Annotated in this window: 43 protein-coding genes and 1 riboswitch (1 of these 44 running past the window's edge); of the genes, 10 read left to right on the forward strand and 33 right to left on the reverse strand. The window is 48.1% G+C overall.

Annotated elements, in window-relative coordinates; genetic code table 11:
• Positions 1 to 618: 618 nt before the first annotated feature.
• From PAHA3_RS26525 to PAHA3_RS26555, 7 genes are all read right to left on the reverse strand, one after another.
• Entirely contained in the window at positions 619 to 1,164 is a 546-nt protein-coding gene (locus tag PAHA3_RS26525) for a GNAT family N-acetyltransferase (protein ID WP_062837675.1), read from the reverse strand.
• Positions 1,165 to 1,218: 54 nt separating this feature from the next.
• On the reverse strand, positions 1,219 to 2,829 hold the full coding sequence (locus tag PAHA3_RS26530; protein WP_082763021.1) for a response regulator: 1,611 nt from the start codon (positions 2,827 to 2,829) through the stop codon (positions 1,219 to 1,221).
• Positions 2,826 to 4,676 carry a cache domain-containing sensor histidine kinase gene (locus PAHA3_RS26535; protein WP_062837677.1) on the reverse strand — a complete coding sequence of 617 codons (1,851 nt, stop codon included), beginning with the start codon at positions 4,674 to 4,676 and terminating at the stop codon, positions 2,826 to 2,828. Before PAHA3_RS26535 ends, PAHA3_RS26530 begins: the two co-directional genes overlap by 4 nt.
• 28 nt (positions 4,677 to 4,704) lie before the next feature.
• Complete coding sequence (locus PAHA3_RS26540) at positions 4,705 to 5,553, reverse strand: carbohydrate ABC transporter permease (RefSeq protein ID WP_062837678.1); 849 nt, start codon at positions 5,551 to 5,553, stop codon at positions 4,705 to 4,707.
• Entirely contained in the window at positions 5,550 to 6,500 is a 951-nt protein-coding gene (locus PAHA3_RS26545) for a carbohydrate ABC transporter permease (RefSeq protein WP_082763022.1), read from the reverse strand. Before PAHA3_RS26545 ends, PAHA3_RS26540 begins: the two co-directional genes overlap by 4 nt.
• A 48-nt stretch (positions 6,501 to 6,548) precedes the next feature.
• Positions 6,549 to 7,889: an ABC transporter substrate-binding protein gene (locus tag PAHA3_RS26550; RefSeq protein ID WP_062837679.1), complete on the reverse strand. Its 1,341-nt coding sequence runs from the start codon at positions 7,887 to 7,889 to the stop codon at positions 6,549 to 6,551.
• Positions 7,890 to 8,130: 241 nt separating this feature from the next.
• Positions 8,131 to 10,377: a glycoside hydrolase family 88/105 protein gene (locus PAHA3_RS26555; RefSeq protein WP_062837680.1), complete on the reverse strand. Its 2,247-nt coding sequence runs from the start codon at positions 10,375 to 10,377 to the stop codon at positions 8,131 to 8,133.
• 562 nt (positions 10,378 to 10,939) lie between these two features.
• Here PAHA3_RS26555 and PAHA3_RS26560 point away from each other — a divergent pair.
• Positions 10,940 to 11,767, forward strand: a complete 828-nt coding sequence (locus PAHA3_RS26560) for a methyl-accepting chemotaxis protein (protein ID WP_062837681.1) — start codon at positions 10,940 to 10,942, stop codon at positions 11,765 to 11,767.
• Between the two features lie 161 nt (positions 11,768 to 11,928).
• On the opposite strand, the gene PAHA3_RS26565 is transcribed toward PAHA3_RS26560, so the two are convergent.
• Positions 11,929 to 12,747, reverse strand: coding sequence for an endonuclease/exonuclease/phosphatase family protein (locus PAHA3_RS26565; protein ID WP_062837682.1), 819 nt, complete (start codon positions 12,745 to 12,747; stop codon positions 11,929 to 11,931).
• Positions 12,748 to 13,029: 282 nt separating this feature from the next.
• Here PAHA3_RS26565 and PAHA3_RS26570 point away from each other — a divergent pair, with 282 nt between their 5' ends.
• Both PAHA3_RS26570 and PAHA3_RS26575 read left to right on the forward strand, forming a co-directional pair.
• A complete protein-coding gene (locus tag PAHA3_RS26570) occupies positions 13,030 to 14,805 on the forward strand; it encodes an SWIM zinc finger family protein (RefSeq protein ID WP_062837683.1) in 1,776 nt (591 codons plus the stop codon).
• 5 nt (positions 14,806 to 14,810) lie between these two features.
• Positions 14,811 to 17,831: a DEAD/DEAH box helicase gene (locus PAHA3_RS26575; protein ID WP_153028321.1), complete on the forward strand. Its 3,021-nt coding sequence runs from the start codon at positions 14,811 to 14,813 to the stop codon at positions 17,829 to 17,831.
• A 136-nt stretch (positions 17,832 to 17,967) separates the two neighbouring features.
• On the opposite strand, the gene PAHA3_RS26580 is transcribed toward PAHA3_RS26575, so the two are convergent.
• Positions 17,968 to 18,492 (reverse strand): hypothetical protein, encoded by a 525-nt coding sequence (locus PAHA3_RS26580; protein ID WP_235599574.1) that lies wholly within the window; start codon positions 18,490 to 18,492, stop codon positions 17,968 to 17,970.
• Positions 18,493 to 18,813: 321 nt separating this feature from the next.
• On the opposite strand from PAHA3_RS26580, the gene PAHA3_RS26585 reads away from it, so the two are divergent.
• Positions 18,814 to 19,497, forward strand: coding sequence for a type 1 glutamine amidotransferase domain-containing protein (locus tag PAHA3_RS26585; RefSeq protein ID WP_062837686.1), 684 nt, complete (start codon positions 18,814 to 18,816; stop codon positions 19,495 to 19,497).
• A 100-nt stretch (positions 19,498 to 19,597) separates the two neighbouring features.
• On the opposite strand, the gene PAHA3_RS26590 is transcribed toward PAHA3_RS26585, so the two are convergent.
• The 4 genes from PAHA3_RS26590 to PAHA3_RS26605 form a co-directional block, all read right to left on the reverse strand.
• On the reverse strand, positions 19,598 to 20,557 hold the full coding sequence (locus PAHA3_RS26590) for a 2-keto-3-deoxygluconate permease (RefSeq protein ID WP_062837687.1): 960 nt from the start codon (positions 20,555 to 20,557) through the stop codon (positions 19,598 to 19,600).
• Between the two features lie 6 nt (positions 20,558 to 20,563).
• Positions 20,564 to 22,021, reverse strand: a complete 1,458-nt coding sequence (locus tag PAHA3_RS26595; protein ID WP_062837688.1) for a glycoside hydrolase family 1 protein — start codon at positions 22,019 to 22,021, stop codon at positions 20,564 to 20,566.
• A gap of 84 nt (positions 22,022 to 22,105) precedes the next feature.
• On the reverse strand, positions 22,106 to 24,034 hold the full coding sequence (locus PAHA3_RS26600; protein WP_062837689.1) for a beta-glucoside-specific PTS transporter subunit IIABC: 1,929 nt from the start codon (positions 24,032 to 24,034) through the stop codon (positions 22,106 to 22,108).
• Positions 24,035 to 24,156: 122 nt separating this feature from the next.
• Positions 24,157 to 24,990, reverse strand: coding sequence for a PRD domain-containing protein (locus tag PAHA3_RS26605; protein WP_235599575.1), 834 nt, complete (start codon positions 24,988 to 24,990; stop codon positions 24,157 to 24,159).
• A gap of 314 nt (positions 24,991 to 25,304) precedes the next feature.
• Here PAHA3_RS26605 and udk point away from each other — a divergent pair, with 314 nt between their 5' ends.
• The 4 genes from udk to PAHA3_RS26625 all read left to right on the forward strand — a co-directional run bounded on the left by udk (position 25,305) and on the right by PAHA3_RS26625 (position 31,382).
• On the forward strand, positions 25,305 to 25,937 hold the full coding sequence (gene udk / locus PAHA3_RS26610) for a uridine kinase (protein WP_017691162.1): 633 nt from the start codon (positions 25,305 to 25,307) through the stop codon (positions 25,935 to 25,937).
• A gap of 112 nt (positions 25,938 to 26,049) precedes the next feature.
• Positions 26,050 to 26,379, forward strand: coding sequence for a chaperone CsaA (gene csaA, locus PAHA3_RS26615; RefSeq protein ID WP_062837691.1), 330 nt, complete (start codon positions 26,050 to 26,052; stop codon positions 26,377 to 26,379).
• A 345-nt stretch (positions 26,380 to 26,724) separates the two neighbouring features.
• A complete protein-coding gene (locus tag PAHA3_RS26620) occupies positions 26,725 to 27,996 on the forward strand; it encodes an S-layer homology domain-containing protein (protein WP_062837692.1) in 1,272 nt (423 codons plus the stop codon).
• A gap of 443 nt (positions 27,997 to 28,439) precedes the next feature.
• Positions 28,440 to 31,382: a DUF5704 domain-containing protein gene (locus PAHA3_RS26625; protein ID WP_235599576.1), complete on the forward strand. Its 2,943-nt coding sequence runs from the start codon at positions 28,440 to 28,442 to the stop codon at positions 31,380 to 31,382.
• A 415-nt stretch (positions 31,383 to 31,797) separates the two neighbouring features.
• Here PAHA3_RS26625 and PAHA3_RS26630 read toward each other — a convergent pair whose 3' ends face one another.
• From PAHA3_RS26630 to PAHA3_RS26655, 6 genes are all read right to left on the reverse strand, one after another.
• Positions 31,798 to 32,673, reverse strand: a complete 876-nt coding sequence (locus tag PAHA3_RS26630; protein ID WP_062837693.1) for an ABC transporter ATP-binding protein — start codon at positions 32,671 to 32,673, stop codon at positions 31,798 to 31,800.
• On the reverse strand, positions 32,663 to 33,460 hold the full coding sequence (locus PAHA3_RS26635; protein WP_153028318.1) for an ABC transporter ATP-binding protein: 798 nt from the start codon (positions 33,458 to 33,460) through the stop codon (positions 32,663 to 32,665). The genes PAHA3_RS26630 and PAHA3_RS26635 overlap by 11 nt, the downstream gene beginning before the upstream one ends.
• A complete protein-coding gene (locus PAHA3_RS26640; protein WP_062837694.1) occupies positions 33,460 to 35,052 on the reverse strand; it encodes an ABC transporter substrate-binding protein in 1,593 nt (530 codons plus the stop codon). Before PAHA3_RS26640 ends, PAHA3_RS26635 begins: the two co-directional genes overlap by 1 nt.
• Before the next feature lie 14 nt (positions 35,053 to 35,066).
• Entirely contained in the window at positions 35,067 to 35,900 is an 834-nt protein-coding gene (gene nikC, locus PAHA3_RS26645; RefSeq protein WP_062837695.1) for a nickel transporter permease, read from the reverse strand.
• The gene (gene nikB, locus PAHA3_RS26650; RefSeq protein WP_062837696.1) at positions 35,901 to 36,839 is read right to left on the reverse strand and encodes a nickel ABC transporter permease; all 939 of its coding nucleotides are present in this window, start codon (positions 36,837 to 36,839) and stop codon (positions 35,901 to 35,903) included.
• A gap of 166 nt (positions 36,840 to 37,005) precedes the next feature.
• Positions 37,006 to 37,199, reverse strand: a riboswitch (cobalamin riboswitch).
• Positions 37,200 to 37,276: 77 nt separating this feature from the next.
• Complete coding sequence (locus PAHA3_RS26655) at positions 37,277 to 38,104, reverse strand: AraC family transcriptional regulator (RefSeq protein ID WP_082763024.1); 828 nt, start codon at positions 38,102 to 38,104, stop codon at positions 37,277 to 37,279.
• A gap of 204 nt (positions 38,105 to 38,308) precedes the next feature.
• Between PAHA3_RS26655 and PAHA3_RS26660 the strand changes: the two genes are divergently transcribed.
• Positions 38,309 to 39,610 (forward strand): alpha-glucosidase/alpha-galactosidase, encoded by a 1,302-nt coding sequence (locus tag PAHA3_RS26660; protein WP_062837697.1) that lies wholly within the window; start codon positions 38,309 to 38,311, stop codon positions 39,608 to 39,610.
• 119 nt (positions 39,611 to 39,729) lie between these two features.
• On the opposite strand, the gene PAHA3_RS26665 is transcribed toward PAHA3_RS26660, so the two are convergent.
• The 8 genes from PAHA3_RS26665 to ytxJ all read right to left on the reverse strand — a co-directional run bounded on the left by PAHA3_RS26665 (position 39,730) and on the right by ytxJ (position 49,930).
• On the reverse strand, positions 39,730 to 40,431 hold the full coding sequence (locus tag PAHA3_RS26665; protein WP_062837698.1) for a response regulator: 702 nt from the start codon (positions 40,429 to 40,431) through the stop codon (positions 39,730 to 39,732).
• Position 40,432: 1 nt separating this feature from the next.
• The gene (locus PAHA3_RS26670; protein WP_235599577.1) at positions 40,433 to 42,037 is read right to left on the reverse strand and encodes an ATP-binding protein; all 1,605 of its coding nucleotides are present in this window, start codon (positions 42,035 to 42,037) and stop codon (positions 40,433 to 40,435) included.
• Complete coding sequence (locus PAHA3_RS26675) at positions 42,038 to 44,377, reverse strand: histidine kinase (protein ID WP_062837699.1); 2,340 nt, start codon at positions 44,375 to 44,377, stop codon at positions 42,038 to 42,040.
• An 85-nt stretch (positions 44,378 to 44,462) separates the two neighbouring features.
• On the reverse strand, positions 44,463 to 45,023 hold the full coding sequence (gene kdpC, locus PAHA3_RS26680; RefSeq protein WP_062837700.1) for a potassium-transporting ATPase subunit KdpC: 561 nt from the start codon (positions 45,021 to 45,023) through the stop codon (positions 44,463 to 44,465).
• A 60-nt stretch (positions 45,024 to 45,083) separates the two neighbouring features.
• Positions 45,084 to 47,084: a potassium-transporting ATPase subunit KdpB gene (gene kdpB, locus PAHA3_RS26685; RefSeq protein ID WP_062837782.1), complete on the reverse strand. Its 2,001-nt coding sequence runs from the start codon at positions 47,082 to 47,084 to the stop codon at positions 45,084 to 45,086.
• A 208-nt stretch (positions 47,085 to 47,292) separates the two neighbouring features.
• Positions 47,293 to 48,972, reverse strand: coding sequence for a potassium-transporting ATPase subunit KdpA (kdpA, locus tag PAHA3_RS26690; protein ID WP_062837701.1), 1,680 nt, complete (start codon positions 48,970 to 48,972; stop codon positions 47,293 to 47,295).
• Positions 48,973 to 49,030: 58 nt separating this feature from the next.
• Positions 49,031 to 49,144, reverse strand: coding sequence for a potassium-transporting ATPase subunit F (locus tag PAHA3_RS30060; protein WP_082763026.1), 114 nt, complete (start codon positions 49,142 to 49,144; stop codon positions 49,031 to 49,033).
• A gap of 246 nt (positions 49,145 to 49,390) precedes the next feature.
• Entirely contained in the window at positions 49,391 to 49,930 is a 540-nt protein-coding gene (gene ytxJ / locus PAHA3_RS26695; RefSeq protein ID WP_235599578.1) for a bacillithiol system redox-active protein YtxJ, read from the reverse strand.
• Between the two features lie 223 nt (positions 49,931 to 50,153).
• Between ytxJ and PAHA3_RS26700 the strand changes: the two genes are divergently transcribed.
• Positions 50,154 to 51,011 (forward strand): hypothetical protein, encoded by an 858-nt coding sequence (locus PAHA3_RS26700; RefSeq protein WP_062837784.1) that lies wholly within the window; start codon positions 50,154 to 50,156, stop codon positions 51,009 to 51,011.
• Between the two features lie 119 nt (positions 51,012 to 51,130).
• Here PAHA3_RS26700 and PAHA3_RS26705 read toward each other — a convergent pair whose 3' ends face one another.
• From PAHA3_RS26705 to PAHA3_RS26730, 6 genes are all read right to left on the reverse strand, one after another.
• The gene (locus PAHA3_RS26705; protein WP_062837702.1) at positions 51,131 to 51,559 is read right to left on the reverse strand and encodes a VOC family protein; all 429 of its coding nucleotides are present in this window, start codon (positions 51,557 to 51,559) and stop codon (positions 51,131 to 51,133) included.
• Positions 51,560 to 51,726: 167 nt separating this feature from the next.
• Entirely contained in the window at positions 51,727 to 52,287 is a 561-nt protein-coding gene (locus PAHA3_RS26710; protein ID WP_062837703.1) for a hypothetical protein, read from the reverse strand.
• A 79-nt stretch (positions 52,288 to 52,366) separates the two neighbouring features.
• Positions 52,367 to 52,594, reverse strand: coding sequence for a hypothetical protein (locus tag PAHA3_RS26715; protein ID WP_062837704.1), 228 nt, complete (start codon positions 52,592 to 52,594; stop codon positions 52,367 to 52,369).
• A gap of 187 nt (positions 52,595 to 52,781) precedes the next feature.
• Positions 52,782 to 53,654 (reverse strand): sugar phosphate isomerase/epimerase family protein, encoded by an 873-nt coding sequence (locus PAHA3_RS26720; protein ID WP_062837705.1) that lies wholly within the window; start codon positions 53,652 to 53,654, stop codon positions 52,782 to 52,784.
• A gap of 12 nt (positions 53,655 to 53,666) precedes the next feature.
• On the reverse strand, positions 53,667 to 54,542 hold the full coding sequence (locus PAHA3_RS26725; protein WP_062837706.1) for a sugar phosphate isomerase/epimerase family protein: 876 nt from the start codon (positions 54,540 to 54,542) through the stop codon (positions 53,667 to 53,669).
• Positions 54,543 to 54,559: 17 nt separating this feature from the next.
• A protein-coding gene (locus tag PAHA3_RS26730; RefSeq protein WP_062837707.1) for an alpha-mannosidase crosses the window boundary here: on the reverse strand, positions 54,560 to 57,671 show its 3' portion. The gene runs 20 nt beyond the window's last position; 3,112 of the gene's 3,132 nt are visible here — the last part of the coding sequence; its start codon lies beyond the right edge, outside the window; it ends in the stop codon at positions 54,560 to 54,562.

Consider the following 57,671-nt stretch of genomic DNA (forward strand, 5'->3'; position numbering starts at 1 on the left):
ATTGAAAAGAGCGATAAGCTCATTTTGAATCTGACGAGATTAAAAATCTCATTTGTGCTCCAGCCGATTCAAGCCAAGGCTTGTTTCTAACTTTCGCGTTCATTCTGCAAGCAGAATGTTTACTCACTCGTTGTTCAGTTTTCAAAGATCAAACTTGTTTCGTTACCGAATGTCGTTCTCCTCAGCAACTTTTATATCATAACACTTCCGAACCAACTTTGCAAGCTCTTTTTTTAAGTTTCTTTCGAAGCTTATTTATTTTGCTTGCGGCACTATGTTTTTCGTGTTTTTTTGGCCGGAAATAGAATATACCATATGCACAGCATAATTACTACTTGTAAAATATTCCATCAATGAATTTCTCGTTTACTTGATATAATCTCTTTTCAAACTATTCTTTTCGATGGCAATATCCTCTTACTATACCCTACATACACTCGCCAGTCTATTCTGCCTCTATATAGATTACGAACAGAACCGATCAACATCATTACCTTCTATATAATAAGAAACACAATATCAAATAGAACAATGCTATCTATTATATAGATGTCGAATATAGTAATGAACTCACTCTTCTGTGAGCTTGATAAGTTATGGTCCTCACTTCTTTACTTGTTACGCTTTGAACCTGCCCATCACTATCGTGTCGTAATACTGTCCATCCGCATGTCTACGATCCCTTTTCAAAACGCCTTCAATCCCGAAGCCACTCTTTTGATATAACTTGATTGCCTTTTCGTTTGATGCCAGTACATTCAACATCATCTTCTCTACACCAGTCTGGTCTGCCCATTCCATCGACTGCTCCAACAAGTTCATGCCAATCCCACGTCCCCAGAACTCTCTGGCTACACACACGCCGAACTCAACCTTATGGCAAAAGCGCTTCAACTCTGTACCTTCACATCGGGAGTATCCCACAATCTCGCCCGCTACTACAGCAACGAGGAATAGATTCCGCAACTTCTCGGTGTCCACATGGATGATACGCCTGAAACTGGCTGGGTCGATATACGCCTCGCCCTCATCACGATCCATGTTCTCGGTTTCTCCGTCCAGTTGTACACGAAGTGAAGACAGAGCCTCAGCATCCTTTTCCTCTGCCGATCTAATCGAGTAAGATACTCCTTTAACGTAATATTCCTGTTGTTCGATAATCATAAGAACCATTCCACCTATTCCACTTTAATTAAATATTCCATACTCTCTACCGCTCTACCCCACCTCAGACGGACTCTTGCCCGTAAGCATCTTGAACACCTGGCTGAAATACGTGGCATTACGGAATCCCGTCATCTCACTTACCTCATATACCATGTAATGTCCTGACTGCAACAGTTCCAACGCTCTTTGGATTCGGTACCCGTTCAAATAACTCACGAAATTCTCCCCCGTCACCCTTTTGAACAGTTGACTCAGATACTTCGGATGCACGAATAGCCCCTTGGCAATCGCTTCAAAACTGATCTCTTCGGCGTAATGCAGCTCCACATACTGTTTCACCTGCTCTATCAGTTTATTGCTTTTCTTCTCGCCCATCTCTTTGCGTATCTGTTCCAGCCAGTTGCAGATAATACGATCCATCCAGCTTACCAGATCATGCAAGGCATATTTCGATTGAATTTCACGCAGAAAATCACTCATCGCCAGCGGCGGGGGTAACATAGGGTGAAGTCGGTTCCAGCTATGAATCAACGTGTCAAACAAACTGACAACCACCACCTGTACACCCTGTATTCCAACACAGTTGCCCTCTTTCAGCAAAAGGCGAATATGATGCCATACCTCTTCAGCCAGATCAGGTCTGATATCCGTCCAAGCCTCACTCCATTGACGAAGTAATAATGAATAATCGGTCACACTTGCTTCTGTATTCTCTGACGCTTCATAGTGGTAGATACGACTTCCACCTTGGAACTCTGCTGTCTCCACCGCTTCCCTGCTCTCCAGATAAGAATCTATCACCTCACATGGGTGACTTTTGGATCTTCCTATTCCAGCACTTACTTCGATTTTCAAATAAGTAAAGATCTGATCCATCATCCTTTCCACGAGTGGCAGGATATCCTCCAGCTGATCCTTATCCTCTGTATCTCCTAATAGAAGCAACACAAAGACCTGATCCGAATAATCAACAATCTCTACCAGATCATTCATGCGCGCCGCATGCTCCTTCACCGTCTCTTGGATAATATCAGCCGCCCCATAGCGGAGAAGCTGCCAATCCCGTTCTTTCATCCGTGTCAAAAATACGGGGCGATTCAGCTGCAGACTAATGGCGCGTGCTTGTGAGGACATATGAATGCCTATATAGTCCATGCGTTCTTTAAGGAGCTCCTCCGGCCGATATCGCGTAGTCAGCAGTTCGTGTAGAAATTGTTTGCGCAAATACGGAAGTACCCGTCCGACCTCCTGCTTGTACGTCCGCTCTAGCCGCTCATGCCGCTCTCGCACATCTTGTTCCAGTAACACCTCCCGCAGCACAGACTCAATCTCCTCCACCTCCGCAGGCTTCAGCAAAAAGTGATTCACACCCCAGCGCATGGCTGCTCGGGCGTTCTCGAATTCGTCATATCCACTAAGGATGATGATCGGCAGATGGGGATGATCACGCCGCAACGTCTGGGTAATCTCAAGCCCGGTCATCCCTGGGAGATAAACGTCAGTCATAACAAGATCGGGATGCATGCGGTGAAAAAGATCAAGCGCATCCAGGCCATTCGAAGCAGTGCCTACAATGCTGAGGCCCAGGGAAGGCCAGTCAATATGTTCCGTTAGTGCCTTTACAATATGCGGATCGTCATCTACAAGCATGATGGTCTTCATCCTTTTTCACCGTCCAGCCACAGATTTAATTGCTCATCGGTCTCAATACGAGGGAGTGTAATCGTCACTTCCACGCCACCCGACTCTCCATCCCTCAGTTGAACGCCATATCGCTTCCCGCAATAGAGCTGAATTCGCTGATGAACATTCCGTACACCGATGCCACACGTCGCTTCGAGTTTCCAACCCTCTGGCAAGCCTTGCCCATTATCCGTGATACGAATGACGATATCTGGTTGAGAGCTTTCCGCCTCATGCATATGCACCTGAATTCGAAGTATGCCTTCTTCCGGATGTCCGTGCATAACGGCATTTTCAATAAAGGGCTGTAAGATAATCTTGGGAATATAACAGCCACGAATACGCGGATCGATCTGCTCCAGATATTGAATAGAGAAAGGTAGACGCTCTGACTGAATGCTGACGTAACAACGCGCATGCTCCAACTCATCCCGTACCCGAATAAATAATCTCCCCCCACTCAGTCCGATCCGTAACAGCTTACTGAGCTGTACAATCATACGACTGATATCCTTGGCTTCGTAATCGAGCGCGCGCCAGTGGATCATGTCGAGGGTGTTGTATAGAAAATGGGGTTTGATCTGAGCCTCAAGCAAGCCCGTCTGGGCTTCCCGCTTAGCACGGCTCTCATCCTTCACCTGTTCCATCAGCGTCGTGAGCTGTGAAGCCATGTGATTGAATCCATACGCCAAATGGGCATATTCCTCTGTGAATGACAGTTGTACCCGAGTATCAAAATCCCCTTTCTCCAATTGTCTCATTCGCTTGATCAGTTGGCGTAGCGGACGAATAATCCGCCGCACGAACAGAAATGCGAGTAATGCCGAGCATAACAACCCCAGTACTGCAATGCCAAGAATCTGCCACCCTGCGTGTCTGACCGGGGATAACAGCATATGAACCGGAATAGTCTGCACCAGACGCCACTGAAGCATCGCTGGTCTGGAGTACAGCACAAGCTGAGCGCCACCGGGTTTACCGGAAACCACTTCGAATCCGTCTTCTCCACGCTGGACGTGTTGCTGAATCCATACACTATCTATAATAGAAGAAGAATCTCCATCTCCCCCACTTGTAGCGGGGTCATCAGACCACTTAGGTCCCTCAACGGAATCAGTTTCACCCATTTGCATGACGACATTGCCAGCCGTATCCACCAGCAGCACCTTGCCTTCCAATACCATGGGCATATCCGAAAACCTGCGTACGATGTCTGCGCGGCTCAGCCGAATAAGCACGTAGGCTACCGTCTCACCTCGGCTGTCAAAGATTCGCTGGGCATAACCAATTAGGGATTGACCCGATTCATTCTCGCGTAAAGGTACCCATGCCGCATCTGCCTGCTCCAGTGCATCAAACCAGGAATCGCCGGATATCGTATCTACCGGGAAGATGCGATCAGGCATGGTAACAGCTACACCGTTAAATGCATCCGTGTACAACTCTATAGAAGTAATGCCTTCACTGACGACCAGAGTATGATCCAATATGCGGGATACTTCCCGCCGTTGATGAATCTGCGAAAGTCTTCCGGTCTCCATTGTCTCAAGCAGACTGGACAGCTCCCGATTGCTCGCCAAAGCATAAGCTGTTCCGGTTACCCCTGTGATGAAATCAAATCCCCGGCGTGTGCTCTCGTTCAGAAGAGCCAGGCGTGCTTTGCTAATCTCGGCAAAGGTGACCGCTGAGAAGGACTGATATGCCAGCCAGACGATCACCGAGACGAGCAACAGGTTAAACGCAATAAAGCAAGTCACCATCAATGTGGAGAGCTTGCTTTGTTGCAGCTTTTGATTAATATATGAAGACCATCTTCCTTTCCGCATGCGAAAATCAACTCGTTTCGTCTTGGAATTACCCTTTGAGTCCAGAGGTTGCGATTCCTTCCACGAAGTACTTTTGACACACGATAAATACAATAAAACATGGCACTAGCGACAACACCGACATCGCAAACATCGGACCCCAATCGGATTGAGAGCTGGAATCAAGGAACAGGCGTAGACCTAACGGCACTGTATATTTGCTCACGTCACTCAGGTAGATCAACTGACTGAAGAAGTCGTCCCATGTCCACAAGAACGTAAAGATCATCGTAGTGACTAATGCTGGAAAAGCCAGTGGAATGATGATTTTGGTGTATATTTTCACAGGACCGCATCCATCAATAGTGGCCGCTTCATCCAGTTCTTTGGGCAACCCTCGGAAGAACTGTACCATGAGAAAAATGAAGAATGCGTCAGTAGCCAGCCATTTCGGCACCACCAGCGGCAGATACGTATTCACCCACTCCAAGTGGTTGAAAAGAATATACTGCGGGATCAGCGTCACATGATGTGGCAGCATGATCGTCATGAGCATCAGACCGAAGCAGATGGCTTTGAAACGAAAATTCAGTCGGGCGAAGGCATAAGCCGCCATAGAGCAGGAGATCACATTGCCCAGTACGGCGCCAAGCGACAGGATGACAGAATTGCTAAGGAACCGGGAGAACGGATTACCCTGAATTCCCGACCAACCATTCATATAATTTTGCCAATTCCATTCCTGCGGCCAGAACCAGGTCTCTGTAAAGATCATATGTCCCGGTTTGAACGAGCTGCCGAGCATCCAGAGAATTGGATAGAGCATGACAAAGGCGATGCCTGAGATCAGCACATGTTTGCCGACGACCCATGCTGCGGAGTTCCGTTGTCCAATCATGATTTTCCACCATCCTCATAGTGCACCCACAGCTTGCTGCTGCGGAATACGAGCAATGTAAATACGCCAATCAGGATCACCAGCACCCAGGCCATCGCGGAAGCATAGCCCATCTGAAAGAAGGAGAATCCTTTTTTGTACAGATACAGAGAGTACATTAAGGTTGAGTTCACTGGCCCGCCGCTACCGTTACTGATGACGAAAGCCTGTGTGAATGATTGAAAAGACGTAATCAGTTGCATGACGAGATTAAAGAAGATAACGGGTGACAGAATCGGCAACGTTATATAGAAGAATCTCCGCAGAGGACCTGCACCATCTACCGCTGAGGCTTCATCATACTCGGGTGGAATCTGCTTCAGGCCTGCGAGGAAAATAATCATCGATGATCCAAACTGCCACACGGATAACAGCACGATGGAGTACAGGGCATACTTCGGATTCGCTACCCAATCGGGAGCTTTAATACCTACCATGGCAAGCACACTATTGAGCAGCCCGTCCCCACCCAGCATTTTACGCCACAACATTGCAATCGCCACGCTACCTCCAAGCAATGTCGGGATGTAATACACTGTCCGGTAAATACCGAGCCCTCGAATCCCCTTGTTGAGCAACATCGCTACAAGTAGCGCGAAGATCAGTTTGACCGGTACGGATACAGCGACATATGTGAACGTTACCTGGAGTGATTTGGTGAACAGTTTATCGGATGTAAACATGGTGGTGTAGTTATCCAGACCGACCCAGGAAGGGGCGGCCAGGATACTGTAATCGGTGAACGAGATGTATAACGATACCAACATTGGACCTAAGGTGAGAAATAACAATCCGACAAGCCATGGGGCGAGAAACAAAAGAGCGGCTCCATTATGCGCATATCTCCGTTTGACCCGCCGGGTAGCTACACGCTCGATTCGGGCTTGACTGACCTGAGATGTCGTCATTTTCGCAACCTCCCCGCAGGATTAGAAGTCTGAAATGGTTTCAATGGTTTATTGACTCGATGCAAGCGTAGCCTTGGCTCCTTCAATAAACTGGGCAATGACATCTGGCGTACTGCCTTGACCGAAGGCAATCTGCTCGCTTGCACTCTTAAAACTCGTGTCCACTTCAGCAAATCCTTGCGGGTATGGTGGATCAATCTCACTGGAATGCTTCGATACGGTGTCGATAAATTGGAAAATGGTTTGCTCCGCTTCCGGCAGCGTTGGCTGCATCTGCTCACGAATGCTTGAATTAACTGGCACCCCACGTTCGGAACCAAGAATAGCGGTTGCTTCTGGGTCATTGACCATGAAATCAATGAACATGGCAACTTCCTTCGGATGTTTGGTTTTACCATAACCAGAGAGGAACTGGCCTGGCTTCAGGTATTCGCCAATTTGCTGCTCGTTAACACCATGCGGAAGCACTTGGATGCCAAGCTTATGATCCTGGTTTTTGTTCACCTGCTGGAAAGTCAGCAATTGATTAGACCATGCAAAATCCATGGCAGCTGTACCCAGTGAGATTGGGCGTGTCTCCAGCGCATTCGTTGTGGATGCCGTGATCTCCGCTGTGGTCACTCCACCATTCTCTCGGAGTGCACCCCACATATCGAACCATTGTTGAAGCTCCTCGCTGGTAGCAGTCATCGTGCCTCCGTCGAACAATCCTTTCCCGGATTGCCGGATAAACACCTCGAACATGTTGGTTGTACCGGAAATGTCTGCAGATCCATAGAATCCCTCACCTTTGGCTGCGGCGATCTTCGTCGCAATATCCCCAAAATCCTTCCATGTCCAGCTTTCTTGCGGTTCTTCGATACCTAATTCCTGAAATACGGTGGCATCATAGATGACACCTGGTGCGTTAACTCCGAGGGTAATCGCATATAATTTATCGTCAATCGAACCGGCTGTAATCATACTTTGATCATGATCCTCTGTCCGCAGGTCTTTACTCTCTGCAAACGGGGTCAGGTCAAGCAAGGCACCACGCCGGGCAAAGTCAGTCAGAAAGGCGTAATCCATCTGGATGATATCCGGTGCATTTGAACCAGCTACCTGTGTAGTCAACTTGTCAAAATAACCGTCCCAACCGGAGTATTCAGGCTTAATGGTGATTCCCGGATGTTTCTCTTCAAACAATTGGATGACTTTGGTCGTCAGATCATGTCTAGTCTGTGATCCCCACCAGGTCATGCGTAGTTCAATCTTACCTGAAGAGTCTCCTCCACCTTCACTTGCTTCACCAGAAGAAGCGGGTGTATCGGCGGCCCCTCCAGAACAGGCTGTAGCGAACAATAACAGGGACAGGCAGAACAGGGTTACCCACTTTTTCGTGATCATCATAAATGAATTTCCTCCCCTTCTTGCATTTATGGAATCGCTTACAAAACCTATTGTATCGGTCCATTGCTGCACATGACATAAACAAAAGTAAGCTTTCCTGTCAAAAAAGTAAGGAGTTATCGGAATCAAAAACCACCGGGAATGACATTCCCGGCGGTGATGTTCCCGTATCAGATATGATTACGGGGATAGAAATGTAGTACGTGGAGCAGAAGTTAACCGGTTGGTATGGTTAAGTCTGTTAGGACAGTGAGCCGGCAGGTGATGACACCCTGTGCTCAGCCAGATGTTCCTTCATTTTGGCTACCTCAGTTCCTGCCAGCATCATAATGCCAATTCCATGATTGTCATTGGTGACAGTACGCAAGTCCTGATCGTAATACTCTGCCGTAAACGCATATCTCGATCCGCTACACACGCCATGCACATTCCCTTGACGATCAATCGCTTTGCAGATGAGTCCCTTCCATGCCCGCTGGGCAGCTGTGACGTAAACTTCAGGGTCTTTGAACCAGCCAAAGCGTACACCTCTCGCAAAACCATAGGCAAACATCGCCGTGCAGGAGGCTTCTTCATACGTCTGCGGATCATTCAACACCTGATGCCACAACCCACTTTCCTCTTGAAGTGCCGCGTAACCTTCACACAGCTCGTTGAAGAACTCAATTAAAGCTGGGCGCTCGGGATGCTCTACTGGCAAAGCTTCCAATACTTCTGTCAAAGAAAACAGTGTCCAGCCGTTCCCACGCCCCCATGGAATTTGCGTTGCCTGTCCGTATTTGAAATCATACACATGGGACATGATCTTGAACTCAGGCATAAACAGATACTTCCGATACAGGGAAAATTGTCTGGCGGCTTCATCCAGTGCGGATGAGTTTCCGGTCACCCGGGCATAACGAACGAGAAACGGCGTGCTCATATAGAGGTCATCTGCCCACATGGTATTCTCGGCATACTCCCCTACACATGTGCGATAAAATGCACCATCCTCCTGCCGCTCCAGGCGAGAAAGCATGAAATCCGCAATCCGTTCAGCAATCGGAAGAAACGTCGGTTCATGACATTCTGAATACGCTTCCAGCATGGCTGAACCAAAAGAACCGCAGTTATCCAGCATTTTCAGCATGACCAATTGTTGATTGACTGCCGGGAAACCATACTGCTCCCGATCCCATAGGGAGTAATCATACATCTGGGTACAAGCCTGCACATGTTCAGCCGCATAACGTGTAATGTCTGATCTCTGCAAATAACGTCCTGTCCGTAGCAGACCATATACAGTGACACCCAATGGATAATCCCAGCGACCATAATTGGTCACACTGCCCACGGTCCATTTGTTGCTTAACATGGCATTTTCATAATAAGGTCTGATCCAAGTATCTGGTCGATCTAAGCGCCAATACGTCTGGTCTAGACCCGTTTGGTACACTCGGTCCGTTCGAGTCAGATCCGCCAAGTCCGGTTCAACCTCCGATTCAAAAGGTCCAACATATAACCAAGACTCTCCATTAGCACCGTGCACACGCTGAGGAAGTTCCAGTGAAAGCAGCTTACCCGAAACGGATGCCTTCAAATTAAAATGCCACGGTCCCGCCGCCGTATCAATGCATTCACTTCGGACAAGCAGGTCACTTCGTCCAAAAGTGGCTGGTACATCCACCTCGAACGGACCCGCTTCCTTCACTTGCGCCACAGGTTTTCCGCTAATCCATATACTCAGAGAACCGGAGGATTGACCTGACAATCGCACCGCATTCCCGGTTGAATCGGTATTGTTCAGATGGGTCCAAGCATAAGCATGCTTACCAGAAAGATTTCCGAATATTCGCTCGAAAGCTGGCTTGGTTTTATCTTCATCAGACCAGCCTGTCTCAGGTAGCCAGTTCAAGCTGTAGTCTGATTCTTTTCCAAGCAGGTCTGGTTGCTTACTTGTGGCTGGGTTCGGTTGGGAGAACACCCATCCCGCTTGCCCCTGTCTCTCCTGGAATGGAGCAAATACATTCAAAATACGCACTTTTCCTTCATCTGACCCAAACTGGCAGCCGAAGCCGGCAGGCGTATTTTTCATTTCCAGCCATATGGTGTTCCAGCCGGGCTTGATGTCGATGCTGAGCTTCACCGTTGCATCAGGACTAATCTCATCCATTACCGTAGAGCGGTAGATCAACTGCTCATTGAAATAGAAGCGAACAGGTCCATAACAGCGGATCAGCACATCCAGATTTCGGTCCTCATCCCCCCAGACCAGTGCAGCTGCATAGGACATATGGTCTTTGGGTGTATTAGGAAAGCGTTTACCTAAATTCAGATCATAAAGCCCTTTTTCATTTTGCAAAATACCAGACTTTTGGAATACCCGATATACAAAATCAGCCTGCGCATTGGCCCCGATATACCTCTCGGCCAGCACCTTCAGCACCTGATCCTGATCTTCTCCAAATCGGTAATACATGCTCTGCGGTTCACTGAAATAGGTCGTCATCGACGGCACACATCCTTCTCACGTTGAAATAAAATCTTATATCAATGCATTCATACCATCCACACTGGAGTAAAAAACGGATACATAACACTTAAGTATAGCGCTTAACCCAGGTGAATAATCCCCTTACTGGGAAATAGATATGTCCCTTGGTTATCTTCAGAACAGCCGAATAATAATCCCAGTATAACTGACATGCTCTGTGGTGGCTATAGAATTTTGTTTACGCTTACAAAAAATCAGAAGATTTGGTTTTTCCTTCGCCAATTACACCTTCAATGGGACATTAATTCAAAAAAACGGAAAATGTTACCGATATAGAAACTATATATGTTGAACTAATCATTTGCACAGAAACGTAGAGGACAGAAAAAACTGAAAAAGCGAAGCGTTCGCCTTTATCACCGGATTTTTCCCTTGAGAAAAGGGAATCAAAAAAATCTGGGGATAACAGCGATTGGAAGGTTATTCTGTCATCGGAGTGTACGTGTGAATATATCTTTAGTTCAACTTATATAGATTGAAAAATTCCACTTTTTGTATCGGGAAGGAAAGATGCACATTGAATACTCTTGAATCTCTGGTAAATGCTATGCCTTTTGTTAGCCAAATGTTCCGCGACGACATATCCATATCCATTAATGATCATGAGAAAGTATTGTATTTTTCCGAAGCAAAAAGTCTGGAGATTGGCGTGAAGGTTGGGGATGAGCTGCATGATGATTATAAAAACTTCAAAATGCTCACCAACAAGGATTCCCGTACCGTGGCACGTATGCCTGGTGATCTGCAAGGCAGACCCTTCGACGCCATCCTTATTCCCATTAAGGAAAACGATCAGGTCGTAGGTATATTGGGCGTGAACTACGCACTGGATAGCCATATGACCCTCGAAAATCTGATTCGTGAAAATGAAACAACCATTAATGCTCTGGTTGGTGGCATTCAGCAGATTGCAGCACATTCTGAAGAACTCTCAGCGACCTCGGAAGAGATTCTGCGCAACTCCAAAAAAGCTTCAGAGAACTCGGTCAGTGTATCTAAAGTAACAAACGTCATTCGTGAAGTATCTGAACAAACTAATCTGCTGGGACTCAACGCCATGATAGAGGCGGCTCGTGTGGGCGATCAGGGAGCCGGATTCGGTGTGGTTGCCAGTGAGGTACGCAAACTGTCGGATCATACCAAACAAGCAGCAGCTGATATTGAATCATCTCTCGGCAGTGTACAGGATTCCATGAAACATATGGAGCAAGAGATCGGTCAGATTACAACCGCAACGGTAGATCAAGCCAAGCTCGTTACCGAGTTCATGGAAAGTATCGAACAGCTTAGCGAGACAAGTGCGAATCTGAAAAAGTTTGTACATCAGATGCTGGCACTCGAATAGTAGTCCAGTTCCGTAGCAACAAGAAGAACAAACCATATCACATGTACATAGGAAATATTTTTGAATGCAAAAAAGCCTCCGGCTACACTTCCCTTAACAGGAAGTTAGCGGAGGCTTTGTTTCGTATTTGAGGTGATATCCCTTTTATAGTCGTACGGCTGTTATATCTCTACAGCGACGCCAAAATGGTCGGACACGACCGGCCCGTTTTTACCGTTCAAGACCACGGTGGAAGACTTGGCCTGGATTGGACGATTGGAGAAAATATAATCGATCCGCAGATTTCGTTTGTTGTCTGCCCAACCGGCAATGGCCTTCACCACGGTTGCTCCGTCATCCTTTTGCAATGCTGTGGTGTACAGGTCGTTCCAGCCTTTGCTCATCATGTAATCATAGCCTTCATCACGCACTTCCGCGACATTATTGAAATCACCCATTATATATAACGGCTGGTCCATGTAGGGGGCAAGCTTGCTCTCCGTCATTTCCCACTGTCCCTTGAACGGTTCCTGCGCATCATCCCACCAGTTGTAGTGCCCATTTACAAACCAGGTTGCTTCACCTTCAACGACCGTCTGGATTCCCACAATCTTGCGTGTACGGTAATTGTTATAATCCCGCATGTGCGACACGTATTCTCCAAAAGCCTGGGTAATCGGCGTCCGGCTAAGGATCGCCAGTCCTTCGTCGTATTTTTGGAACCCGACATGCGCGGGAATCCACGTCCAGTAATATTGCTCGGTCAGCTGCTGAAGCAGGACGTAGGCATAGTTGTCTTTTTTAATCACAGCATCGGATTCAGTGGCATAATACATCTTCAGTTCTTCTTCAGAAAGCGCTGCTTCCTGCATGGACTGGTTAACCTCTTGCATGGAAATTACTTCAAATTGATATGTATTAATAAAATCAGCCAGCTGACTGATCTTGTTCAGTTGATCCTCTTCCGCCCAAGCGTGTGTGTTTAACGTAAGTATTTTCATATGCTCTCTCCTGTTGTTTGTAATATGGCCGTTTCCCCGGCCTGCATCGTTCCTGAAAGGAATACATACCATAAGCATACACAATATGATGCAATCATGCATTCCGTCTGCTATCAGAACCGACGTGTTCATCCTGGTACCTGTGGTCTGAAATAACTTTAAATTCTTCATAACCCATGCACGGATTGGCTCATAACTGATATGATGGATACATTAAATTCACAACATGACGTCATAGACGTGGTGATTACTGAACCTATGTTTACCCCAGGAGATGGAATGATGAACATACCGAATAACATGAGACTGGATGATGCGCAGTGGCAACAGTTGATCAGGCAGGTTGCGGAGCATTTTAATAACCTGACGATCATGCGCGGATTCCAATATTATAAACAGAAACGTGTCGGACCATTAACCTATTCCGAACAACAAGGGATCTCGGCCGTTGTACAAGGATCGGAAGAGTATGAGGTCACCCTCAGTATGCAATCTCTGTCTACCAGTCATTGTACCTGTCCGGTGAGTTCCCTATGCAAACATATGACTGCTGTATTGATGAGTTATGCCGAGCAACTGGAGCGACCTGTGCATGCGATTGTGAATGCGCACTCCAGTACTGCGCTCAAACAAACGACCAAACCCGTCGGGGCCATGTCCGCAGGGCTATCCAGCTACGCAGATACCGATGAACAGCACGATATGGATTTTCCGGACAACCAGTACAGCCAGATCAAGGAGCGTGCAACAGAACTGGCCGATCTGGAAATCTCGGAATGGCATGAGCTATTTCATTCATCTCTGAGACGGTTAGGTACCGGCACAGCAAACACATCCTACGTGCAGGAAGCAACGGACGAGCTATATGCCATTAAGCCAAGGCTGTCTGCTGCGATGGACCAACTTTTTGAACTACATGTGCAGCTATACCTCATCCGATTCTGCGTGCCTCCGGCCCGTAACTCAATTACGCATACCCCCGTGTACTTGAGCTACCCTGCCCAGCTGGCGGTGGATGCACTTCTGAAAGACATTGAACGGATCTTTAACCATCAGCTAGACCTGTCGGGTCTAAAGGGGAAAAAGCTGGAGCAATATTGGAACAGACTGGCCGAAACCTCGGCCTATTTACGTACACATATGATGTCTGAGACGGCAAGCATGATGTTCTTCACGCCAATCTATCGACAACTGTGGTTGAACTGGATTGTGCCTGAGCTTCATGGGGCGCCGGACATGCTATCATCGGAACAGGCTATCTTAAATGATATAGAGCGCGGTATAATCGCCGCTTCGACACCTTCCCAGTCAGGTGAAAGTGTCTTGGGTGGTGCTCAAAGTAACGGAAGTCGTAGTGAGAGACCGAGTAAAACCGTGACACTGCCCCTGCCGCTGGTACTCGCGCAGAGCTGGATGCACTTCCATCTGGGGCAAGATGATCAGGCGTGGCAACGACTCGTCCATGGAAGCTCAGCCTATGGCATCCCGCCAGAACATCTGTTGCATTTTCTCCATGTGCTCGCTGATTCAGCTGAATGGAAGCGGCTCGGAGATTGGTTGGTACAACTCGGTCCTCTACTGGCGAATCGGCGTAACACACCTTTGAATGATTACATGCATCTGTGGGATACGGCCATTCAACATCTGCCAGATTCAGAGAACCGCATGTGGGACACGCTTGTCAGCATGCTTCCCCACTCCCGCCCTGCTTATGAAGATGCCATGCATTCTCGTGGTCAGTGGCGCAGGTGGATTGATTTTCAGCTGAGCACAGGGACGGAGCCTCTCGAATTTCGCGTAGCCGTGCTGCAACCGATTGAAAAAGATGCACCTGAACTGCTGCTTCCCTTCTATCACCAGGCGGTGGAGCGTTATATCGGACACAAGAACAGGGACGGATACAAAGCAGCGGTGAAGCTGCTGAAACGCCTCTCCAAAATCTATAAAAAGTTGAAGCAAGAAGCGCACTGGGAGCAGTTCATCACCACACTCGCCGTTCGTAACAGTCGGCTGCGTGCCCTGCAGGAAGAGCTTCGGAAAGGTAAACTGATCTCATGAGCTTAATTCATCCTTACACTGAAACGATTGAGGTTCACGTCGCTTTAACCGGATACGGCGATGCATTGTTTTACGGAGCACTCAACACACACCACTTTGTATCAGGACAGTCGCTTAAGCAGCGATTATTCGCTTGGCATTCACCTTCCTTCTACGGTACCGAACTGGAAGTTCGGCAGATTGAGGAGATTGAGCTGGTTGTTCTGCCTGCGGAAGAAGTGATTCCCTTCTTTGCCGAGATGCATACTCTGCTTCATATTGAATGGAAATGGGACGAACAGGCTGAACATCTGATTCGACTGGCTCCGGCACTCGAAGCATCTATCGAGAAACGCAAATACGTACCCAGCTTTGAGGCCTACCGCGCAGGACAACTTCAATGGACCTGGGACCCGGACAGTTTGAAAAAGCAGGATCGGGCATCGCTTACCAAAGCGATTCAGCAGACGGACGAGAGCTATGCCGAGGGACTCGGGGCGGCCTACTCCGCCTTCGTATTCCAGCGCTGGTACAGTTCGGAGGAAGCTGCGACCGATCTGCGGCGTGAATTCCCGCAATTGTTCCCAGAGCGCGGCACTCTACCCAAGACAGCTGGAATGGACGCTCAGTCCTGGCTCGTATCCATTGGCTGGAAAGCGGATGCCGCACCATTCAGACCCATGCTGCAATTGCAGGAGCCAGACGAGGATGAGCCATCTTGGCGGCTGCGACTAGTGTTGCAGAACAAGCTGGATGCCGCTGTATTGGTGCCCGTCATGCTCGATTCACGGGGCCGGCTTGAAGGGGAATGGCCAGAGGTGTGGGCACCGTTCATTCTGGATCGCTCCGCCGGATGGCTGGATCAGCTTCGTGCACATCTGCCGCGTCTTGGAGGCTCCATTAGCGGCAGACGGGATGTTCTCAGTGACCCTTTGGGAGATCAGGAAGCCTGGCAGTTCCTGACGCAGGATAGCGGGCGGTTGCTCGCAGCGGGCTGGCAAGTTCTGCTGCCTGGTTGGTGGGAAGCAGCCCGTAAGAAGAAGCCAAAGCTGCGTGCTAAGGTGCAGCCGGAGGAAGGCAGTGAGCGGGGCCAGTCGTTCTTTGGACTGGACTCAATTATTCATTTTGACTGGCGAATTGCGATTGGTGACACAGATCTCAGCGAAGATGAATTCGCCGACCTTGTTGCCCGTAATGAACGATTGGTTCGCTTCCGCGGAGAATGGGTTCCTCTCGACCCTGACCTGTTGGAGCAGATACGTCGCGCCATGGGCGGTGTAGATCGGGAACAGGGACTCTCATTCCAAGATATTCTGCATCTGCATCTGCTGCATAATGAGCAACGGGAATATCGCAACCAGAAATGGAAGGAAGGACAACAGACCGAGGAAGAAGAGCAACCACAAGCTAATGAAAACATTCGGCTGGAAGTTGAACTTAACGAACATCTGAATCGGGTTATTGCACAACTCGGGGGCGGACAAGGCGGTGCGCCTTCTCTGCCCATCCCGACAGGGCTTCATGCCGAGCTGCGATCGTATCAGAAGGAAGGTTTTGCATGGCTTGGTTTCCTGCGCAGATTCGGGCTTGGGGCATGTCTTGCCGATGATATGGGTCTCGGGAAAACCATTCAGTTCATCACGTATCTGTTGCACATCAAAGAACATGAACCACGTAAGCCGGGACAAGCTCCGGCACTTCTGATCTGTCCGACTTCTGTACTGGGTAACTGGCAAAAGGAGATTAGCCGCTTCGCGCCTTCTATTAATGTCAGTCTGCATTACGGGGCACGCCGATTAAGTGGAGAAGAATTCCGGGAGCAGACCGAGCAGGTGGACATCATTATTACGTCCTTTGCTACGGCTACACTAGATCAGGAAATGTTGCAGACGTATACGTGGTCATGCATCTGTCTCGATGAAGCGCAGAATATTAAGAATGCTCAGACCAAGCAGTCCCTGGCTGTTCGCAGTTTCCCGGCGAAACACCGCATTGCCATGACAGGCACACCAATCGAGAATCGGTTGTCTGAGCTGTGGTCGATCTATGATTTTACCAATCCAGGATATTTGGGCAGTGCCCGGGCATTCCAGACTCGCTTTATCAGTGCCATAGAGAAGGATAAGGATGAGCAACGAATGCAGGATTTGCAGCAATTAGTGAAACCGTTCATGCTGCGCCGCAAGAAAAAAGATCCGAATATCCAGCTTGATCTGCCGGACAAAAACGAGATGAAGACTTACATTCATCTTACGGGCGAGCAAAGTGCATTGTATGACCAGTCCGTGCAGGCCCTGATGGATAAAATGAAAGAACTGGAAGGCATTAAGCGTAAAGGCGCAATTCTATCGGCGTTAACCCAGCTCAAGCAGCTGTGTGATCACCCTCTGCTGCTAACGAAAGAGGCCTTGCCGGAGGAACTGCCTGAAGACGGCACGTTGACATCTGCTTATGACGTGTACAGCCCGCAGGATATGGCGATGCTAATCAGCCGCTCCGCGAAGCTGGAACGACTGATGGAGCTTGTCCGTGAATTGCGGGACGAGGGCGAGCGATGCCTGATTTTCACCCAATACATCGGGATGGGTCAGATGCTGCAACAGGTACTGCGTCAGGAGTTGCAGGAACCTGTGCTGTATCTGCACGGAGGTACGTCCAAGACGGGACGGGATCGCATGATTGAGGAATTCCAATCCCGTACATTGCCTGAGGATAAGCAGCCTTCCGTCTTCATTCTGTCTATCAAGGCTGGCGGTGTGGGATTGAATCTGACCGCAGCCAATCATGTATTCCATTTTGACCGCTGGTGGAACCCGGCTGTTGAGAATCAAGCTACCGACCGGGCTTACCGGATGGGTCAGACCAAGGATGTTCAGGTGCATAAGTTCATCTCTCTTGGCACATTGGAGGAGCGGATCGACGAGATGTTGGAGAGCAAACAGCAGCTCAGCGATAACATCATCACAAGCTCCGAGAACTGGATTACCGAATTGTCGACGGATGAGTTGCAGGATCTGTTCACTCGGCGTCGTGACTGGTCGGGCTAACTTGGTAGAAGATTTACAGTACAAGCCAAACCCGGATTCAGAGAAATCAAATAAATGAGAAATACAAAAAGAGCGAAGTTTCGGAATCTGAATTCCGGCTTCGCTCTTTTTTGTTGCTACAGTCAATCATCCGTTCTTAACGCATGTTACCGATGATGGATGATCTTGAATCCTGCATTTTTTTGACAAAGTTCGTCATGATATCAAACGCTTCATTGCGCTTGTTGGACATAGATTGCAGACGAAGCATGTCCATCTGTTGGGAATTGCTCGCAGCATCAATTTGGCCTTTCAGCTTTTGAACAGCTGCTTCATCACCGTTTTGCTGGGCGATCTGCAATTGAGAGTTCAAATCCGCAATCTGTTGATTACGTTTCTGTACCTCCTGAATTTGCATTTGCAGTTGAGCATCCAATAATTTGGTACGTTCTTGTTGGACCATCATCAAAGCGATTTCGATATCCATACTGCTAAAGTTGATAGGTGTTACGCCAGAGATGTTGGAGACGGAAACTGTGCTCGCTGAAGCTGAAGAGACGATAGATACTGCAGCGACAGCAGCAACTACGGATGAAGCGAAAAATTTACCTGAACGTTTCATGACTGTTCCTCCGAGTCCATATGTAATATGTACCAGTTTTTTGTTGGTATCTTCCGCCATTCTAAATCAAAAGAACTAGTTGTTCAATCAAATTAACTTCAAATTTGAAATAATTTTGATATCCCTTACACACGCCTACCTCGGCTTACAAATTGAGTAAATTAAACTGGGCATAATACATAAAAGTACGTCTTTAGGGATATGCCTGCCATAGCATTGTTCTTTCTCCTTCCCATGAAAAGTTAAATTGGAGGTCAACAATTCGTTCATGATTTTACTTTAGAAAATGGTTATGTTATATTCAATAATAGATTTTACACAATTTAATTTTGTGATATTAAATATAAATGAAGGTTATATACTTTACGGGAGGTTTTTTATATGAAAAAAATATTGGTTGTTCTAACAAATGTGGATAAATACGCAACGAAGGACGAGCCTACCGGCTTGTGGCTGAGCGAAGCAACGCACTTTATTGAAGAGTTTGATCAAAACGAAAATGTTCAGATCGATCTGGTTAGCCCTAAAGGTGGGAACGTACCTCTTGATCCGAAAAGTCTCGGCGATTCTCTGGATGAGAGCACCAAAGCCTATTTCGAGAACGAAACGTTCATGAACCAATTGAAAAATACGCTGAAACCTAGTGAAGTAAACGCGAGTGACTACGATGCAATCTACTTCACTGGCGGTCACGGTACGATGTGGGATTTCCCGGACAATGCTGAACTTCAAGAGCTTTCTCGTGATATCTATGAAAAAGGTGGGGTTGTATCCGGTGTGTGCCACGGGGTTACAGCTCTGTTGAATGTGAAGCTGTCCAACGGCCTGCTTTTGATCAATGACAAAACCGTTTCCGGCTTCACGAATGAAGAAGAAACATTGGCTCAACAAACCGAGTATGTTCCTTTCCTGTTGGAAGATGCGTTGAGAGAACGCGCTGCACAATACGATAAAGCTGCTGCCTTCAGCTCTTATGTCACAACAGATGGCCGCGTGGTCACAGGACAGAATCCGCAATCCAGCAAAGCGGTAGCTGAAAGTGTTAAACAATTGCTGGGTCTGTAAAATAAACCGATCGATCCCTCTCCTCCCCCGGAGACATATAGATGAACATATTAAAACAGCATGTGATCCGTCATGACCTGACAGAACACATGCTGTTTTTTTATTGATTTGCCCGTATAACAGCTTCCCTCGCTGTTCCTCCAGCCAAACGCTTCACGATATAAGGCACTGTCACCGACGTCAGGATCACGGCAAACGCAATCTGAGCGATAGCTGTGTCCACATATGGCGCATACGCCGGATTAAACCCGGCAGCCATCGAAGGCACCACCATGGACAATCCAGCAACCGAACATGTCGCAGCTGCTGCGTAACCGGGCCGCCTTAGTATCGCGCGATCGATTCCAATGAGCGGTAGCATGCAGATCAGTAAAAATAACACTGTGACCAGCAAGCCGGACAAACTGGACTGAAATGCAATACGCAGATCAATATTGGACCCGAAGCTTGTGCCCAGGAAAGGCAGCAGAATCAGTGTTCCCGGAGCGAACATCTTCTGTATATTGCCATCCAGGTTACCAAGCAGTATACCGATGAAGAAAGGCACTAGCGTAGCAAGTACACTGAGATAATCGATACCAACGCCACTTGCCGAATTCAATATCATAACCGGAATAACCGGTACGGCAATCAGATTCAGAATGCCAAACGCAGCACGGTCCACATCATCTCCATATGTGTTCATCAAGGCCAGATATAATCCCGGATTACAGCTGGTCAGAACGGCAATGAAGGCTACCGCAGAAACTCCCCCGACCCCACTTATGCCAAAAAAGTGTACAAACGCCCAGCCGAACAGGCAGCTGATGAGGATACGGGAGATACAGAGCACCCCTGCTCTCTTCAAAGTCACCAGAAGCTGTGACAAGTTAAGCTGTGTTCCTGATATCAGTAAAATCATGCCGATCAGCACCATGGTACCTTTGGATGTGAATAGCGCTGTCGTTGGATCTCCGATCTGAAAGAACGACGGGAAAATCGTGTTGATCACCGCGGCGGCTAGCATAGGAGCAATCAGCAAGCCGCCGGGGATTTTTTTGATACGACCCAGAATATTCATGCTCTGTTACAGTTCTGCTCCGTTGGTACGGATCACATTCTGATACCAGAAGAACGAATCCTTACGATATCTTTTCAGCGTACCATTGCCATAATCGTCCTGATCCACGTAGATAAATCCATAACGTTTGCTCATCTCGGAAGTACCTGAACTGATCATGTCGATCGGCCCCCACATCGTGTATCCCAACACTTCGACTCCATCTGCAATGGCGAGTCCCATCTGTTCAATATGTTTGCTCAGGAAATCAATCCGGTATGGATCGTTGATCGTTCCATCTTCATTCAGTTTATCGTAGAAACCTGAGCTATTCTCCAGAATGAAGACCGGTTTTTGATAACGATCATAGACGAGATTAAGAGTATACCGCAGGCCAATCGGATCAATCTGCCAACCCCACTCGTTAGCGGGTAGATGCGGGTTTTTGTATACACTGTGTACATTACCTGCCGTCAGTTCGAGCTGCTCTGTATCACTGCTGGAAATCATCGAATTGTAATACGACATCCCCACGAAATCAGCCGTATGTGCACCAATGCTATCCAGATCGCCATCTTCGATGTTCAACTGGATCTCCTTGTTTTTGAAATACGTTTTACTATAGTAAGGGTACTCGCCTTTATTGAGCACATCGAGATAGAACTGATTTTTCATCTGATCATCCTGCTGCATCTGAAGTGCATCCTCTGGCTTGCAAGTGTAAGGATACGTTGTAAAATAAGCCACCATACTTCCGATCTGGTTATTCGGATCAATCTCATGAGCCATCTTGGTTGCTCTGGACGCAGCTACAAATTGATGATGCAGCCCTTGGAACAGCATTTCCTCATAATTGGCAGCATCATAATCAATGATCCCCAGCGTCTTGGCCGATGCTTTCACGCTCATGTTGATCTCGTTGAACGTCACCCAGTATTTCACTTTGCCCTTGTAGCGATTAAACAGCACATCACAATAGTTCACATACAGATCGACTAATTTGCGGTTATACCATCCTCCGAATTTGTCCATCAATACGATTGGCGTATCAAAGTGGCTGATGGTGATTAAGGGCTCCATACCCTGTTTTAGACATTCATCAATAACCTGATCATAGAACTCTAGTGCCTTTTCGTTCGGAGCGGAATCGTCGCCACCTGGAAATACTCTCGCCCATGAAATGGAATAACGAAATACTTTGAATCCCATCTCGGCAAACAAGGCGATATCCTCACGGAAGTTATGATAAAAATCGATCCCCCGGCGCTTCGGATATTTCACGGTATCCGGGTCATTCCTGGCCTCTTCAATCATCTCCCAATTCACTCTGATCTGCTTGGTCACTTTGCGGTCGTTCTTCTCGTTAAACTTCATCACTTCTGGAATGGTCAGACTCTTGCCGTCGACATTATAAGCACCTTCCGCCTGACAGGCAGATAGTGCACCGCCCCATAAAAAATCTTTTGGAAAATTGGAATTCGTCATTTTAGTTTCCTCCTGTTATTAAGGTCTTCTTAAGACCATCTAGCTTGTAATTCGTAGCTTAACCAATGAAAAGATGAGCATTTCTTACGGAATCAGCTTAATTAAAGCTTCGCTCTCCCGGATTGGGCCGCTGGTCGCTGTGGTCAGTACGTCTCCATACTGTTGCATGTTGGTTACCACAATCGATGTAATGGTGTTATAACCTGCTGACGTAATGCCTTCTGGATCAAACTCCACTAATAAATCCCCAGCCTGGATTGTCTGTCCCTGTTCGATATGGGCGTTAAAATATTTCCCTTTCAGGCTGACCGTATCCACCCCGATATGAATCAGGATCTCAACACCATTCGCTGCCTTCAAACCGATGGCGTGTTTGGTGCGATAAAGCGCCTCGACTACTCCGTCAAATGGAGCGTATACCTTGCCATCTGTCGGAACGATTGCAATGCCTTTACCCATTAACTCTTGGGCAAATGCCTGATCTTCTACCTCAGAGATGGGTTTAATCTCCCCTGTCATTGGACTAACGATAAGCATGTCAGAAGACGTGGATGTCTGTGATGATACGGACGCTGTAGTTACCTCTGTGGCAACGATTGTCTGATTGCTATTTACTTTATTCGTAGCTTGCTGCTTCGATTTATTTCCATCTGTATCTTCCTTGATGCCAGCCAACAGCGTGAACACAAACCCGAGTACAACTGCGGCAACACAACCAATAACGACATACATGTAACGATCAGAGGTATACGTGCCAATTGCCAATACACCTGGAAGTGAAATTGCATTCGCTGTTGTATGCACCAAGCTGTAGAATCCACCGACTAATCCACCTGCCAGGCAACCTGCGAAAAAGGGACGTTTGTATTTCAGCGTTACACCATAGATCGCCGGCTCGGTAATCCCGAACAAAGCAGTGAATCCACTTGAAGCAGCGGCTGATTTCATCGTTTTACTCTTCGTTAGGACAAACACACCGAAGGCTGCTCCAGCCTGAGCCAAATTCGCTGCCAGTGCTGTTGGTAACAGCACGGTTGCACCCAGTGTAGCCACTTGTTGAACCTGAATCGGCATGATGGCATAGTGCATACCGAACATGACCATAATCGGTTTGAAAAATCCAAGAATCGCACCAGCAAGAACACCTGCAGTGGAGAACAATGAGTTGATGCCATTGGTCAACCAGTCACCGATATATGATCCTACTGGGCCAAGCACGATTAATTCCAGTGGAATCATAATGAACAAAACAATCATTGGGGTAAGCAGGACCTGTAGAAACTTGGGAATCATTCGATTGACGATTGGATACACATAACTCATAATCCACACCGCCAGAATGATTGGTATGACGGAAGAGGAATATTTCATCAACAGAATTGGCATGCCGAGAAAATCAATACTGTTTACACCCGTCTCAGCAATCAGAGCCGCAGCGTTCAAAATGGTTGGATGCATTAATCCCGCAGCAAGAGCTACCGCCAAATAGGGATTGGTTTTGAAACGGTTTGCTGCACTAACAGCCAGGAAGAACGGCATGAAGTAGAAAATACAGTCCCCGATCATGTTAATGATCGTCAGGAAACCGGAGCCTTCCAGGTATCCCATTGCAGTTATTACGGTAGCCAAACACTTGATCATCCCGCAACCAACGAGTGCTGGCAGCACAGGTGTGAATATACCTGCGATGGTTTCAAGCACGACATTGACGGGGTTGCGTCTCTTTTTCGGTCCACTGTCTGTAGACTCCGAAAGCTCGCCAATCTGGTCAGAGGTTAGATTCCTCACTTCACTGTAGACTGCATCTACCTTTGAGCCGATAACAACCTGAACCTGTCCACCGGAATTTTGTGCCTTAAGCACGCCTTCGAGCTGATCCAGCGCTTTGAGATCTGCTTTGTTATCATCCTTCAATACGAATCTCAAACGGGTTGCACAGTGTGTCAGACCCGATATATTTTGCTCGCCGCCAACAAGATCAAGTACGTTTTTAGCCAAGTCTTTGTTGTTCATGACCCTTCTCCTCTACATCTACTGAAATAGTTATATAAAAAATGACCAAGCCGGGGAATCGTCATTCCCTACGCTTGGTCATGCCTGATCGAATCAGTAACAGTCCAATATGGATTATTCGGTTAGTTGGAGATTAATCGTTGGATATGCAGAATCAGATATAATTTTTCATCATCCGAACAGGTCCAGCCGTAATTGTTTTTAAGAAAATCAGCAATCTTCTCCACACAAGCAAGTTCCTTCGGAAACTTCTCCTTCACCATCAGAAACAGCGATTCATTCTCGTCTTTGAGCGACTTACCGCTCATTTGCCGCATAATGAAATATCTGATATGTGTCGCAAATCGCATAAAGTGAATGGAGTCTTCCTGAAAATCAATTTTGAGAGCATATTTGATCACAGATAGAATTTCACCTGTAACTGTGGTTACCTTGGTCGTATCCGTCATCTCTCCCGAGCCAACCTGTGCATTGACAAAGTGAAGAGCAATCAGCGTCGTTTCGGCTGTCGGCAAAGCCAGATTCGTTTGCTCCTGTATCAGCTTCAACGCAGCCTCCCCCACCCGGGTCTCGTCCGGATAGAGTGTCCGCACTTCCCATTCCAGCGGATTTTTGATACTGATGCCTTCTCTGGTTCGGGTTAATGCAAAACTGATATGGTCGGACAGGGTGAGAAGCAGGTTTGGGTTAAATTGTTTATTCAGAATCTGACTGCCTAGCTTAATCACTTCCTCAGCGAGATATATATCCTCAATCGGAATACTGTTCAGCAGGTCATACATACGGATATTTTTCGGTGCTACAAAAATTTTCTCCACCAAGTCCGTCTCTGTCAGCTCATAAGGCGTTTTCAGAAATCCTACCCCTTTACCTACGACAAATACTTCTTCATTGTTATCATTAATGGCAATCGCCACGTTGTTATTTACTTTCTTAATAACCTTCAATGTCCTCACCCCCCGATGAAAATAAAAAAAGACCGAAAGCGATTACAGTTAAATAATCGAATTCGGTCATGCCTGGTTCGCCCAGTAACAGTCCGTGTTATGAATATATGTATTATTATAGGCCTGTTCACAAGAATGTCAATCCTCCTTTATCAGGGAATACATGCCTCTGCAAAGCAGATGAAAAAAGTAATGCGCTATGGTACAATGAAGGAATTGTGTATTCACAGACAGACAAGTGGGTAAAGGTGCTGAATCGATTGCGGATCAGTGTCCTTTATCCATGATTATGCTGCCATTCTAGGGAGGCTTATGGAACAACCATGCTCATTATTGGTATCGCCGGAGGAACCGGCTCCGGTAAAACGACGGTAGCTCGCTCCGTCATAGACCGTCTGGGATCAGGTAAGGTCACGTTTATATCCCAAGACAATTATTACAAAGACCAGTCGCAGCTCACACCTGAGCAACGTCGACTCACCAATTACGATCACCCGTTTGCATTCGATAATGATCTGTTGATTGAGCATCTCACCCTGTTGAAAAAAGGCCAAGCGGCGTATGCTCCCGTATATGACTTCACCATAGATAACCGTGCTGCCAATGAGACGGTTGAGCTGGCACCGAACCATATTGTCATTGTAGAAGGATTGCATGTGCTGATCGACGAACATCTGCGCAGTCTGATGGACATCAAAGTATTTGTTGATACTGATTCCGATGTGCGGATTTTGCGGAGAGTACTGCGGGATATTGAAGAACGCGGACGCACAATCCAATCCGTGTACAAACAATATCTCGAAACGGTAAAACCAATGCACGATGCTTTTATTGAGCCATCCAAAAAGTATGCCGATATCATTATTCCAGAAGGCGGACATAATGAAGTAGGCATTCAAATGTTATCCATCCTCACTGAGAAATACCTCACCGGAGAGAATTGGAATGGGGCTTAACTAGCTGCAAAGCACCTCAACAGAAATCCAGGTTACGATACAGCGTAATCTGGATTTTTTGTCGATTTTTCATTTATAATAGTCCCTAATAGTTGAAAGGAGATCTACCCCTATGGCTACTTTTGAAGAGTTCATGCAACATGACATCCGGGTTGGTACAGTGGTGGAAGCCGAACCCTTTCCAAAAGCTCGCATTCCCGCTATTAAAATGACGATCGACTTCGGACCACTTGGCCTGAAACGTTCCAGTGCTCAGATTACCCAACGCTACACGCCTGACATGATCATTGGCAAACAGGTCGTTGCTGTAGTTAATTTCCCACCCCGCCGTATTGCCGGTTTTGTCTCTGAAGTACTCGTGCTGGGCGGCGTGCCTGGTGAAGGCGATGTTGTCTTGCTCACACCGGATAGTCCATTGCCAAATGGAACACCGATAGCCTGAGTTTATTTTGAGTTCGAAGAATATGGGCTTTTCAAATGTTTGGAAATCGAGTATTCTTGATGTATTGATTATTAAATTGACTATGATGGAACTACATATGTGGGAGACCTTAAAGCATAAGGCTATGAATCTGCGGATTCGTGGCCTTTTTTTGTGTTTTTTGGAGGAAATATAGGTCTAGAGAAGTAGTAAGAGTTCTATGCAGAGGAGGAATTTTGTTGATAAATCATACCAATAGCCTAGTTTTACATGGTAGAATATTGATTATTATTACAAATTTAGTATCTAGCAACCTGAATAGTACATATCAAGGAGAAAAATTCACAATTGAGAGGAGTAAGATTCATGAGAAAAATGATGATTTCTGGCGTAACGGTATTGGCTTTATTAACAGGGGGTATCGTAGGTTTTGGAGGCCTTGGGAGTTCTGTAGAAGCCGCACAAGCCACAACTAAATTCAAGGACGTTCCAGCTACACACTGGGCATCCTCAGCAATTAATTCGGCCGTGGAACAGGGGTATTTCAAAGGGTATGCCGACGGAACATTTAAACCAAGCTCACCGGTCACCAAAGCGGAAATGGCAAGTATCCTGGGACGTCTATCCGACCAGCCTAATGCATCAACACAAGAACAAAACAATTTCACGGACATACCCGAGTGGGCAAAGAGCGGTGTCTCTATTGCTATAGCAAAAGGTTTTATCAGCCCTTCTAATTACAAGGGGAAATTGGATGCACAAGGTGCTCTTCAACGAGGCGAAATGGCTACGTGGTTGACGCAAGGATTAACCGTAGTTGATCCTGAGTACAAACAAGCACTCTCAGATGTGACCAACACCGTTGTGCCTGCAAAGGAATATTTCACAGGTAAACTCGCAAGCGCTCAAAAAAATGCGGTAGCCGTTGCCCTAGGAACGGGATTAATGAGTGTAGCAAACGATAAAACATTTGGTGTGGATCGTACCACAACTCGGGCAGAAGTTGCTGTGTTAATTGCCCGTTATGCAGCAGTTGCCAAGACTAAGCCTGCCGATTTTCAAGGTTTAAATGAGCTGCGAGCAGTGGGTTTGACGGGGACGAATTTGAGTATTATTGCGCCTAAGTATCAGAAGACTCCAAAAAATAAATTCTTTGATTCGTATGATTACAGTAAAGTAACTGATCAATTCTCTCAAGTTAGAAATAAAGAATTAGTTACAGTTACTAGTTATGCAGATGTTAAATTAAAAAATTGGATTATCATAAATCCGTATATTACAGGATCGAAACGTAGTATCTATTATCCAGTTTTTGTTGATGAGAAAGACACCTTATTGCGTGGATCGTATTATTCTTTTGCTGAATTTGATTTAAATATTAAAAATTCCATGACTCAACTTCAGGCTGGAAGCCTTTTACAATCTCCGAGTATCAATGCCTTAAAATCACCAAATTCTGAATCTTTCTCTAAATACTCAGTACCACATATTAATGATTTCCTTGGTAGTAAAGGGTTATTTCAGGTTAAGAATCCTACTTACTGGTCGATGGGATTGTTACACTTCGATACAGAATTAACCACTCAAGTGAAACTTATTACCAAAGAGGGAATCGACTTCAATGTCACATCAAATTAATTTCAAAAGGGTGATTCGTATTGCGTTTCGATTCCGTACTTAAAAAATCATTCATTTCTTTACTCATAATAAGTATACTATCACCTATTCCTTCTATTCTTGCTGGAGGTGGCCCGGGGGTAAAACCCCCTTTGGAGGCTCCACGCTGGGAGCCTTCCACCCCAGCAAAATCTCAAAAGAAAGTTAGTCCTGTCGAAGGTAAAGGTACAAGTAATATCGGCATTTACATATATCAACTAGACAATATGAAGTGGCAAGTAGACGGAGAATGTAATGGGCAAGAATTATCAAATAATTCTACGACAAATAAACCCAATTCATCCTTGGTGTGTATCAATCTTCCTTTAGACAAACCAGTCTACAAGCCAACTGTATATGCAGATAAGCTTGGTGAACCACATCACAACTCTGAATTCACTTCTACTTCATTAAAACCAATGTATATGGACAATAAAGATTACTATACTTCGGGTGAGCCTATTTTGGTGAGCGTAGATAGTTTCACAGGTGATGCAGTAAAATTTACGATGCAAATCGGAGGTGTTATTGAACCAACAGCCCACAGACCCTATAATCCACCTAAATACTCTGCCGACTACATATTTAATACGGATATATATTGGCGGGCTGTTGCCGAAATAACCAAAGAGATCAACCTCACCGTTGGCGGGCAACTTAGCTTGAACCAATCCAAACAATTGAATGCAACTGTCAAAACCAAAAATGGAGATGGAAACTTTGGTGCGGAGACCAATGTAAACACTGGCAGCGGTGGTACAACTACGTGGGAATCTTCCAATCCTGGTGTTGCTAGCGTTAGTAACTCCGGGTTAGTTCAAGCTGTCAGTAGGGGAACTACAACCATCACCGTACTGTGGAAGAAAGATGGATTTCAGTTAACCACCACAACAAACATTGGTGTTGAAGAGAACCCAGGTACTGGCGAGGGCGACGGTAACGGGGGCGGTGGTGGAGGTTGCACGCCAACGATTGGACCACCTTCTGCTGGAACCATCATGAGCATGAATGACCTTGATCCAAATTCCAACGGTGTTATTAAGTCAGATAACAGAGATAATGAGACATTCAATGTATTAAAAGGAATCCCTACTTCCGAGTCACTCTACACGAATGCCTTTGCTGACAATTATCTGTTTAAACAAGCTTGGGCGAAAATGAGCGGTAAAGTTACATACAACTGTAATGTCACAATCTCGTACGACAGAGAGTGGACAGTACCTGGACCAGAGGAATGTGATGATGATGGTTGTACACCAGGGCCACCTGTACCCGCGAACGACACGGTACCCAAGCCATACAACTTCCAGATCACAAGAGACTACTCCTACTGGAAAATTAACAATCTAGAAGTATACAAGATCGCTAAAGCAACCATGAATAATTACGCTTTGCCTGGTGAGAGCGTTACGATGAATCCAACAGGATACACACCACCAACACTGGAGTCTAGAAATGATGAATCTGTAGAAAGCCATGTTCGACCAGGGCAAACCACTTCAATCTCATATACTCCACCCAAATTAACAGGTGGTTTGAACCAACCTCCCAGTGTGCCAGATGATACATCACGGTTAAAAGGTATGGCTGAATCCAACACACCTCAAAGTAAAGTGAATAATGATCTAGTGAAATTCAACAACACAACCATTATGAATGATGTAGAAGCAACCAAAGATGGCCCAACACCATCCAACATTCCTAATCCAACGACAATTGGGCACGATGTACTGTACAAACCCGGCAATATGATCAGCAATTCTCTGCTGAATAAAGCAGACACCACAAGCTCTGGTGAGATTTATTATGATTTGCTACCGGGTAACGTGAACGGCGGCGCCAACAAAATATTGCCGATTAACGGCATCAACACTGTCACGGTACACACCCCTGTCGTCAACTACGCTTGGGTATCGGATGATCAGCCGCATAATCAGAAAACCGTACCGGACCCAACCAGCGCTGCACTCATTCTGGAGCGTCCGTTCATTGTGCGAATTCCCACATCAGGACAGCACTTGGACGCAGCGAGTTATCCCGGTTATGGAAATCGGGACTATGCCAAATATTTTCGGATCAAACAGGTACAATTCCCGTTTGATGTCTATAACGCTGACCGGAGTCAGTTTATCCCTGCCAAGACATGGGTCGATATTCCGGTCAATCAACTGGACACCACATTCTATCTCCCTGTATGGGTAGACGAAGGCAAGTATCACATTGTATTCCGCAACATTGCAGAGAATGCACCGGCAAACTTTACCGAGCAACAGGATGCCAATACCCATTTGGCACATCATGTTGCAGCGGACACCGTACCCGTAGATGTCATCGGAAGGTTATATGATTTTCACGTCACTGATATCTCCGATTACAACTGGGAAAATGTATTTCGCAAGCGATTGGGCAGTCCCGAACCAACAGGCTATAGCTACTGGACTGGGATGAATAGCATTGATGGTGATCCACGAGGTAATCTGGCTCCATTTGTATTGCCCATCCGACCAGGGAGCCATCCGGTGCAGGGATTCGCTAACGCGACTGTGAAGACAGGGTACCATTTCAAGTTCGATCTCAAGACCAAGGGTAATATGTTTGGCAAACAGGATGGTATTCGAATTACACCCACTTTTGCTTTTGTGAGTAAAGACGGGTCCTCCCGGCAAGAAGTGGATCTGTACTACCATCGCGGTCAGGAACGCCTAATCCGTATCGGATCGACACAGGATCTGGAGAAACGCTTTGTTGTCCTGAACTCAAGGCTTCGAAATGTACCCGGCACAGAGTTAGGTGATACAGCGCGTTATCAATATACTTATGAACTGTCAGCGGAAGAACGTAACCAACGTACGTTGGCAGAATATATGGTCCGCCTGGTCGATCAGACTTCTCATCAAAAAACGTGGGTAGGTCGCTATGACTGGATGATCCTGTCTGCCCCGATTCGGACACTCATTGGGCCCAAAACGGACATTCCTTCCGGAGTCAACGTGGACCGATCCAATGCAGCAATCCAACGCTGGTACGGGGAGTACAGCTTACCAGCCGATGTATATGCCGTACCAAAAGGTACGGATCTTGAACCCCTCGCCCGACAAAATCAGCTGGATGAGAAATCAAATATTTTTCTAAAGAATGGTTATATCGTGGTTAACTTCAACATGGAGAGCCTACGAAATGGAAATACAGAGGCACCCCATCTGCAATACATTCATGCACCATTGATGAATCAATGGCAGATGGAAGGTTTCAACAAAACGCCGACAGACAGCCAAGGCAGAACCTGGCCGCTGAAGGATGGCGATATTGTCTTTTACCATGCTGATCAGTCCAGCCGGAACGATTTCCAATCCCAAGTACCACACTAGTACCGGATCACCCAAGTCAATACAACTGACTAGGCAGATGTAAACAACTACATGTGGACAGAAGAGTCTTATGCGGTGTACCTCTCCAAAATAAGACTGACTGTATTTATAGCGATAATAACCCGATAATAACCCAATAAAGCACTCAATAATTGTGTGATGAAATAGCTACGAAGTGTCAGATAAAATACTATGCAGCCGGTGTACTGATTGATATAGGTGTATTAAACGACATACGATGAAGCATTCACAAGCTATTGCTGTATTTCTGTATCACTTCCCAACTATACACAACATGCCTGTTATACAACAAAAAGGTTCCCCTGAAAGTCATCTATAGACTTCCGGGGAACCTATTTTTTTGTAATTCTCTTTTTATAACCTGACTTAAACTTCTACCGAACCGCACATCGAATTATCCTGACAGACTTTCCTGAAGAACCCCCACCTTCTCTTGTTCCTGCTCTTGTTCCGCTTCCTGCTTCTGCGCCTGCACCCTATGCTTCATTTCCCTCACGGACAACACCGAAGCCATTAGGCTACGGGTGTAAGGATGATTCGCTAAGCTGGTCAGCTGCGAACTCTCTACAACCTCAACGACTTCACCCTGGTACATCACGGCAATTCGGTCACTAACCTGTTGCACCACCGCCAGATCATGCGATATGAAAATAGATGAGATACCTGTATCCTTTCTCAGCTCCACCAAGAGATCCAGGATCTGCTGCTGAATGGAAACATCCAGTGCGGAGGTGGCTTCATCGAACAGGATGATGTCTGGCTGTACTCCAATCGCACGAGCAATGACTGCTCTCTGCCGCTCTCCCCCGCTCAGTTCATGCGGATATTTATCCGCTGTAGCGGCAGACAATCCTACCCTTCCCAACAGCCTGAGCACTTCCTGCTCCGCTTGCTGGCCTTTCATTATTTTATAATTAATGAGCGGCTCCCGGATAAAAGCTCCAATCTTCATTCGCGGATTAAAGATAGCCGAAGGCTCCTGGAATACCATTTGAATCTGTTTTCGTTGCTGCCGTAGCGCCTTTCCGTTCAGTCGGGTAATATCCTGCTGACGATATCGAATCTGTCCTGAAGTTACTCGCTCCAAATGGGTTACACATCTAGCCAGTGTGCTCTTCCCGCTACCACTCTCCCCGACAATCCCCAGACATTCTCCCGGATACAGCTCCAAATGAACAGCTTTCAGTGCATCAACTGTCCTGTGCCCCTTTAACTCGTAGGTTTTGCACAGGTTTCTCAGTTCCAGAATCGGTAACTCCTCATGAGCCATGAACATTTCCCTCCAATTCAGGTACAGCACTCAGCAACTTGCGAGTATACTCATGCCGAGGATCGGATATGATGCGGAAAGTATCTTCCATTTCAACCAATGTACCACCCCACATGACACCAATTCGGTCCGCCATATGAGCTGCAACGGCAATGTTATGCGTGACGATGATCATGCCTGTCCCTTGACGGGAACGAAGCACACTCAATCGATTCATCACTTCATTTTGTGTCGTCACATCCAATGCACTCGTCGGCTCATCTGCAAGTAAGAGTTCAGGTTCCATCGTAACCGCCATAGCAATTGCCGTGCGTTGTTTCATGCCCCCACTAAGCTGCGAGGGATATGCACGCATGATTCGTTCGGGATCATGCAATCCCATGTCCGAGAGCATATTCACGGCCATGGTTTGAGCTGCTTTTCTGGACACGGTGAAATGAGTACGAATTGCTTCGATATACTGACTGCCGATGCTGCGAATCGGATTAAGGTACGAACCACTGTCCTGAAACACCATGGCGATCCGCTTCCCGCGCACTCCAGCCCAATCCAATCGCGAGTCACGTAGAAGCATTTTTTCCTGAAAAGAGATCTCTCCCCCGGTAAACCGACCACCTTCTGGTAACAGGCCAAGCAAGGCCCGAATCAGGGTCGACTTTCCACTGCCACTTTCACCTACAATTCCGATAATCTCCCCCTTATTCATGGAGAAGGACAATTCCTGTAGAGCCAGAGAATCACCCTTGTAGGTTACGGAAAGGTTATTGACACTAAGCAGCGGCTTCATTACTGCCCAACCTTAATATTACGATCCAACAGATAAAAGTCGATGGGATACATCGTCGCACCTTGCACGGTACTTTTACTCACAATATTAATCGGGGTATAGGTCAAAAACATATAGGCTGCATCATCCAAAATCATCTGCTGGGCCTCTGCTGCGAGGGCATACCTTTTCTCCACATCAAACTCGGAGTGAAGGCGAGTAATTACTTCATCGAGCTTCGGATTGCTATATCCGCCCACATTCCATTCCGCACCCGTCATAAAGTAGAAATCCAAAATATATTGCGGGTCACCCGTGATGCCTGTATTGATACTTGTTAAAGCAAGATCGTAATTTCCGCTCTTCTGATGATCGGTTAGATCCTCATAAGAGGTCATCTCCAATTCAACACCGATCTCCTTAAGCTGGGACTGCATCGCGGCAGCCACGATTGAATCGGACTCGTAAGCGGAGTTAAGAATCAGTTGTAGCGTCAGCTTCTTGCCATCTTTTTCACGAATGCCATCGCCATCTGCATCCTTGAATCCAGCCCCATCCAGTAGCTGTTTGGCTTTCTCAGGTTCGTAATCATATCCTGTGATCTTGTCATAGCCAAAAGGCAGAGCTGAGGTGAATGGTCCTTTGGCTGCCTGACCGCCCACCAGCGTATTTGCGTACATCTCCCGGTCAATACCATAAGAGATCGCCCTGCGAACCTCCGGGTCACTCAGCAGTGGATTGGTCGTGTTGAACCATACGAACTGGGTGCGCAGGCTTGGAATTTCATCAATGGTATATTGACTCTTGTCCTGGAATAATGCCAGACTGCTGCGTCCCACGTTACTTGCTACATCAATCTCACCAGATTGCAGAGCAAGAGCACGTGTGCTGTCATCCTTGATGTATTTCAACGTCAATGTGTCGACATCTGCCGCGCCGCCCCAATACCCGTCATACTTTTTCACCTGGATCTCCTGATCCGGCGTATAACCCGTCACCATAAATGGCCCGGTAGCAATCGGCTCGCTCTTGAACTTGGATGTATCTGCGCTAGTATCCACGATGATAAACAGCGGCTCGGCAATATTGCCAAGCAAGGATGCGTAAGGCTCTGTCGTCTTGATCGTCAGATCTTGTCCTTCAGCAGTCATCGACGCAACTGGCACTGTTGCTTGTCCTCTTTCATTTAACTCAATGGAGCGTTCGATCGATTTTTTCACCGCATCGGCGGTTACTTTATTTCCGTTATGGAAGGTTACACCCTCTCGAATATGAAAATGCCATGTCGTATCATCCACACGTTCCCAGGTATCTGCAATTTTAGGAACCAGCTTCATATTCTCGTCAAACTGAATCAGTGTCTCACCAATCGCTGCACGCGTAAGTGTCCAGCCGTTCCATTCTTCTGCCGGGTCCAGGTTGCTTCCCAGCCAGAACAGGGCCACATTCAGATGCGTTGGTGCACTTGTCGTACCATTGTCCGTAGCCGCCGACTTCTCCGTTGCATCCGACGAGGTCGATGGATTATTGGTAGTACCACAAGCTGCAAGCAAGAACACAACGAACATGGATACGATGGTGAGCAGGATTGATTTTTGTAAATTCCTCTTCATTCTGGTTCCTCCAGTTAAGCTGTATTTTTCTTGGGATCAAGTACATCTCGCAAGCTGTCTCCCAGTAAATTAAAAATAATAACGGTGCTAAATATCGCCAGACCCGGATAAATCAACAACCACGGCGCAGTCTGCAGATATCTTCTGCCTTCATTTAACATGGCCCCCCACTCGGGATTCGGTGGCTGCGCGCCAAGCCCGAGAAACGACAACCCCGAGATGGACAGCATCATCCCCCCCACATCCATCATCGCCATGACGATGAGTGGAGACATCATATTAGGCAGGATCGTCCTGCCGATGATCTGGATCTTACGTGCTCCGCTGAAAGCAGCGGCAGCGACATATTCCTTTTGCTGAAGGGAAATCACCAGGCTTCTGGCCATCCGTGCATATTTCGCCCACCAGACAACCGACAGTGCCAGCACCGTATTGAACAATCCCGGTCCAAGCATGCCTACCACAGCGATCGCAAAAATAAGGCCGGGAAACGCCATTAATGTATCAGACAGCCGCATAAGCACCGTATCCGTCAGACCCCGCGCAAATCCGGCGATGACCCCAATTGCTACACCTAGTACGAACACAATACCAATCATCATAAAGGTTAGCAGCAACGAGGTTCGTGCCCCGTACAGAAGACGTGACAATACACAGCGGCCAAGCTGATCGGTTCCAAGGGGATATTCGGCGTCGGATGGCTGCAACACTTTGGCAAAGTTCGTTGCTAGTGGATCGTGTGGTGCAAGTAGCGGTGCAACCATGGCGAGAATTATCCAGAAGACGGTTAGAGACAGCAGGAATGTGAACCAACGATTTTGCAGTAATACAAGTCTGAAGGCTCTCATCTATACATCCACATCCAGTCGGATTCGAGGATCACGAAGATGTGTCCATACGTCAACCAGCAGATTCAGCGTGACATATATGATCGCCATCCAGATGACATACCCCTGAATCAGAGGATAATCCCTTGTAAAAATGGCATCCACCGCCATCTGGCCAACACCCGGCCACACAAATAAACTTTCCACAATGGCTGCACCACCTAACAAGGCACCTGTCGTCATGCCCATAAGGGTAACGATCGGCAGCAGAGCATTAGGGAGAATATGACGTAAAATAATGATCGACTCCTTCACACCTCTGGATCTTGCTCCGATCACATAGTTCTGGCTTGTCTCCTCAAGCAGGACCGTACGAATCTGTCTGCTGTACTGGGCAACAAGTGGAATCGCAAGTGTACATGCGGGCAGAATCAGACTGTTCCAGCCGGCATTGCCCATCACTGGCAGCAGCTTTAGCTGTACACCGAAGACCAACATGAGCAACATACCCAACCAGAAGCTGGGCATCGATAATCCGGCAAAGGAGAACAAACGAATGACATAATCAAGCCATTTGTTGCGATAGACAGCCGACAGCATTCCCAGTGGAAAGGAGACCAGAATAACCAGAAGCATGGCGCTTCCTGTCAGCCAAAGCGTTGCCGGGAGCCGTGCCATGAGCACATCCAGTACTGGACGATTGTATTTATATGACGTACCGAAGTCTCCGGTCACCACCTGTCCCAGCCATGTCCCATATCGATAGAGAAAGGGTTGGTCCAATCCAAGCTCTGACCTCACCTGCCTGACCAGCTCATCCGATGGCGTTACACCTGTAGACATGAGCATAAGTCTGGCTGGATCTCCAGGAGACAGGTAGGTTAGCAGGAATGTCAGGAACGTGATGCCGAACAATACGGCTACCAGTTGTACTAATCGTTTAACGATATATCTGCTCAAGTGCTCAAACGCCCTTCCCCAAAACTTTATGTATGTGCCATGATGTTCTCCTACATATCAAAAAAAGCGTCCCTCTCCGTGTTACTGGATGAGGACGCCTTAAATAAACAGATTTTTAGAAAAAATCATGCTCTCTAAACACCTTCCTATCTCCCGTAGGGTACTACTGTGTTTGTTAAACCTGGCAGGTCTCCTGGCTCCAGAATCATCGTCACTTGCAGCTCCTTCCCGGTCTAAACCAGTGGATTTATCGCTACCTGACTCCTCTGTTACAGTGGCGGGACCGCGCCGGTATCACACCGGACTTCCCTATTAAGCTTCCACCCTGACGGGCAAAGCACCAAGTTCCACATATTCAATTACACTTCTGTATCAGTATAGCGGGACAACGATTAATGATCAAAACTTTTCTTTTAAATTTGAAACACTAGATGCGGCTAATCTCGATTTCTCGAACCCTTTGGAGATACACCGGTCACTCGCTTAAACATCTTCGAAAACAATAATGGGTCCGTATAGCCAACTGAATGTGCCACTTCACTGACCGACAGCCCTGGATTCTGTAGAAGTTCAGCAGCTCGATTCATGCGGTACTCCAGGAAAAAGGACTGTAGCGACATGCCATAGCGCTCCTTAAACAACCCCGATAGATACGTGCGATCCAGCCCCACAGCTTGTGCAATATCCAGAATGGAGGTTCGCTGGCTGTACCTGTTCTCCATAAACTGAACTGCCTGTCGGATGTACGTCTCTTTGCTCGAAAGGAGCTGTCCTATTTCCTCCTCCACAGGAGAAGAAGAGATTAATTCTGCCATCAAGCGGTACAAGAGACTCTGGTTCATCACATCACCTCCCGGACGTGTAGAAGCCTGAACCATCTCCGTATACAAGTGTTCCATCGTATTCATATCATGGGCATCATACACTGGTCGCTCTGGACTTAACTGGGCACGTTGCATGAATGCTTTGGCTTGTACGCCCTTGAATCCAAACCATGAATACGTCCAGGGCTCCTGCGGATCTGCCTCATAATGAATAAGTGTATCTGGAAGAATCACAAAGCCCTGTCCCCGATTCAGCTTGTACTCCCGATCCCCCATGTACACAGTGCCTCGTCCTTCATGAATGTAATGCACAACATAGGAATCACGTACACCCGGTCCCCAATAATGTGCAGGATCACATGCCTCCCACCCAAAAAACAACAAAACTAGCTCCATCTGTGTCCAGCCCGTGGGAACCACATTCATCTCAATTGGACTCACGCTATGCCCTCCCTCCTTACTTCCTTTTGCAGATCAACATTTATATACCTAATTAAATTATAACAGCTAAAGTCAATAAATATTAGTTGAAAACGGAAACAAAAATGGGATTATGCCATGTTTGAGAGGGGTTGAGCCATAGTTATATAAGCCGGATCGGCCTATAGTTGGGGTACAACATTTTTCAGGGAGGCTGAACTTAAGATGAACAAAATTACGTTTCTCGGTGCGGGAAGCACCGTCTTTGTTAAAAATGTATTGGGTGATGTCATGATGACCGAAGCACTGCAGGATTTTGAGCTGGCATTGTTTGATATCGATGCTGAACGTTTGAGCGACTCAGAGCGATTGCTGACCAGTCTGGCCCGTTCGATTGGAAGTCGTTGTGTCATTAACGTATATCATGATCGCAAAGAAGCGCTGCGTGGAGCCAAATATGTCATCAACGCCATTCAGGTCGGTGGATATGATCCATGTACCATTACGGACTTCGAGATTCCGAAAAAATACGGACTACGTCAAACGATTGCAGATACACTCGGCATCGGTGGAATTTTCCGTAATCTGCGTACGATTCCGGTCATGCTGGATTTTGCCCGGGATATGCAGGAAGTATGTCCGGATGCCTGGTTCCTGAACTATACCAACCCGATGGCTGTGCTTACCAACGTCATGAACGTGCATGGTGGGATCAAAACCGTAGGATTGTGTCATAGTGTACAGGTATGTGTGCCGCATATGTTCGATGCACTGGGGATCGATCAGACAGGCGTCGTAGCCAAAATTGCAGGCATCAACCACATGGCGTGGCTGCTCGAAGTTACAAAAGACGGGCAGGATCTGTACCCCGAGATTAAACGTTTGGCGAAAGAAAAACAGAAGGAACAGCATGACGACATGGTTCGTTTTGAGCTGATGCAGCGTTTTGGCTATTATGTAACGGAATCCTCCGAGCACAATGCCGAGTACCACCCTTACTTCATCAAGCGGAATTACCCTGAACTGATTGAACACTTCAACATTCCACTGGATGAGTATCCACGCCGCTGTGTAAACCAGATTGAAGGCTGGAAAGAAATGCGTACCAAGCTGTTTGCCAGCGAAAATATTGAACATACCCGCAGCCGTGAATACGCATCGCATATTATCGAAGCGATGGAGACAAATAACCCGTACAAGATTGGCGGCAACGTCATGAACAACGGACTGATTACGAACCTGCCGCGTGAAGCATGTGTCGAGGTCCCTTGTTTGGTGGATGGATCAGGAATCAGCCCTACGTATATTGGGAATCTGCCTCCACAACTCGCGGCATTGAACCGGACAAACATCAACACGCAACTGCTGACGATTGAAGCAGCAATCACTGGCAAAAAAGAACATATCTATCATGCTGCCATGCTTGATCCACACACGGCTGCCGAACTGTCTATTGATGACATCGTAGCGATGTGTGATGAGTTGATTGAGGCTCACGGTGACTGGTTGCCAAAATACACGTCATAATATAAAAGCACCGTTTCCTTTGCTGTTAAAGGGGACGGTGTTTTGTTCGTTCCATAGCGCTCACCCGCTAAAGCGTGCATCGCATTCATTTGATAAGAAACGCCCCGCTCCCTTGAACCTTATTCGGCAGAAAGCAAGAAGCGATAACCAATGCCAGGCTCCGTCTGAATATATCGGGGATTTGTCGGATCTTCATTTAATTTTTTACGCAGATGTCCCACATATACCCGAAGATAATGGCTATCAGACTCATGATGATGCCCTCCCCATACCTGCTGCAAAAGCTGACGCTGGGTGATGATCTTCCCCGCATTCGAGGCGAGCACCTTCAGCATCTCATATTCGGTTGGGGTTAATTTGACCAAAGCCCCCTCCAGTTCGACCTGCCTTTGGGCCAGATCAATCGTGAGTGATCCAAAGCGCAGTATTGGCTCATCCGTTGTTTTGGCTACATGACGCAGCGCCACCCGAATACGGGCAACCAACTCACCCATTCCGAATGGTTTGGTCACATAATCATCTGCACCAGTATCCAACGCGGCAATTTTGTCTCCCTCCTGATCCTTCGCTGTCAGCACAATAATTGGCACTTGTGACCATTCGCGAATCCGGCGAAGGACCTCCATGCCAGACATGCCCGGTAGACCAAGATCAAGGATGATCAGATCCGGATGTACAATACTGGCCTGAATAACGCCCTCTTCGCCATCCCCACACTCGTGGAGTTCGAATTGGTGTGCCTGAAGGGTGACCTTGAGCAATTTGCGAATCTGCGGCTCATCATCGATCACCAGTATGCGAGCCCCTAGTGGTGCGTTCATGTTATTCTTCAACCTCTCCTTGTTCTGAATAGGGAAACTGTGATCCGTGAGCCTCCATGGGGATATCTATGCGCATTCTCGTCCCCCCGCCCGGATTCGGCTCTGCCACAATGGTACCTCCGTGGACTTCAACAATGCCTTTGCAGATCGCCAGACCAAGCCCCGTTCCTGTGACATGCTGAGTCGACTCTGAGCGATAGAACTTATCAAATATACGCAATCTTTCCGCTTCCGTTATACCGATGCCTTGATCAGCTACCCAGATCGTCAATTGATCTGTACTCTTATCGCTTGCCACAGTGATGACAATCGGGCTCTCATCAGGCGAATATTTGATGGCGTTGCTGACGATATTGACCAGCACCTGCTCCAGCAATACTTCATCTCCGTAGATAAAGGCAGGGTCATCAGGCAGGTCAACTTGAATGTTGAGATGCGGACTGAATCCCCGAACTTGTGTCAGTACAACGCTAATGATGTCTCCCACGTCACACCATTTCCTGTTCAGTTGCAACATGCCGCTCTCCAGCCGAACCATACCCAGCAGATTCGTGACGAGACGATTCATGCGCAAAGCTCCATCCCGAATGTTGCCTGTTAATTCTCTCCGATCCTCGGGTGTAAAAAGAGTATCATTCTCCAACAATCCCGTAGCCGAACCGATAATGGCGGTTAGGGGCGTACGCAATTCATGAGAGACAGAGTCCAGCAACACTGTGCGTATGCGCTCTGATTCAGCAGTGATCTGCGCCAACCGGGCCTCTTCCGCCAACTTCACTCGGGCAATGGCACCTGCGGCCAGCCCACCGCATGCCTCCAACAGCCGAAGCTGTTCTTGCTGCTCATGAATCTCGCCAGCGTCCATGCTCACGGCAAGTACGCCATGAATCTGCTCCTCTGTGCGTAGCGGTACGTAAAGTCCGGGAGATTCCCGTAAAGCGGATGATCCCTTACCTGCGATCTGTCCGTGATGATACACCCATTTGGCAATGGCAATTTCCGACTCCCCATCTCCCCAGCCATCCTTTTCCCCTTCTGATGCGGGTGTGGATGCGGAAGAGCTTGTAACCAGCAAATCCCCCTGTCCATCCGGAAGATACACAGCTGCTGGCTTACCCAGGGTAAGCGATACTTGGGTTGCAATGTTAACCAGCAACGTATTCAGATCCGTAATGGCTGTCATCTGACGACTCAATGCGTACAGGGAGTTAGTCGTGGCCTCACGTGCTTTTACCATCTCCAGTTGTTGTCGCAATCGACCTGCAAGACTCGCTGTCAGGATCGCCACCGCAAGATACACGACAAAGGAAATGAGATACCTCAAGTCTTCTACCGTAAAGCTCAAATACGGCGGTACAAAAAAGAAGTCAAACATAATGACGCTAAAACTGGCGGCATATACAGCTGGCCCCATTCCCCAATACACGGCACTCACCAGTACGGGAAACAGGTATACAAGCGCTACGTTAACCAGATCACCGCTCATGCCGATGGCATGAAGCAGTAAAGTGAGCAGCGTTACCCCGAGGGTCACCCATACATATGCCGGAACCCGTTTCCCATGGGATGCCCGCGATTCTTTTTTTATTCGTTCAGACAAAATCATTCACATCCCGCTCAGTTCATAATCATAATCTGCAACGATCAATACATCCAGATGCCGAGACAATCGTACAAGTCGGTTGACCACTGAGCCCGAGCCGCGGTAACCATTCAGCCACCACACCCGTCTTGCCTGCCCGACCACCAGCTGGGTTGCTCGCGCCTCCGATGCTTTTCTTGCCAATATCCCAGGTACATCTCGCAGCTTTGGACTGTGGTGGATGTGAAATTGACCGCCAAGCCGAATCGTCAGCTGTTCCAAGGCTTCCAGATGGCACTTCACTTCGTCACTCATGGACTCACCGATGTGGATATGGTGTACATGCCAGATGGCTTTTAGACGATAAGCCATACGGAATCCACGCCGGATCAGCCGCTCGGCATGACGATCACTGCTTACACATACGAAGACGGCTTCCTGTCTGCGCCAAGGTCCTCGAAGTGCAATTTTGGCGTGCTGTGCTTCAAGCCGTTCATCGACATCGTCCGCCAGTTCGCGCAGGGCAAGTTCACGCAAGGCAATCAGATTGCCAATTTTGAAGAAATTCGCAAGGGCTTGCTCGACCTTGGCAGTTGCATAGATTTTACCCTCCCTCATGCGCTGCCGCAAGGCCTGGGGTGCCACATCAATCAGCTGCACCTCATCCGCCATCTGAATGATCCGATCGGGCACGGTCTCGCGGACACGAACACCGGTAATATGTTCAACGGCATCATTCAAACTTTCGAGATGCTGTACATTCATTGTCGTAATCACCGAGATGCCTGCATTCAGCAGGAGCAGGACATCTTCATAACGCTTTTGCCAGACACTTCCGGGCACATTCGTATGCGCCAGTTCATCCACAAGCACCACTTCCGGACAAAGATGCAGAATGGCCTCCGTGTCCATTTCTTCCAGACGAGCCTCCTGATAAACTCGCTGTGCGCGAGGGATCACAGATAGGTGACCCATCTGCTCCACGGTTTCCGCCCGCCCATGGGTCTCCAGCAAGCCGATCTGTACATCGATGCCCTTACGGAGCAAATCATTGCCTTCACGCAGCATCATGTAGGTTTTGCCCACACCGGGTGCGGCTCCGATATATATTTTGAATGTGCCACGCTGAATCTGACCAATCTGTTCCTTCATTTCCTGTTCGCTTAGTCTGCGGTATGTCAGCGACTCCACATCGTTAACCTTAGCCGGAACCACACGTTCACCCTCCCGAGCCGCTCGATCAGCAACCAGAAACAGGTCCACACCACGTAATCTGCGTAACAGTGAGTTAACAACGGACCCTTGCCACAATTCCTGCCAGCGCGTACGCCGGGAGTGTCCCATCACAATCCGGGTAATCTGGTGCTCCATGGCGTAACGTGCCAGCGTAGACGGGATGTTGCGAGGGTGTAATATAGACAGCTCCTCCATATGGCCGCCAAACTTCTCTACCAACTTGATCATATTCCGTCGAAATACGGTTGCCTCCTTGGTTAATGGCTGCTTCATATTCCGAAAAACCACGGCGCACAAATCCCCATTCAGCCGTTTGGCAATCTGTTGTCCGCGCCGGATATAGATCGAGCCGTTCCAATGATATTGCGTGGACACCAGAATCCGTTCCATGATGCCTGTTGTGACGGTAATTCCCATCTCTTCCCGATGCTCACGCAGGGATTCATTCACCCCTTCTGCCACCAATCTCAGTGCCAGTTCGCGCAGAATACCCAGATTGCCTTGACGAAATACAGCTTCTCCCTCATGCCCCTGCAAATGACCTTCTGCAAGACGGCTCAGTATCGTTTCCGGCGTGACGTCTATCAGCTTCACTTCATCCGCAAGCTCCAATGTATCCGCAGGTACCGTATGTTCTGCTGCGATACCCGTAAGTTGTCGTGCCAGCTCGGTATACCCTTCAAGCTCATACACATTCACCGTCGTCATGACACTGATGTTGTTTCGGAGCAAAAACTGAATGTCCTCCAGCCGGGTAGCATACCGAGCGCCTTCTCTGTTGCGATGAGCCAAACCATCCACCAGCACAACCTCCGGATTACGCACCAATAGTGCATCCAGGTTCAGATCCTTCATTTCTACATCATCACTCTGGCGTAACCAGTGAATGCTTGGAATCCGTTCAAGTGCGCCAAGCTGTTCCACCGTTTCCGGTCTGCGCATTGTGGAGACGGCGCAGATGACCACATCAATGCCCTGCTCGCGCAACGTATTCCCTTCTCGTAACATGTGATACGTTTTACCCGATCCGCTGACTGGGCCGATGTAGATTTTGAGCGTACCCTGCTGCAGCTTCGTAATCATCTTCAGCATCTCTTCCGGTGACTTGCGCTTGAAGCTGTCTTCCATCCGTCCTCTCCCCCTTTCTTGTTAATGTGAAGATAAAAATGGAGAAAGCCCCTCCCGATATATCGTGAGCAGGCTAATATGTTCGTTAGTTCATTTCTGCTGTCAGCGCCAGATTCAGAGCCGTTACATTCACACGTGGTTCCCCGAATATACCCATCTGACGACCTTCCGTATGCTCATTTACAAGTTGCACAAGCTGCTGTTCACTAAGCCCCGTAGCTTTGCTAATGCGTGGAATCTGTGCCTCAGCGGCTTCGGGAGAGAGATCCGGATCAAGTCCAGAGCCTGAACCCGTCACGAGATCAGCAGGGATCTGCTTCAATCCCGGATTTTCCTGCTGGAGCTGAGCCATCTTTTCCTTCATCTCGCCGATATATTCCTCCGAAGCTACCGCGCGATTCGAACCTGCTGAAGCCGTTGGGTCATAACCGGCATTGGATGCCCGGGGTTGGAACAGCCCCGGCGATTGGAAATCCTGCGCCAGCAGGGACGAGCCGATGATTTTCTCATCTTGCGCAATTAGACTACCGTTCGCCTGCGCAGGAAAGAGAAGTTGGGCTGCACCAGTTGTTACAAGCGGGTAGATTAAGCCGCATATCAACATAAGCACAACAGATAACCGTACGGCGGGCAAGAACATGTTCATACAGATCACTTCCTGAATTCATTAGGATAAAAGGACAAGTTTGATAACATTGTTATCTCGTTAAAGAATTCCCGACAGAACCATGTCAATCAGCTTAATGCCGATAAAAGGTACACTCACACCACCTACGCCATAGATGAACACATTGCGGCCAAGCAGCCTTTCGGCTGACATCGCCCGATACTTAACCCCTTTCATCGCAATGGGAATAAGCAGCGGAATAATAATGGCGTTGAAGATCAGCGCCGACAGGATTGCGGACTGCGGCGAAGCCAGATTCATAATATTAAGTGCCTGAAGCTGCGGCATGGCGAGAATGAACATCGCTGGAATGATGGCAAAATATTTCGCGATATCATTGGATATCGAAAAGGTTGTCAGTGCGCCGCGTGTAATCAGCAGCTGCTTGCCAATGGAGACCACCGACAATAACTTGGTCGGGTCAGAGTCCAAATCAATCATGTTGGCCGCTTCCTTGGCCGCCATGGTGCCCGAATTCATCGCCAGGCCCACATCGGCCTGCGCCAGAGCAGGAGCATCGTTGGTACCGTCGCCCGTCATGGCGACGAGTTTGCCCTCCTGCTGCTCTTTTTTGATCGCAGCAATCTTGTCCTCGGGCTTTGCTTCGGCAATAAAATCATCCACACCCGCTTCCAGCGCTATGGTCGCTGCGGTCAGCGGATTGTCGCCTGTACACATTATGGTCTTGATGCCCATGGCGCGCATCTCGGCAAACTTCTCTTTCAGCCCTGGCTTCACAGTGTCTTTCAGATAAATCACACCGTAGATTCGCTCATCGATAGCTACAGCAAGCGGCGTACCCCCAGCCTTTGCAATTCGATTTGCAATCTCATCCAGATCACCCGGTATACGGCCTCCTGCGGAAGCAATATATCTTTTGATCGCATCCACCGCACCTTTGCGGATCTTCATTCCGTTGCTCAGATTGAGACCGGACATCCGTGTCTCTGCCGTGAATTCCACATTTTCCGCATTTGCATACTCCGTCTCAGCCCAGCTCTGGCCTTGTTTGCCTGCCAGTTCCACCACAGAACGCCCTTCCGGGGTCTCATCTCGCACAGAAGCCTGTAAAGCAGCTTGCGTCATCTCTGACGAAGTAATGCCCTGAACGGGAATAAACTCTGATGCCATGCGGTTTCCGTATGTGATCGTTCCTGTTTTGTCTAGAATCAACGTATCGATATCCCCAGCTGCTTCCACCGCTTTACCTGACATGGCAAGCACATTGAACTGTGTAACACGGTCCATCCCGGCAATACCAATGGCGGATAACAATCCACCAATTGTGGTTGGGATCAAGCAGACGAGCAGTGCAATCAATGTCGCCAGATCCAGTCTAATACCCAGGTAATTTGCCATCGGAACCATCGTCAGAATGACGATTAAGAAGATCAGGGTTAATACGGCGAGCAGGGTGGTCAGCGCGATTTCATTAGGTGTTTTCTGGCGCTGTGCACCCTCAACCAGAGAGATCATCCGGTCAAGGAATGACTCACCCGGATCGGTCTGAACACGCATGACGATGTAATCGGACACGACGCGGGTACCTCCGGTAACCGAGGAGAAATCACCTCCTGCTTCCTTGATGACTGGGGCGGATTCTCCTGTAATGGCCGATTCATCAATGGAGGCCAGGCCTTCCACAATCTCACCGTCCGTCGGGATCAGTTCACCAACTTCCACACGGACCGTATCGCCTTTTTTCAACTGGGTCGAAGACACTTGCCGGATGCTTCCATCCTTCTGTACCAGATTGGCCATGGTGTCCGACTTCGTCTTGCGTAACGTATCCGCCTGCGCCTTGCCTCTACCTTCTGCAAGTGCCTCCGCGAAGTTAGCGAACAGCAGCGTGAACAGCAAAATGAAAAACACAGCGATGTTGTACCCGCGCCCAGCCTCCGATGCGGTGAAGAGATCGGGATTAATGCATAATAAGAGCGTAATGAATGTACCAACCTCGACAATAAACATGACCGGATTTTTGATCATGACCACCGGATTTAGCTTTTTGAACGCATCCATTGAAGCCTGAAGTATCATCTCCTTGCTTAACGACCGTTTTGATCCGGGATCACGTTGAATATTACCGCGGTTGTTATCCGGCTCATTGCCCTTCGTTCTAAATACTTCTGTATCCATGTGTTGCATCGTCTGCTCCTTCTTTCGTTCGACTGCATTCATCGTGCACTGCCACCTCCATACGTTACGTCCTTACACCAATTCCTCTGTAGTACCCCTGTCATTTCCCTCATTGAATCATGGCCAAGTGTTCTGCGATCGGTCCAAGGGCAAGCGACGGGAAGAATGTGAGTGCGCCGACAACAACGATCATCATGACCAGAATGCCAGCAAAGAGAGGTGTGTGTGTCCGCAATGTTCCCGTGGTTACTGGTACAACCCGTTTTGTAGCGAGTGAACCCGCAATAGCCAGCATGGCGATCATCGAAACGTACCTTCCCAGCAGCATAACGATCCCAATCGCGATGTTGTAAAAGTCTGTATTGGCATTCAGGCCGGCAAAGGCCGATCCATTATTGGCTGCACCCGAGGCAAAAGCATAGAGAACTTCGGTCAGGCCATGCATGCCCCCGTTTGAGATGGACGCAATGGCTTCGGGCCGCATAAGCGCGAGTGCCGTTGGCGCCAGAATAATCAAAGGATGAATGAGCAAGGCGATGGATGCGAGCTTCACTTCTTTGCCCTCGATTTTTTTGCCCAGGAACTCAGGTGTGCGTCCCACCATCAATCCACAGATAAACACAGCCAGAATCACATACAACAGTCCGTTGATCAGTCCTACCCCTTTACCACCAAACACGTTATTGAGCATCATCTGAGCCAGTGATACCATGCCTCCAAGTGGAGTGAGCGACTCATGCATATTGTTGACCGAACCTGTAGTAGCCGCTGTCGTTACTGCCGTGAATAAAGCCGATTCGGGTATGCCAAACCTGACCTCTTTCCCCTCCATATTGCCCTGCAGACCTGCTGCATCCAACGCGGGTACACCGCGATATTCGGAGACAAATACGGTGGTCAACATCACAAGGAAAAGAAAACTCATCGCTGCGAACAATGCCCAACCCTGCTTCCGGTTATTGACCATCAAGCCGAAGGCGTATACCAGTGCAGTGGGCAACAGCATCATACAGACGATATGCACCAGATTGCTCAGGGCCGTCGGATTCTCGAATGGGTGTGCAGCATTGGTTCCAAACCAGCCACCACCGTTGGTGCCAATGTGTTTGATTGACTCCAGTGAAGCGACCAGTCCACGTGTAATGGTCTGCTGTCCACCTTCCAACGTGGTAGCGTTCACCGCTCCCGCAAGTGTCTGAGGCACACCCTGGAACACGAGGAATAAGGCTACGATGAAGCTCAGCGGCAAAAAAATCCTCGTAATCGACCGTACAAGGTCGACGTAAAAGTTCCCCAGTTCATCCCGGCGGCCTACCAGCCCGCGAATGAACGCAATAGCCACCGCGAATCCCGTCGCTGCCGACGTAAACATCGGAAACGTCACGGCCAGCATCTGTGACAGATACGACAAGGCGTTCTCGCCCGTATACGACTGCCAGTTCGTGTTGGTCATGAACGATACGGCCGTATTAAATGCCTGCGCCGCTGGCATATTGCCGATTCCATCCGGATTGAGCGGTAAATATTTTTGAAGTCGCAGCACCAGAAACATCAATACCAACATTACAAAGTTGGAGAGGAGAACGGCCGTGAGATACTTTTTCCACCCCATGGACTCATTCTCGCGTATGCCCATCACTCGATAGAGCAGTCGCTCCGGTCCTCCAAAAATCCGATCCAGCCCCGTCCGCTGTCCATCGAACACGTTCACTATATATTTTCCCACCGGTTTCACCAGCAGCAGAATAATCAGTAGCGTCACCGCTACTTGCACTACACCGATACCCATATCCGCATTTCCTCCCTATTCGATGTTCCCTTGTTCCGCATTACGCACATCGTCAGCATCAGAATTTCTCCGGCTTCACCAGCACATAACCGAGATAAATCACCAGTGCGAGTACAATCATGCCGATGACAATCATCTGGCTCCCCCTCTCTACCCTCAAGCCTTTTCGCAAAATTTCACAAATCCCCAAAACACCGCAAACAACAGCACAACCAATCCAATCATCGTGGCATCATTCACCATGCGCCCTTCCTCCCTCTCTCTACCGTTCTCTGCACCTGCTACATGTAAAATCGTAATACGAAACGCTGTAAAAAAGGGGTAAAGAAATGCTTCTATGGGTGTAAAAAAAGCGTAAAAAAAGACCCGCTCTCCTCAGCTAGGGGCTGAAAAGAACGGGTCTATGAAATTGTATTATTCATCCAAATGGATTCTGTGCCCACTGCAATAATCTCTTTTTCGTGATCTTGCCATGGGAGGTATGATTCACGACTTTTCCCTGATCGAGAAGAAGTACCTGCGGTGACTCATGGCGAACCTCTGTCTCTTCCGCAATGTGGCGGGATAACGAACGATCTTCAATCACTTTGACGATGCGGTAATCCATAGGTTGTTTGGGATCTGATGCATGGGTGCCCACAAACGCCATAAACTCTCTGTACGCTCTCGCACTGATTGGACAAGTCGTGCTGTGTTTCAGAATAAGTACCGGATGATCCTGCGAGCGATGAAGCGCGTCTTCCCAGTCACCAAGTTTGTGCAATTCATGGACATGTTCACTGAGCATATGTTCCGAGTCTGACCCCGTACGTTTGCTAACCACCGAACCGATTACAATGCCAAGCGCCAAGCCAAAAGCAATCCCGAGTCCAAGCTGCTGTGTAGCCGTACCAATACTGACTCCCATGGCAACACCTATAGCCAGCCATACGGCTTGATGATTCACCTTTTTATCCATATAGATCTTCCCTTCCTGAAATATGTATATCAAGGCTATATCTTCTCACCCTATTATTCTGATCAAATTATAGCATAGGCGTCTGTGAGCAGGCTTTGATAATCTTCATCCCCGGGTACAGATTTCAGTGATTGGATTTATGCAAAATGCTCATTTGTGATACACTGGTTGTAATTTGGAAACGATGAACATGAAGAATGGATTGGAAGGGCGGAAATTCCATATGACATACGCATTTATGATTGAACCGCAGGATTTTATAGCGCTGGATAACGAAGATGAACTGATTGAGAAATGTCAGGAGTGGGGCCTGCTTTCCGGTAAAGCGACCAAACTCAAAACGTTCTATTATAAAGGAAACGGATTGAACATGCCCTGCACCATCATTGGATATGTTGATCACATGGCAGCCGTTATTCAACTGGATAATGGACAAAAGCATTGTATTCACCCTTCGTATCTGAAGGAAATGCAAGCGTCCAGTTACAGCGCCAGAAGCATAAGTAATGCCGGGTCAGATCGAAGCACAGAATCGACAACTTCGGATACCGTCGTACCAGTTACCCCTGCTGATGTTACGTCAACTCCCGATGCACTAGTTAACCCGGATGAAATTCCGCCGGATCTGGATGATTCGGACGACACGGACACAGATGAATTCTCCTCGGGGATGAAGGGTGATCCGGATGGGCTAGTAGAAGAGTATGTTGGACCTCAAACCGGGGCAGCCAGTGAAGCCAAACCTAAAGCCAAAACAGCGAGCAAAGCCAAAACCGTCAAGATTGATCTGCCAGAAGGCAAAGTGAAGATGAGTGCCGTGGTCAAAGAATTCACCACCGTACCGAATCATTTCTCTGACAATGATGATGAAGTCATCATCTACGAAGCAGTTACCATAACGGAGCCAGACGTCATCGATGTTGGGGAAGCCTGGTCCAGCCACAGTGCTACGGTTAAGAAACAGGAACTCGAAGTGGGAGACGTTATCACGTTTGAAGCGAAAATCATCAAGAAGAAGCTGACACGTAACCCGGTTCCTTATAAAATCAACAACCCTTCCAAGATTCAGAAGGAAGGCTAATCAAGTGAGATTAATCACGAATCATTACAAAAATTAGCACAAAAAAACCTCCACAACTGCTCAAGGCAGATCGCGGAGGTTTTTGCCATTTGAAGGCTATATTAGCGAAAAGTACGCTCTTAAGCTTGTCCCGGCGTAGCACTAATCTGAAACTGTACACCAAATTTATCGACAACCGAGCCGTAGGCTGGACTCCAGAATGTCTCTTGTATCGGCATTTTCACTTCGCCGCCGTCTTGCAGTTGGTTGAAAATTGCTTTGGCTTCATCCGCCGTATTCGTGTTCACCGTAACCGTAACATGATTACCTACAGTGTACGGCATGCCTGGAAATGTGTCAGACAACATTAATACCGAGCTGCCAATCTGCAATGAAGCATGCATAATACGGTCTTTCGCTTCGGGCGGGATGGGGTGATTCGGGTCAGATGGACCGTCGCCAAACGTTTGAAGCGCGAGCACTTCCGCTCCAAATGCCTTTTGATAAAAATCTACCGCTTCACGTCCATTACCGTCTGTTACCAGATACACATTCAAGCTGATCGACATGCGTTCTTCATCTCCTTGGGCTCTTGTAATTATACGATTCACGCCACTTGCGACAAGAGTATATATGAACAGGTAGTCCTTTGACAAGCGTATATCTCGGCACTCATCTCTGCGGACCTTTACATAATTAGGGTTACCAACATATTCTGAATCCATCCCTCTCTCCACTACTGCTTGCGCTTGAGCATATAGTAGAGAACCGTGATCAGAACACCCGGAACCAGTGCTGCAAAACTGGTATAGATCAGACACCATTTCAACAAGGTAAATATCGGAGTGAGCTCAGCAAGCACAGGCGTACGTTCAGGATAGCGATACATAATCAGGGATGCACCTATATTTTCGAGCATATCCATAGCCCAACCTAAGACCGGAACCAGATTCACCCAGCGCCAGCGACTCTTAACCGGAAGCACACGATAGAGTACGGATAACAGAACAACTAATAGAGATAGATAGGCCAAGGGCCATATGAGGTCAAATGTGAATCGTGCCTGGATATAGGCGCTCCGCCCTGCTTCACCATACTGTTCAGCCATCTGATAAAGATCATTCGCCGTGTACAAAAAAGAGGAGTCTGGGGACTGCCCGCCACCTGTGGCCTCCTCCGACTTTGCCGCCTGCCAGGGCAGAATAAATGCAATGAAACAGGCAAATATAACAACTGCAGCTACAACCCATTTCCAATTGACCCGCTGATAGAACCAATTTGACACTTTATTGAGCATGTTCTGTCCCCTTTCCGATAAAAAAAAGACCACTCTCCCGAATCCTGTCGGTAAAATGGTTGTGTTCAATCCTATGAAGTTATCGAGCTTGAACGATGTTATCTATTTCACTTTTCAATAAGAGGTATCGGTGAACACTTCTCATGATCGGGACCTTCGTTAGTTTGTTCTTGTCCACGTACAGTTTCATCTGGTCTTTGGTCAAGCCGAGCAAACTTCCAGCTTCCGATACCGTCAATACTACCTCGGGGTTCGTAGCATTAAACGTCTTCTTTACTTTCTGATTCCAGTCCTCGAATACCTGCATAGATCAGCGACCTCTCCTATCCATAGCCAGTTATTATCAGGCTGAATATATCCATTATACCACACTTGTGATGCTCGTAACTTAATCCTTGCGCAGAACCATATTCTGATAGGCTTATTCGCGTGCTGTAGCATAACAAAAAGAGCCACTTTTGAACGTGGCCCTTGATTATATCTCTATAATGTTCTTACGCCTCTTCCCAGAAGCGACGCAGGTTGTCCATGGCAATTTTGGATGCGGATTTGCATTCCTCCATGCCTTCGAACTCCACCGTAATGTGGCCATCATAGCCGGAGTCTTTGATCAACTTTACAATTTTGCGGATCGGAATATCCCCTTGCCCAACGATGGCACCACGCAGGAAGTTGCCGTAGGCTGTGGTGAACCATTCACCTTCACCCGGATGCTCATCATAAGGACGGAAGTAGAAGTCTTTGAAGTGGACCAGAGAAGCGTACGGCAGATTTTTCATGACGCCGATGATCGGGTTCTCATCCACGCACATGAAGTTGCCTATATCGAGTGTTGTTTTGAAGTTCGGACGATCTATAGCATGCAGCACACGTTGCACCCGATCACTCGCCTGCACACTGAAGCCGTGATTCTCAATGGTCGTGGTAATACCAAACTGCGCAGCATAGTCCGCAATGATCTGGCTTCCCCGCACCATCAGCGGCAGATGTTCCTCGAACCAGGCAATGGTCATCTTCTCCTTCGGCAGGGTAAACGCCGTGACGTCATGACGCAGATGTTTTACTCCCATCCGGTGTACGACATCCACATGCCTTTTGACCCGAGCCATCTCTTCTGCAAACGCCTCTTCCGTCTCCTGCACGAAATTCGCTGGCATCGAGTAATTGGACAGTTCAATACCCGCAGACGCTGCCCGTTCTCGAATTGCATCCGCCAGATCGTGATTATCCTCCACGGTATAACCGTAAGGCACCATCTCCATATGCTCGCCGCCGTTCGCCGCAATCCAGTCGATCACATCCAGCACCGTCATCTCACCCGAATTCAAATCGTTCAACAAACTATACGTGCTCAGGCCCACTTTCATCTGCTCAGCTCCCTATCGATATTGTTGGATAAATTGAACGGCCTTGCGAATGTCCTGCTCCGGCTGATGCCCAACCTCGCGTTCAATTGTCAGATAACCGGTGTAACCAATCTCCTGAAGCGCTGCAAAGTATCCGTCAAAATCAACGCCCCCCTCGCCCAGAGGAACCTCGCGGAAGAATGTTCCGGAAGAGACCATCTCGGCAATCTTTTCGTGATTCATAGGGGCATAACCGACCGCTCCATATACGTCTCGTGGGTCAACTTCCTTCAGCCGCACACCATCCTTCACATGGGTATGTACGATGTAATCCTTGAGCAGATGAACGCCCCGCGCCGGATCATCTCCAGTCACCATCACCATATTCGCCGGGTCAAAATTCACTGATACTCCGTTGGTCGACAGCGTATCCAGGAATCCTTTTAAGTCAGCAGCCGTTTCCGGTCCTGTCTCAATGGCAAAGTACGCACCAACACTCTTGGCGTATTGGCCCAGCTCCTCACAAGCAGCGTGCAGCGTAGCATAGACCTCCGATGAAGGGTCATGTGGAACAATGCCGATATGTGTTGTGACGATGTTAGTGCCCAGATCGAGGGCCAGATCCACGATCCGCTTAGACTTCTCCACTTTCCACGGATTATCTTCCTTGACCTGAAACCCATGTCCGCCCAAATCGCCAACCAATGCTGAAATTTCGAGACCTAGAGAATCGATGTAACTCTTTAGCTCCTTGCGCGCCGCAGGCGACAAATTTTCAGGGTCCATCTCTCCCTTGACGGCATAGATCTGCACACCTTCTGCACCTACGTCTTTGGCTTTGTTCAACCCTTCCCGTACACCTACGCCAAAGCTATCCACGATGACACCGATCTTATTCGTTAATTTCATGTCATACCTCCTGAAGATTACGTATTTGGATTCACTGGAACAAGTTTCACCGACTTAATCTCATACGGTTTGAAGGTCAGTTCGAATGCTCCGTTCGGACAAGCCAACGGATGGATCTCATCCTCCAGCAGATTAATGATGGACGCTTTGATTTCCTTTTCAGCCCACTGAACCTGCACCGTTTCCCGACCTCCGGATGATTCGTAGAAACGCAGCACCGTTCCAGAGCCGTCTTCCGCAGCCTTAATGGCATCCAGAATGACATGCTCACTGTGGAACTGAACCCAAGCATGTTCAGCTGGCAAGTGACCGGAAGACTGACTCGCTGCCACAACTTCCACCGGATGATTCAGCTCCATCGCCCGACGAACGACGGCAGCTTGTCGCCAATCGCCCTGGTGGGGCAGGATCGAATACGTGAATTCATGATCGCCCTGATCGGCATGTTCATCCGGCCATTTCGGGGCACGAAGCAGGGACAAGCGGATCGTTCGATCCTTGATGTCATACCCGTACTTGCAATCATTCAGCAAACTCACACCGCTGTTGCCCTCCGAGATATCCGCCCAACGATGCCCGCAGACCTCGAACTGCGCCTGCTCCCAACTGGTGTTGTTATGAGTTGGACGCTCCAACGCTCCAAACGGAATTTCATAGGCTGCTTTGGCTGCCACCAGATCCACCGGAAATGCCACCTTGAGCAGCTTATGGCTCTCAGTCCAGTTCACTTTCGTATGGAAATCAACACGCCGCTGGTGACGATGTAAAATGATATCCTGACTGATCTCCGATTGATTCAGCTTCCAGACAAAACGTAGTACATCTCGCGTAGTCCCGCGTTGTACAACCTCTCTGGAGATCAACTGCACCGCACCAGCTCGCTGGGATTCAAACCGTGGATCGATATCCCATGCATCCCAGTACGTCGGTTTGTCGTGGAAAAACTGCCACTCATTCGCCCGATCACCGGGCTTCAGCCAGTCGCGTCCTACCGATTTGTCATACCATCGGGTGATCTCTCCCAATTCATTGAACTCAAGCGTGTAGAATTCAGTTTCCCATGTGGAAGGGAAAGATTCTTCTCCCCTTACTGGAAGGATAACATCCGATGCCTCGCGCAGCCATATGGTTGTATACCCAAAAGCAGGAATCGATGGAACATGCACGAGCAGCGTATACTTGTCTTCCTTTTGTTCAAGATCACAGGCCAGACGCTTTCCTTGACGATCAAATGCAGCAAGCCCTGCGAGATGGGCATCGCCTGTAATGGTGACATTTTCTCCCCGTTCCCAGCCGAGGCTGTTGAATATAATGTAGGGAAGACCATCGACTTCATCTGTTGCAATGTTCTCCGCAAGGGTATCCAACGTTTCCCGCAGTGCGGATGTACCTAATGCAAATACCTTCGTGTACTCCTCGGTGGACGTTACGTATACTTCAGGAATCGACGTTCCCGGAATAATGTCATGGAATTGGTTGAGCATAATCAGCTTCCAGCCCTCATCCAGATCATTCTTCGTGTGTGCAGCCCAAGCTCCGGCAAATTGCCCCCAGATCTCCGCTTCCCGATACAGTACCTCTGCCTTTCGATTGCTACGTTTGTTCCTCGCATGAGTCGTGTAGGTTCCGCGATGCAGCTCCAGGTACAAGTCCCCGTGCCATTTCGGCAACGTCGGATGATTTAATGATATGTCTTCAAAAAAAGCACCAGCCGTGCTGAATTTGCTGATCGGCTGTCCGACCATCAAATGGGATCGCTCCGCAAACTCCACCATCTCATTCGTCACGCCGCCACCACCATCGCCATGTCCATAAAGCAACATCTGCTCAGGATGCACATCCTTCTGTTTATACGATTGCCAGTGTTCATCCACATCTTTGGGACGCGTATGTTCATTCACGCCATGATTCAGATACGCCAGCACGGAAGTTCCGTCAATGCCTACCCAGTCGAAGAGGTCATACGGAAACGCATTGGTATCATTCCAATTCAGCTTGGTGGTCATAAAATAAGGAATATCCGCGAGCTTCAGCATCTGCGGCAAGGAAGCACAGTAGCCAAAGGTATCCGGCAGCCACTCGATGTTGGAGCGCTTGCCAAATTCCGCCTGATAAAAGTTCTGTCCATACAGAATCTGCCGAACTAACGACTCGCCACTCGGAATATTCAGATCCGGCTCGACCCACATGCCTCCAACCAACTCCCAGCGGCCTTCGGCAATGCGGGCTTTAACTCGCTCGTACAGCTCCGGGTAATGATCCTTCACGAAGGCATACAACTGCGGCTGGCTCTGGGAATACACAAAATCCGGGTACGTGTCCATCAACGTACACATGGTCGAGAACGTGCGACTGGACTTGCGAACCGTCTCACGTACAGGCCACAGCCAGGCAATATCAATATGGGATTGTCCAACCAGATGCATGAAGCCACTTCGATACTCCTCCGGGTCTTCCTGCTGTACCGACTGTACTAATCCATGTTCAAAGTTCTGTATCCAGGCTGCATCACTCCAGCGGTTCGGGTCATTGTACATGTCATCCATCACCTGATGAATGGCTTGAACAAGTGCCATCCGCTTAGGTTCCTTCTCGTTATATGCCCGGAGCGACTCGGCGAGTACCGTCACACTGTACATTAGGCTCTGCAGTGGCTGATTAACATGAACCAGTGCTGCCCGAATGCCCTGAATAGGCGGCTGGATAACGGCTTGTCGGTTGAGTGGATCATGCGGCTCTGGAATCGGATCGTAGAGTTCAATCTCCAACTGCGGCGTATTGCCAACACCACTCCTTGGAAGGGGTACGAACCCGTGGTTCCGGTCTAGTCCGTGATAAGGTATGCCATTCACCCTCAGCAGCCCTTCTCCTCCTGCCTCGAAGATCAGCCCAACAGCTTGATCTTGCCATTCCGCCGGAATCTCCACACGATTACTCAGAAAATATGTCGTGCCGTGTACGCTGTTCAGCGGATTCAAGCTTTGCATGGCCTTGTCTGCCTGCTCATCTTCATTTTCATATCCCTGCTCGTACTCGTATTCCCCTGGCAGAATGTATCTGGCCCGCTGCATCTCCCACGCCGGAAGCTCGATCGTATCCAGCCATTGCCGCTGCTTCAGATCCTCGATG

Origin of the sequence: Paenibacillus amylolyticus, from assembly GCF_001570725.1 — a bacterium.
Taxonomy (GTDB): domain Bacteria; phylum Bacillota; class Bacilli; order Paenibacillales; family Paenibacillaceae; genus Paenibacillus; species Paenibacillus amylolyticus_A.

Bases quoted from the DNA above. Each gene is read 5' to 3' on its own strand.
- PAHA3_RS26525 (WP_062837675.1), bottom strand. From the start codon at position 1,164: ATGATTATCGAACAACAGGAATATTACGTTAAAGGAGTATCTTACTCG.
- PAHA3_RS26530 (WP_082763021.1), bottom strand. From the start codon at position 2,829: ATGAAGACCATCATGCTTGTAGATGACGATCCGCATATTGTAAAGGCA.
- PAHA3_RS26535 (WP_062837677.1), bottom strand. From the start codon at position 4,676: ATGCGGAAAGGAAGATGGTCTTCATATATTAATCAAAAGCTGCAACAA.
- PAHA3_RS26540 (WP_062837678.1), bottom strand. From the start codon at position 5,553: ATGATTGGACAACGGAACTCCGCAGCATGGGTCGTCGGCAAACATGTG.
- PAHA3_RS26545 (WP_082763022.1), bottom strand. From the start codon at position 6,500: ATGACGACATCTCAGGTCAGTCAAGCCCGAATCGAGCGTGTAGCTACC.
- PAHA3_RS26550 (WP_062837679.1), bottom strand. From the start codon at position 7,889: ATGATGATCACGAAAAAGTGGGTAACCCTGTTCTGCCTGTCCCTGTTA.
- PAHA3_RS26555 (WP_062837680.1), bottom strand. From the start codon at position 10,377: ATGACGACCTATTTCAGTGAACCGCAGAGCATGTATTACCGATTTGGA.
- PAHA3_RS26565 (WP_062837682.1), bottom strand. From the start codon at position 12,747: ATGAAAATACTTACGTTAAACACACACGCTTGGGCGGAAGAGGATCAA.
- PAHA3_RS26570 (WP_062837683.1), top strand. From the start codon at position 13,030: ATGAACATACCGAATAACATGAGACTGGATGATGCGCAGTGGCAACAG.
- PAHA3_RS26580 (WP_235599574.1), bottom strand. From the start codon at position 18,492: ATGGCGGAAGATACCAACAAAAAACTGGTACATATTACATATGGACTC.
- PAHA3_RS26585 (WP_062837686.1), top strand. From the start codon at position 18,814: ATGAAAAAAATATTGGTTGTTCTAACAAATGTGGATAAATACGCAACG.
- PAHA3_RS26590 (WP_062837687.1), bottom strand. From the start codon at position 20,557: ATGAATATTCTGGGTCGTATCAAAAAAATCCCCGGCGGCTTGCTGATT.
- PAHA3_RS26595 (WP_062837688.1), bottom strand. From the start codon at position 22,021: ATGACGAATTCCAATTTTCCAAAAGATTTTTTATGGGGCGGTGCACTA.
- PAHA3_RS26600 (WP_062837689.1), bottom strand. From the start codon at position 24,034: ATGAACAACAAAGACTTGGCTAAAAACGTACTTGATCTTGTTGGCGGC.
- udk (WP_017691162.1), top strand. From the start codon at position 25,305: ATGCTCATTATTGGTATCGCCGGAGGAACCGGCTCCGGTAAAACGACG.
- csaA (WP_062837691.1), top strand. From the start codon at position 26,050: ATGGCTACTTTTGAAGAGTTCATGCAACATGACATCCGGGTTGGTACA.
- PAHA3_RS26620 (WP_062837692.1), top strand. From the start codon at position 26,725: ATGAGAAAAATGATGATTTCTGGCGTAACGGTATTGGCTTTATTAACA.
- PAHA3_RS26625 (WP_235599576.1), top strand. From the start codon at position 28,440: ATGGACAATAAAGATTACTATACTTCGGGTGAGCCTATTTTGGTGAGC.
- PAHA3_RS26630 (WP_062837693.1), bottom strand. From the start codon at position 32,673: ATGGCTCATGAGGAGTTACCGATTCTGGAACTGAGAAACCTGTGCAAA.
- PAHA3_RS26635 (WP_153028318.1), bottom strand. From the start codon at position 33,460: ATGAAGCCGCTGCTTAGTGTCAATAACCTTTCCGTAACCTACAAGGGT.
- PAHA3_RS26640 (WP_062837694.1), bottom strand. From the start codon at position 35,052: ATGAAGAGGAATTTACAAAAATCAATCCTGCTCACCATCGTATCCATG.
- nikC (WP_062837695.1), bottom strand. From the start codon at position 35,900: ATGAGAGCCTTCAGACTTGTATTACTGCAAAATCGTTGGTTCACATTC.
- PAHA3_RS26660 (WP_062837697.1), top strand. From the start codon at position 38,309: ATGAACAAAATTACGTTTCTCGGTGCGGGAAGCACCGTCTTTGTTAAA.
- PAHA3_RS26665 (WP_062837698.1), bottom strand. From the start codon at position 40,431: ATGAACGCACCACTAGGGGCTCGCATACTGGTGATCGATGATGAGCCG.
- PAHA3_RS26670 (WP_235599577.1), bottom strand. From the start codon at position 42,037: ATGATTTTGTCTGAACGAATAAAAAAAGAATCGCGGGCATCCCATGGG.
- PAHA3_RS26675 (WP_062837699.1), bottom strand. From the start codon at position 44,377: ATGGAAGACAGCTTCAAGCGCAAGTCACCGGAAGAGATGCTGAAGATG.
- kdpC (WP_062837700.1), bottom strand. From the start codon at position 45,023: ATGAACATGTTCTTGCCCGCCGTACGGTTATCTGTTGTGCTTATGTTG.
- kdpB (WP_062837782.1), bottom strand. From the start codon at position 47,084: ATGATACTTCAGGCTTCAATGGATGCGTTCAAAAAGCTAAATCCGGTG.
- kdpA (WP_062837701.1), bottom strand. From the start codon at position 48,972: ATGGGTATCGGTGTAGTGCAAGTAGCGGTGACGCTACTGATTATTCTG.
- ytxJ (WP_235599578.1), bottom strand. From the start codon at position 49,930: ATGGATAAAAAGGTGAATCATCAAGCCGTATGGCTGGCTATAGGTGTT.
- PAHA3_RS26700 (WP_062837784.1), top strand. From the start codon at position 50,154: ATGACATACGCATTTATGATTGAACCGCAGGATTTTATAGCGCTGGAT.
- PAHA3_RS26705 (WP_062837702.1), bottom strand. From the start codon at position 51,559: ATGTCGATCAGCTTGAATGTGTATCTGGTAACAGACGGTAATGGACGT.
- PAHA3_RS26710 (WP_062837703.1), bottom strand. From the start codon at position 52,287: ATGCTCAATAAAGTGTCAAATTGGTTCTATCAGCGGGTCAATTGGAAA.
- PAHA3_RS26715 (WP_062837704.1), bottom strand. From the start codon at position 52,594: ATGCAGGTATTCGAGGACTGGAATCAGAAAGTAAAGAAGACGTTTAAT.
- PAHA3_RS26720 (WP_062837705.1), bottom strand. From the start codon at position 53,654: ATGAAAGTGGGCCTGAGCACGTATAGTTTGTTGAACGATTTGAATTCG.
- PAHA3_RS26725 (WP_062837706.1), bottom strand. From the start codon at position 54,542: ATGAAATTAACGAATAAGATCGGTGTCATCGTGGATAGCTTTGGCGTA.